This window comes from Cyanobium sp. Aljojuca 7A6 (assembly GCF_024346455.1).
Lineage (GTDB): Bacteria > Cyanobacteriota > Cyanobacteriia > PCC-6307 > Cyanobiaceae > Cyanobium.
Window position 1 is genome coordinate 1 of record NZ_JAGQCY010000017.1, and the last position, 55938, is coordinate 55938.

Genomic DNA, 55938 nt, shown 5'->3' on the forward strand with positions numbered 1-55938 from the left:
TGCGTCACGAACTGGCGCTCAGCCTGCGTGCGGCCGGTGATGTCGTGGCCAGCCTGGCGATGCTGGAAGCGATCGTGGCTGAGTCACCGGAGCACAGGCCGTCCGTGGTGGCGCGGATTGACACCCTCGGAGCGGCGGATGACGCTGTGGGGCTTGAGAAGATCTTCGACGCTGAATTGCGGCTGGGCCTTTCCTGCGCTGATCCGACCCGGCGATTGTTGTCTGCCGAACTCGTTTGCAAGGCACTACCGCACCTGTCCCCGACGACAAGACCCGCGGCCCTGCGCCTCGCGGCGCCCCTGGTGAACAGCGCGGCTGTATCCCTGCCTGCCGCGTCACTCTGGGACGTCTGTCTGGCTGCCGACGTGTCTGGCGCTGCGCGCGACTACCAAGAGGCGGCAACGGCACTCTTGCAGCACGAGAACCTAAGCCTGGATTTATGCCGAGCGATTCTGTCGCATCTGCATCGGGGGGGTGATCCTGATTGGGTCAAGTTGGGCGAGTCGTTAGGCATGAGGCTTGGCCCTGGCGATGCCTGGCTCTACCGTCTGGGCCTGATGGCCCTGACCTGTGGTGCTGAAACAGCGCTGGCCCGCCGAAAGGTCGACCGTGCTCAGGTTTCCAGCACGGCTATCACAGCGACGATCCATGGCCTCCTTCGGCAGGCAGGGCGCCTGCGTCTGGCCGAGCGATACCTGCGCCGTGCACGGCGCGCCTTACCCCTTCATGCTCCGACCCTGAACGCCCACGTATCGGCATTGATCGCCATTGGCAAGGCGAAGGAGGCTCGCGAGGTGCTTGACGAGGCCGCAGCCAGAGCCGAGATTCCCCAGGCAACCTTGCAGGCGATGCGAACCAGCTGCTTGCTGCACATCGGAGAGTTGGAAGAGGCACTTGTGGTCCACGATGGCATTGAAGTTACGGAGATTCGCAGCCGCCAACTGGGTTCAATCAATCATGCACTTTTCGGCCACGGCCATGTTGAGGTGGCCATGGTGCAATCTGCCGAAGTACGGCGTACCTTGCCGCCAAAAGCTGCAGCGCACTTTGGTGTGACCTTTAGCGGCATTCTGCTCACAGAACGCCTCGTGATGGGAGAAGACGGTGCAGCCAAAGACGTCAGGGATTCTGTGTTGGCAGCCGTGCGCTCGATCAGCTCCTGGCGAAGCCGTGGATTTCAAGAAGGCTACGGTCGTGTGCCGCATCAGATGATGCAGTACTGGAACACGCCACAACCACCTGCCGACATCGCTTCGATCATGGCGACATGGGAGGGCACCAAAGGAATTGACTATCAGCGATTTGATCGCCAATCGGCCCGCCATTTTCTCGCCAGTCGATTGGGCAAGGAGTGGGAAACAGCGTTCAGTGCAGCGAACTCGCCAGCAGAGGAGAGCGACTACTTCCGCTTGTGCTGGATCATGCTTGAAGGTGGCATGTATGTCGACGGCGACGACCGTCTAGTGGGCGACGCCTCCGCATTGATCGGTGCACATCGCGGGCTGACCGTGTATGCCGAGCCGCACGGATTCATCAGCAACAACCTTGTTCTCGCCCCACCCCATCACCCGGCCATTGTGTGGGCCGCCGCTGCCGCTCGCAGGGCGTTGGCGGAACGTCACAACGACAGCACTTGGTCAAAGACCGGTCCTGGGTTGCTGAGCAGAGCCGTCGCTTGGTACCTGTCCCGAACCCAGGCGCGCTGCGAAAAGGCAGACCTCACAATCCGTCCAAGATGGGAACTGGGGCGTGAGGTCCAAGTTCACGTCCCATTGCCCTACAAAAGCACGCGACGTTACTGGAATGCAGCCGGAAAGATTGCGGGTTCTGGTGCGGTTCTGCTGGATGTATATCGTAGAAACGTTAGGGGAAACTGAGACTTCTCCTGATCAGCTCATACCGGCAGGAGTGCTCGCACCAGTGCTGCGAAATCGGCGTCAATGTCGTCGCCAAAACGTGGGATGCCAAAGCGTGCCGCGGTGGCGGCTGGGAGTTGGCGCCGTGAGGAGACACGGGGCCGTGTCATCTCCGGGATGATCCGCTCGCAGCCATACAGATCGAGGTACTCCTGATGGTTGTCGAAGCTGCGGCGCCCGACGTAATCAACGAAGGTTTCTGTCGGTGCTCCATTGGCCAGGATTTCCTCGTGACCCTCGGTCTCAATGTGCCAGTAGGTGATCTTATCGGCCAGATCGGCCATCGGCTCAAAGGTGATGGTGGTGCCGTTCACCAGCGCCGAAGCATTGATCGCCAGATCATCAATGATCAAGGCGTGGTCACCAGTGAGGATCAGATCGGTGTGCGGCACGCCCACCGCCAGGGCACCGGCCCGCACCCGCACCGGGGCATAGCTGCGCTCCGGTGTGAATAGCTTCTGACGCGTCTGCCGGCCCATCCACCGCACCGGAACTTCGCGACCGTCGGTGGTGAGGATCAGATCACCGATGGCCAGGGTTTCGACCATCCGTTCGCCATCCGGCGTGGCAATCAAGGTGCCGGCGGCGAAGCAGATGATGATGGAAGTGTCATCGACGGCCGGCCAGGGTTGTCCCGGATCTTGCGGAATGTCTGAGAGAGTGATCCAAAGGCGACCAAAATGTTCTGCGGAAAGTCCTCCTGACGGGTCTTGCCCCCTGTAGGTGTAGGTAATCTGAAAGATATCGCCACTAATGGTGAACTCATCGCCTTCCAACAACACATTGCGATCGCCCCCGCTGACTTTGGTGACAACAGCAGGACTGGGCAGAAAAAATGCACTTCCAGTAACTTCAAGTGGTGGACTGAAAAGCTCACCAAGCCCGAAGTAGGCAAAATCAAATACACCAAGAGTCATGTTGATCCAATTTCTATTTTTTAATGTTAGGATTGATTGTTCAGACTTGTCAACCCCATCCGCGCTTCTAGCTGGCGGCCTCAAAGCGTTGCGTCGCTCTCCATCTGGCGATCGAGCTCACGCCGGCAGGAGCGCTTGCCCCGTGCCGGCCCATCCACCGCACTGCATCGGGTGTCAACGACTGAGCCGGCCACGTCCAGGACTTAAATCACGGCCTGCATCGGATGACGGCTGCCCATGGCGTTGGGGCGGCCGTGCGGTTTCAAGTGGCACCCATTGCCGCCTCGTCCTGCTGTCAGGCCAGCAGATCGTGCAGCACCACGGTTTCGTGATGGGCGCCCATCGGTTCCGCTCCGGCCAGCGCAGAACGAGTCCTCGGGATCCCCCTGGAGCCGTTGCCCGCAGCCCTTGGGCGCTGCCCCATACCGTTCCACAGTGCCAAACGACCTGCGGGATGACGGGTCTGCGGTGCCAGCCCGGCAACGCTCCGGGGCCCCGAAGCGTTGCCGGCTCACGGTAGGACGGGGCTCAGGCCCTGTTAAACGGACTCACTTCGTCTTAGAGTGATGCCTCCCGCTCCCCCGCCATGGCCATCACCGCTCCCGCCATCGACATCGGCATTCCGGCCGAGCAGCGCCAGCAGATCACCGAGGGCCTCGGACGCGTCCTGGCTGACAGCACCGTGTTGTACGCCAAGACCCACGGCTTCCACTGGAACGTCACCGGGCCGATGTTCAATACGCTCCATCTGATGTTCATGGACCAGTACACCGAGCTCTGGACCGCCCTCGACCTGATCGCCGAGCGCATCCGCGCCCTCGGCTTCCCCGCCCCCTACGGCGGCTCCATCTATGCCGGTCTTTCTTCGGTCCCCGAGGCCGAAGGGGTGCCCGCCGCCCTGGCCATGGTGCGCGAGCTGGTGGAGGGTCACGAGGCCGTGGCCCGCACGATCCGCTCGGTGTTCACCATTGCCGATGGGGCCAACGACCAGCCCACCGCCGACCTGCTCACCCAACGGCTCCAGATCCATGAGAAGACCGCCTGGATGCTGCGGAGCCTGCTCGAGGCGTGAGCTCTGCGCCGGTCCAGGCCCGGAGGCGGACTGGAAGGGGTCGGTAGATTGGGGGATCAGCGCCAGGCCCGATGTCCGCACCGTCCGCCCCGCGGGGCCATGCCGCGAAGTTCGTCTTTGTCACCGGCGGGGTGGTCTCCAGCATCGGCAAGGGCATCGTGGCCGCCAGCCTCGGGCGGCTGCTGAAATCGCGCGGCTACAGCGTCTCGATCCTGAAGCTGGATCCCTACCTGAACGTGGATCCGGGCACGATGAGCCCCTACCAGCACGGTGAGGTGTTCGTCACCGAGGACGGCGCCGAGACCGACCTGGACCTGGGCCATTACGAGCGCTTCACCGACACGGCCATGTCGCGCCTCAACAGCGTGACCACCGGCTCGATTTACCAGGCGGTGATCAACAAGGAGCGCCGCGGCGACTACAACGGCGGCACCGTCCAGGTGATCCCCCATATCACCGGCGAGATCCGCGAGCGCATCCACCGGGTGGCGGCCAACAGCGGCGCCGACGTGGTGATCACCGAGATCGGCGGCACGGTGGGCGACATCGAATCGCTGCCGTTCCTGGAGGCGATCCGCGAATTCCGCGGCGACGTCGGCCGCCAAGACCTGGCGTATGTGCACGTCACCCTGCTGCCGTTCATCGGCACCTCCGGCGAACTCAAGACCAAGCCCACCCAGCATTCGGTGAAGGAGCTGCGCTCGATCGGCATCCAGCCCGACGTGCTCGTCTGCCGCAGCGACCGGCCGATCAGCACCGACCTCAAGGCCAAGATCGGCGGCTTCTGCGGTGTGCCGGCCGGCGCCGTGATCCAGGCCCTCGATGCCGACAGCATCTACGCGGTGCCCCTGGCGATGGAGAGCGAGGGCCTTTGCCGCCAGGTGCTCGATGTCCTTTCCCTGGTCGACCACGACAGCGACATGGCCCGCTGGGCCGACCTGGTGGAGAAGCTGCGCCACCCCGGCCCTGCCGTGAAGGTGGCCCTGGTGGGCAAGTACGTGCAGCTCAACGACGCCTACCTCTCGGTGGTGGAGGCCCTGCGCCACGCCTGCCTGGAGCGGGATGCCTCCCTCGATCTCCACTGGGTCTGCGCCGAGCAGATCGAGAGCCAGGGCGCCGACGCCCTGCTGCACGGTATGGATGCGGTGGTGGTGCCAGGCGGCTTCGGCCACCGCGGTGTCGACGGCAAGGTGGCGTCCATCCGCTGGGCCCGCGAGCAGCGGGTGCCGTTCCTGGGGCTCTGCCTCGGCATGCAGTGCGCCGTGATCGAGTGGGCCCGGCACCAGGCCGGCCTGGAGGGGGCCACCAGCGCCGAGCTCGACCGCGCCACCCCGCACCCCGTCATCCACCTGCTGCCCGAACAGCAGGACGTGGTGGATCTGGGCGGCACGATGCGGCTGGGCGTCTACCCCTGCCGGCTGACCGCGGGCACCATGGCCCAGCGCCTCTACGGCGAGGAGGTGGTCTACGAGCGCCATCGGCACCGCTACGAGTTCAACAACGCCTACCGCTCCCTGTTCCTGGAATCGGGCTACGAGATCAGTGGCACCTCCCCCGACGGCCGCCTGGTGGAGCTGATCGAGCTGAAGGACCATCCCTTCTTCACCGCCTGCCAGTTCCACCCGGAGTTCCTGTCCCGCCCCGGCAAGCCCCATCCCCTCTTCCGGGGCCTGATCGAGGCGGCCCAGCAGCGGCGTGGTGAGGTGGCCTCCCGCAACGGCCAGCAGGCCCAGGCCGCTGCCGCTCCCCCGGCGATGACCGTGCAGGCCTGACGCCGGCAGGGAAGTAGCCCGCCAGCCAACGGCTGACCCAGCTTGCTGGCTCGCGCGTGAACTGGGTTGTCAGCGCCCCTGGGCTGATGAAAACGACCCTCGACCTGCCGGACCACCTCGTGCGCCAGGCCAAGCAACGGGCCCTTCAGCAGGGGCGCACCCTCAAGGAGTTCGTGGCTGAGTTCATCCGTCAGGGCCTCCATGGCGGCACGACGGTGTCTGTGCCCTCCGTCAGCGATGGGGTGATGGTTGATTCGGCCGGGCTGCCGGTGTTCCGCTGTGAGCCAGCCAGCGGCCGGCCGCGAATCGATCTGGCCACGGCCCTGCAACTGGAGCAGCAGGGACTCGCGTTGGAGGACCTCCGTCGTGCCGGCCTCTCTTCTTGATGTGAATGTGTGGGTGGCGGCGGCCTTCGCCGCCCATCCAGCCCATCACAGCGCCCAGACGGTGCTGCTTCGGGCCACGCCCGCGGCTCCGGCCCTGATCTGCCGAGCCACCCAGCAGAGCTTTCTGCGGCTGGTCTCCACCCCGGCGATCTTCACGGCCTACCAAGCCGCGGCGATCACGAATCAAGATGCGCTGGCTGCATTGGTGGCCATTCAGGCCCTGCCCAAGGTGGACCTGGTGGACGAGTCGATCGGGATGGAGGGGCTCTGGTGGCGTTTGGCTGGTCTCGCCGTGGCCGCACCGAAACGCTGGATGGAGGCCTACCTGGCGGCCTTCGCCATCAGCACTTCCACCCGGATGGTCACATTGGATCAGGATTTTCGCCAGTTCCTCGGGGCGGGGCTGAATCTGGAACTCCTGCAGGCCGATCGTCATGGCGGCGGTTGAGAGGCCCCCCCGGTGGCAGGCTGAAGGGATCTTCCGGCTTGATCCCGCCCTGCCCGTCCCTGCCCCAGCCCTGCCGGCGCTGCCTGTGGTGGAAACCTTTCACTCCCTGCAGGGGGAGGGTGTCCATGCCGGCCGCAGCGCCTTCTTCATCCGCCTGGCGGGCTGTGATGTGGGCTGCCCCTGGTGCGACACCAAGCACTCCTGGCCGGAGGCGGCCCATCCGCGGCGTCCCCTGGGCGACCTGGTGGCCGAGGCCACCGCTGCCGCCGCCGCTGGTGCGGCCTTTGTGGTGATCACCGGCGGCGAGCCCCTGCAGCAGCCCCTCGACGCCCTCTGCGCCGCCCTGGCTCCAGTGGGTCTGCCGCTGCATCTCGAAACCAGCGGCGTGGGCCCTTTCAGTGGCTGCTTCGACTGGATCACCCTCTCGCCGAAACGCCATCGGCCCCCGGTGGAGGTCCTGCTCCGCCATTGCCACGAACTCAAGGTCGTCGTGCATGAGCCGGCTGACCTTGGCTTCGCCGACGCCATGGCCCGCGCCGCCAGCCTGATCCGGAGAGGCAGCGGCTCGGAAGCGCCTGTGCTGCTGCTGCAGCCCGGCTGGCAGAGCGCCGAGGGCCAGAGTCTGGCGATTGATTATGTGCAGTCCCATCCGGCTTGGCGGCTTGGCCTGCAGCTCCACAAGGGGCTGGGGGTGCGCTGAAGCCTCAGAGGGCCTGGGCCGGCTGCTGCACCTTCTCGGCTTTCCACAGCCGCCAGCGCAGCTGCAGATCCTTGGGGGTGTACACGACGATCGGCCGGCTGGCGTCGTAGGGCACCACGAAGGGCCTGCTGCCCATGGGCACGAACACACTGCGCTTGGCCTGGCCGGGGGGGCAGGCCATCAGGGTGGTCACCATGGGGCCCACATCGCTCACGGTGTAGACGCTGACGCCGAGATCCTTCAGCTTGCTGGCGCGGAAGCGGCCGCGGAAGGCCTGCTGGTTGCAGTCGGCCTTCACTTCCCGGCCGGGGATCAGTTGCACCCGCCAGTCGCTCGGGTGGGGGGAGAGGCGCGGATCGGTGCCGGGCGGCAGCACGCCGGGCAACTGGATCACCCAGCGGGTCTGGCCGGCGGCCGCCGGTGGGTAGGCCTTGAGATCCAGCTGGGGGATGGCCATGGCCGGAGCCCCCCACCCCGCGAGCAGGGACGGCAGGGTGACGATGACGCTGGCGGTGGCCGCCGTGAGGCGGGCGCGGCGCAGGGCGTGGGCCATGGGGATCCTCATGGAATCACGATGGCATCTTCCGCCCCCTCCGGCCGCTTCCACAATGGGGGCATCTTGCGCCCACCGGCCCCATCACGCCCCCCCCACCCACGCCCCCCTCTGCCACGCCCCTCGCCGTCGCCCTGCTCTCGGGCGGTCTCGATTCGGCCACCGCCGCCGCCCTGGCGATCGAGGCGGGCCACAGGGTGATCGGCCTTTCCTTCGATTACGGCCAGCGCCACCGGCGCGAGCTCGCCGCCGCCGCCACGGTGGCCGCCGCCCTGGCCCTCGAGGAACACCACGTGATCGCCGTGAACCTGGCGGCCTGGGGCGGCTCGGCCCTCACCGATCCGGCCATCCCCGTGCCTGAGGAGGGGGTGAGCGACGGGGTGATCCCCAGCACCTACGTGCCCGGCCGCAACACGGTCTTCATCGCCCTGGGGCTCAGCCTGGCCGAAGCCCGTGGTGCCGGCCGCCTGGTGCTCGGGGTCAATGCGGTGGATTACTCCGGCTATCCCGATTGCCGCCCCGATTACCTGGCCGCCTTCCAGAGCCTGGCCGACCTGGCCAGCAAGGCGGGGCGCCAGGGCCATGGGGCCCGCCTCTGGGCGCCGCTGGTGGCCTGGGACAAGACCACCATCGTGCGCGAAGCGCTGCGACTGGGGGTGCCGATCGCGGCCACCTGGAGCTGCTACAGCGGGGCAGACCTCCCCTGCGGCCGCTGCGACAGCTGCCGCATCCGCGATGCCGCCCTGGTCGCTGCCGGCCGGACCGACCTGGCCAGCGCTGCCATCCGCGCTGGAGCCGGCCGTTGAAGAGCGTGCCGCTTCCTTGGCTGGAGCCCCGCTCCCTGGCCCGGGTGCTGGCGGTGAACTTCGGCCAGGACGGGCTGGTGCTGCTCGATGGCGACGGCAGCCGCCTCGGCCGCCGCGGCGTGCTCGGGGTGGATCCGGTGGCCCGGGTGGTCTGCCGGGGCCTTCCGGGCACCCCAGGGGCGGGCGATCCCTTCGCTGCCCTGGCGGACCTGGAGCGCCAGGGGGGGCCGTGGCTGGGCTGGCTCGGCTACGAGGCCGGGGCCTGGGTGGAGCCCGCTGACCACTGGCAGCTCTCCGACATGGCCAGCCTGTGGGCGGCCCGCCATGACCCCCTGATCCACTTTGATCGGGGCGAGCAGCGGCTCTGGCTCGAGGGCCGCGACCCCGCCCGGTTGGCGGCCATGGTCCGCCTGCTGGAGGATCCCGCCACGGTCGCGGCGGTGGCCTTGGCGGTGGCCGCGGCAGAGGCCGAAGCCGGAGAGCGCCCGGCCGACGGGGCCGGCATCGCGCGCGGTGACTGGCATTGGCACACCTCCCCGGAGGACTACGCCGGGAAGGTACGGATCCTGCGCGACTGGATCGCCGCCGGTGATCTGTTTCAGGCCAACCTCACGGCCTGCTGTGAGAGCCTGCGGCCGCAGCAGGCCGATCCCCTGACGCTCTACAGCCGCCTGGTCCGGCACGGGCCGGCCCCCTTCGCGGGCCTGGCGATCGCCGGGGAGGAGGCGGTGATCTCGGCCTCCCCTGAGCGCTTCCTGCGCCTGCACCCGGATGGGCGGGTGGAGACGCGGCCGATCAAGGGCACCCGGCCGCGCCATGGCGACCCCGAGGCCGATGCCGCCAGTGCCGCCGCCCTGATCTGCGACCCCAAGGACCGGGCCGAGAACGTGATGATCGTCGACCTGCTGCGCAACGACCTGGGCCGGGTCTGCGTGCCCGGGTCGGTGCACGTGCCCCAGCTGCTGGGGCTGGAGAGCTACGCCCATGTGCACCACCTCACCTCGGTGGTGATGGGCCAGCTCGCCGCCGGCCGGGGCCTGGTGGACCTGCTGCGGGCCTGCTGGCCGGGGGGGTCGATCACCGGTGCTCCCAAGGTGCGCGCCTGCCGGCGCCTCAACCAGCTCGAGCCGGTGCCGCGGGGCCCCTATTGCGGCTCCCTGTTTCACCTCGGGGCCGATGGCGGCTTCGACAGCAGCATCCTCATCCGCACCCTGTTGCAGAAGGGTCGTCGCCTGCGGCTGCATGCCGGCGGCGGCATCGTCGCCGATTCCGACCCGGCGGGGGAGGCCCGGGAGATGGGCTGGAAGATCGAACCGCTGTTGGAGGCCCTGGCATGAGCGGCGGCGGCCCCACTGGCCCGGACCCCAGGGCCATCGCCTGGATCGATGCGCCGGCGCCGGACGGAACCTGGGGCGACCCGGACCAGCTCAGCCTGCCCCTGAACGACCGGGGCCTGCTGCTGGCCGATGGCCTGTTTGAAACGGTGCTGATCCAGGCCGGGTGCCCCCGGCTGCTGGCGGAGCACCTGGGGCGTTGGCAGGCCGCCGCCGCCAGCCTGGGCCTGGCGGCTCCCCCCGGCGCCGACCGGGTGCTGCCCCTGCTCTCGGAGGCCGTGGCCCGCAGCGGCCTTTGCGGCGATGGCGCCCTGCGTCTCAACTGGAGCCGGGGGAGTGGCGGCGGCCAGAGGGGCCTCGCCCTGCCGGGGCCGGGCGAACCCCAGGGGCGGCATCGCTTCTGGTTGCAGCTGAGCCCCTGGACGCGCGCCAGCACGCCGCTGGCGGTGATCGTCAGCCGCCTGGAGCGGCGCAACTCAGGCAGCCTGGTCAGCCGCTGCAAAACCTTCGCCTACGCCGGCGCCATCCAGGCCCTGCGCGAGGCCAGGGCCGCCGGCGCCGACGACGCCCTGCTGCTCGGGGGCGGCGGTGATCTCTGCTGCGGCACCAGCGCCAACCTCCTGGTGCGGCGGGGGGCTGGGTGGATCACACCGCCCCTGGCCAGCGGCTGCCTGCCGGGGGTGATGCGGGGCCGAGCCCTGGCTCTGGGGTTGGCGTGCGAGGGCCGCTTGGTCCTCGCGGACCTGCTGGCCAGCGAGGGGGCCCTGCTGATCAACAGCCTGGGCTGCCGGCCGATCCGCCGCTGCGAGGGCCGTGATCTGCCCCTGCCGAGCGGGGCCGAGGACCTGTGGGAGCAGTTGCTGGCGTCGTCATAGGTTGGCCGGCGAGCCGATCGATCACCTTGTCCAACGCTGTGGGGGGCCTGGGGTCCCGGAAGCACCTGGCGGGATGGCTGGCCTGTCTGGGCGTGGCCCTGGCCGCCGGTTGCGGTTCCACCTCCAGGGAGGTGGCCGCCCAGAACGCCAAACCGGGCGACCTGTTGGTAAGCGTGGATGGAAGCCAGGTGGAGCTCGTCAGAGCCTTCACGCCAGGGATCGCCAATGGCCTGCACAAGGGCGTTGTGAAGATCACAACAGAGGCCGATGGGGCCAAAGGCAAGATGTATGAAGTCACGGCGATCTGCAGTGTCAAGGGAGAGCCGGGCTGGCAAACCTATGACAACATCTATGGAGATCCGATCAGCGATCTCAACGCCAAAAGAACATACCCAGTTAAGGACCGCTGGCAGTTCCTGTTTCATTTTGATGGTCGAACGGAAAAGACTGGAACGCTTGAACCCAGTGGCTGGGTCTCACGACTGAAAGACAATCTGTGCCGCAAAGGCGATTTTGATGACACCTGATTGTCCTGACGGCCAATCAACCTGAATCCCTCCTCAAGCCTGATAATGATTCCTAATTCGATCCCCTAGGCAGGTCCTGGGTCGCTGATATTCGGTAGCAACAGGCACTTTAGAGCCGCAGGTCATCCTTTTGGATGGAGAGGACACTGCGCCTCGGTTTCTCGATGCCAAAAACACTCTTCTCCGTCGATCTCACCAAGCCGATGGATCAGCAGGACATGCCCGGTCACAACCGTTGGCATCCCGAAATCCCGGCTGTGGCCTCGGTGAATCCTGGTGACGTGTTCCGGATCGAATGCAAGGACTGGACCGATGGCCAGATCAAGAACAACGACGACCCCAAAGACATCGAAGATGTCAATCTGGAGGTTGTCCACGTCCTGAGTGGACCGATCTGGGTCAACGGGGCCCAGCCCGGAGACATTCTTGTGGTCGACATTCTTGATGTCGGTGCCCTGCAGGGGGACGAATGGGGTTTCACAGGCATCTTTGCCAAGGAGAACGGTGGTGGCTTCCTCACCGATCACTATCCCAAGGCCGCCAAGGCGATCTGGGATCTGGAAGGCATCTACACCTCCTCCCGCCACATTCCTGGCGTGCGCTTCGCCGGCATCACCCACCCGGGTCTGATCGGTTGCGCCCCTTCCCAGGAGTTGCTCAATGAGTGGAACCGTCGCGAGACGGAACTGGTGCAGACCGCCCCCGATCGCCGCACCTACGGCGCCGGCCTCTCGGGCAGTGAGCCTGTGCTGGCGGCCCTTCCCAACCCCAACAGCGCCATCCTCGGCACCCTCCCCTCCAGTGAGTTTCAGCGGGTGGCCAACGAAGCGGCCCGTACCGTGCCGCCCCGGGAACACGGCGGCAACTGCGACATCAAGAACCTCACCAAGGGCACGCGGATTTACTTCCCCGTCTATGTCGAAGGCGCCAAGCTCTCGATGGGTGATATCCACTTCTCCCAGGGGGATGGGGAGATCTCCTTCTGCGGCGCCATCGAGATGTCTGGCTATCTTGATCTCCATGTGGAGATCATCAAAGGTGGCATGGCGAAGTATGGGATGGTCAACCCCATGTTCAAAACCAGCCCGGTGGAACCCCACTACAGCGACTACCTGGTCTTTGAAGGCATCTCCGTTGATGAATTCGAAGGCAAGCAGTACTACATGGATGTGCACATCGCCTACCGTCGTGCCTGCCTCAACGCCATCGAGTACCTCAAGAAGTTCGGCTACACCGGCGAACAGGCCTACCTGCTGCTGAGTTGTGCGCCGGTGGAAGGCAGGATCAGCGGCATTGTTGACATCCCCAACGCCTGCTGCACCCTGGCCATTCCCACCTCGATCTTCGATCAGGACATCCTGCCCTGTTGATCAGTCACCGGGAATCGGGGCCTGAGTGTCAGGCCCCTTTTCTTTTGTGACACCGTTTGCTCCCCATCCCTCTTCCCATTTGCTCGATGCCTGTCTACGAATACAGCTGCAGCAATGGCTGCGAGAACTACGAAGTCTGGCGCAGCATTGATGAGCGCCAAAAGGAGACCAACTGCCCGACCTGCACCGCGGAAGGCGTCCGGGTCTTCACGCCTGTGATGTCGCTCAGTGGCCCCCTCAGGCTGAAGCAGGAACAATCCGGACCGCGCCTGGTGCGCAAGGAAACCAAGGAAGTGGCCGGCAAGCAGCGGCTGAAAGAAAGCGGCACCCGTCCCTGGATGCTCAATCGCGGCTGCTGAGGCCCGAGGCCCCCGGCCTCAGACCGTCAGGAATTCCTTGATCACGTCATCGGAGAGCTTGTCGGTCTGGCCACTGGAGACGATGCCGCCGCGCTGCATGGCGTAATAGAAGTCGGATTGGCGCACAAAGTGCAAGTGCTGCTCCACCAGCAACACGCTGATGCCGGTTTCCTTCATGATCCGCTGCACGGCATGCTCGATGTCGAGGATGATGGAGGGTTGAATCCCTTCTGTGGGTTCATCCAGGAGCAACAGCTTGGGCTTGCCCAGCAGGGCGCGGGCGATGGCCAGCTGTTGCTGTTGACCGCCACTGAGGTCGCCCCCTTTGCGCTTGAGGAACTTCTCGAGGATCGGGAACAGATCGAAGATCAGCGGATCGATGTGGCGGTTCTTTTCAAGGCCCCCAGGCAAGGCCTCCATGCCGAGCAGCAGATTTTCCTTGACAGTCACCTGGGGAATGATGTCGCGGCCCTGGGACACGTAGCCGATTCCTGAGCGGGCCCGCTTGTAGGGCGGCTGGTTGGTGAGCTGGCCATCCTGGTAATGGATCGTCCCCGAGCGCTGCTGGAGCAGGCCGATGACGGTCTTGAGGAAGGTGGTTTTGCCGACGCCGTTACGGCCGATCAGGCAGACCATCTTGCCTTCGTCGATGGAAAGATCGACGTTGCGGAGAATATGGCTCTCTCCGTAATAGACATTCAGGTCGGAGACCTGGAGCAGGGGTTGGGAGCTGGTGGGGGACATGGGGTCGGTGGGTGATGGTCAAGAAGCGATTACTGTTCGGGCGGCCCCAGGTAGACCTCGATCACCCGTGGGTCGGATTTCACCTTCTCCAGTGGCCCTTCCGTGAGCACCTGACCCTGGTGCAACACGGTGACGTCGAAACCCAGGTCGCGGATGAACTCCATGTCGTGTTCGATCACCACCACGGTGTGGTCGCCGGCCAGGGACTTGATCAGCTCGGCCGTGCGCAGGGTTTCCTCGTCGGTGAGGCCAGCGACGGGTTCATCCAGAAGCAGCACTTCGGGGGCCTGGGCCACGAGAGAGGCGATCGCCAGCCACTGCTTCTGGCCGTGGGAGAGGGAGCCGGCCTTGACGGTGGCGAAGGGCGTCAGACCCACGTAATTCATGATCCGATGCACTTCATCCTTCGACGACTGGGGCAGGCCGGAGCCCAGCAGGCTGATGGCATTCTTGACAGGCGAAGCGGATAACTCCAGGTTTCGCAGCACGGTGAGATTTTCAAACACCCGAGGCGTCTGAAACTTGCGGCCGATTCCCCCGCGAGAGATCTTCTGCTCGGAGACGCCAAGCAGAGACTTCCCCTTGAAGGACACCGTTCCTTTGGTGGGCCGCACCTTGCCTGTGATCACATCCAGAAAGGTGGTCTTGCCAGCACCGTTGGGGCCGATGATGGACTTCAACTCACCCTTGTAGAGCTTCAGACTGAGGTCTGTAAGGGCATAGAAGCCGTCGAAACTCACGCTGACGTCATTGAGCTCGAGGAGAGGTTCTGACATGGACATCGGAAAGGTGCGAAATCGAAACAGTAGTCACAGCAGAAAAGCCAGGAGGAGTTCCCTGGAGGACTAATCCACGGGAATGGCCTCCTTGTCCAGCTGGGGGTAAGTATTGGACTTTTTGGCGATGCCGAAGGCGGCCAGGAAGGTACGGAAGCCACCTTTGGTGATCCAGCCGTAGATGCCATCCGGCATCAGAACCACCACGAAGATGAACAGGGCCCCCTGCACAAATAGCCAGGCCTCAGGCAGGGCCTCACTCACCAGGCTGCGCAGGTAGTTCACCAGGGTGGCTCCGATGATCGGGCCCACCAGGGTGCCCCGCCCGCCCACGGCGACCCAGATCACCATCTCGATAGAGAAGGAGATCGACATGTACTGGGGCGAGACGATGCCAGTCTGGACTGTATAGAGAGCTCCGGAGATCCCGCACAGGGCCCCTGCCACCAGAAAGACGATGGTTTTGAAGGGAACGGGGTTGAATCCGGCGAAGCGCAGCCGGCTTTCGTCATCCCGGATGGCAATCAGAGCATCACCGAAGCGACCGCTGGTGAAGTAGCGACAGACCAGGAAGGCCAGGGGTAGCAGAAGCACCGTGAGGCGGTAAAACCACACCTGCATGTCGGGCGAACCCACCAGTTGGCCGAACAGCTCGGTCGTGCTGGTTTTTAGACCGTTGGTGCCGTCGAAGAGTTTCTGCTGACCGTTGAAAAAGTGAAAGAAGACCATCAGCGCCGCCTGGGTGATGATCGAGAAATACACCCCCTTGATGCGATTTCTGAAGATCAACCAACCCACCACACCCGCCACGACGGCAGGAATCACCCAGATGGCGATCAGGGTGAAGACAGGCGACCAGAAGGGCTGCCAGAAGAAAGGAAGCTGGGCAACACCGTAGTTCTCAAAGAACTTGGGGATGCCATTGCCCCCCGCCAGGCTCTTGGTGTTGAGCATCAGGTTCATGGCCACCGCGTAGCCCCCCAGTGCAAAGAAGATCCCCTGTCCCAGGCTCAGCAGACCGGTGTAGCCCCAGATCAGGTCGATCGCCAGGGCCGTGATCGAGAGCGCGAAATAGCGGCCGAAGAGGTTGAGACGGAAGTCGTCGAGCGCCGCCGGAAGGATGAACAGGGCGATCGCCAGCAGAATCCAGGGGACGAGTCTTTGGAAAAGTTTCACAGGTAGGGCCTCCTGGTGGGGAGATGGAACGGGAATCTGCAGAGGGTTGGAGGGAGTGGGTCAGGCATCGACCGAGCGACCCTTCTGGGGGAACATGCCGTTGGGGCGGAACTGAAGGAACACGATGATGAAGATGAACACCAGCACCAGCGACATGCTTGTGGTGGCGAAGAACTCGATCACGCCCTTGGCCGCCAATGGCATGTCCGGGAAGATCGTCAGCAAGGTGCCGGAACCGATCACCGACTGGATGATGCCCAGCAGCAGGGAGGCCAGCACCGTGCCCAGCAGATTGCCCACTCCGCCGAGAACGATCACCATGAAGCAGGACACGATGTAGGCCGCCCCAAGGTTCGGGCCTACGGACCCCAGCAGGGTGATGGCACAACCGGCCACCCCGGCCAGTCCGGATCCGATGCCGAAGGTGATGCTGTCAACGCGGTCGGTGGGAATGCCGAGGCAGTTGCTCATCTGGCGGTTCTGGGTGACAGCCCGGATGCGCAGCCCCCAGACGCTTTTGTTGAGAAACCAATAGGTGGCCAGCAGCAACAGGGCCGACAGGAGAATGATGAAGATGCGCAGACCAGGAAGCTCGATGCCGCCGATCGCTCCCCAGCTTCCCTGCAGCCACTTGGGCGCGGTGACATCAATGTTGCGGGGGCCGAACCAGGCCTTGGACAGCGGCCGAATCTGATCGAGCAGGTTAACGGCGATCAGGCCAATGCCGATGGAGATGGCCCAAGCGAGTCCGTTGAGATAGGTGAAGAAGGGCTTCTCTGAGAACTTGGCCCGGAGTACCTTGGATAGGAGAAAACCAACCACGACGCCGACGATGATGCCGAGCATCATCGCGGTTGAGACACTCCGTATCAGCTGGATGAGAATCAGGCTGACCCCCCACGTGGCCAACAGTGTTTCAAGGGGGCGGCCGTAGAGCTGCCTGATCAACGTTCTCTCCAGTAGGACCCCGATCAGTGCCGTCACAATGAAGGCCAGAACCAGTGAGACCGGAAAATACAGTTCGAAAATCACACCACCCATGGGCTTGAAGGCCGACTGCACCACATAGGTCACGTAGGCCCCGAGCATCATGAACTCCCCGTGGGCGAGATTGATGACGCCCATCAAGCCGAAAACGATGGCCAGGCCTGTGGCTGCAAGCAGCAGCACAGAACCGATGCTCAGACCATCGAGTATCTGAGAAAAGAAAAGTTCCAACGGAATGATTGTTGAACGTTAGATCGAACGTTGCCTTGGCAGCGCTCGATCGGGTCGAACGTGGTGGTGCGATGAACCGGAAAGTGGTGGTTCCCGAAGGAACCACCTGTTTTTCATGCAATCACGGATTTTCCGTGATCACATCTTGAACTTGCCGGCGTCAGGACGGTCCTGGGTCCAGTCGCAGGTGAATCCCTTGGTCTCAGGAACGAACTGGTTCCAGGGGATCGGGGGGATGGCCTTGACGCTGTCGTAGAGAATCTTGAATTGGCCGGAGTTCTCAGCCTCGCCGATGAGGACCCGCTCGGAGGTGTGGTGGTTGGGGAACATCTTGATTTCGCCCTGGGGAGCGGCGAAGGTGATCCCGATCATGTCAGTGCGGACCTTGTCGAGATCTTCGAAGGTTCCGGCCTTCTCGACGGCGTTCTTCCAGAGGTAAACCATGTTGTACGCGGATTCGGCCGGGTCACCCGTGACCCGATCGGCGCCATACATGGCCTGGAAGTCGGCGGTGAACTTCTTGGAGGCCGGGGTGTCCAGGCTCATGAAGAAGTTCCAGGCGGCATAGGTGCCGGTGGTGTACTCCGGTCCGATCTGACGAATCTCTTCTTCCGCGATGGAGAAGGACATGATCGGATACTTGGCCGGGTCGATACCCGAAGCCTTGAACTGCTTGAACAGGGCGACGTTGGAGTCCCCGTTCAGGGTGTTGATGATGATCCCACCATCCGGGAATGCCTTCTTGATCTTGGCGATGATCGGAGCCACCTCGGTGTTGCCGAGAGGGATGTAATCCTCGCCGACGGTCTCACCGCCGAGGGCTTTCATCTGCTCCTTGATGATGGTGTTGGCTGTACGTGGATACACGTAGTCGGAACCGACCAGATAGACCTTCTTGCCCAGCTTGTCGCCGAACTTGTCCATCAGCCACTGCACCGCAGGCTCGGCCTGCTGGTTCGGAACAGCACCGGTGTAGAAGATGTTCCTGGAGCACTCCTGACCCTCGTACTGAATCGGGTAGAAGAGCATGTGGTTCTTCGACTCGAAGACCGGCAGCATCGCTTTGCGGCTGGCCGAGGTCCAGCCGCCGAAGACCACGGCAACCTTGTCGGAGTCGATCAGCTTCTGGGCTTTTTCGGCAAACGTGGGCCAGTCGGAGGCGCCGTCTTCGATGACAGGGACGATCTTGTACGACTTGTCGCCGACTTTGACACCGCCGGCATCATTGATCTCCTTGATCGCCATTTCCTCGACTTCTTTCAAAGTCGTTTCGGAAATGGCCATGGTGCCACTGAGGGAATGAAGGATGCCAACCTTCACTTCACCATCAAAATCGCCGCCTGCCCCGGACTCGCCGCCACAGGAGACGAGGGTGACGCTCACAGCAGTTACGGCGAGAGCAGCTGTCAGTCGCCTTGAAAGATGCAGAGACATTGAAGCCTGTTCAAGATGAATTGTAGTCGCCGTAACCGACGGCAAAAGGAAAGGTAAAGAAGGACGCGATTACCCCCGGTATCCAATGAGACAGAAACTGACCGAGGGCCTGCCGGAGTGAGGATTTGCACGTGCTTTTCCTGTCGATAGGTAGCCTTGCCTATAGCTCTGGTGATGAAAGGGTGAGAATCGCCGTTCTGAACTTTGTGGACCGGGGGGTGGGGGTCAGGAAGTGGCGGTTGCGGGCAGCTGCCGCAGCAGGAAGCTTTCGACACGATCCAGCCCTTCGCCGCTGCGCAGATTCGTGAAGCACCAGGGGCGACCACCGCGCATGCGTTCGGTGTCTGCTTGCATCACCGAGAGGCTGGCGCCCACCATGGGAGCCAGGTCGATCTTGTTGATCACGAGCAGGTCGGAGCGGGTGATGCCAGGCCCTCCCTTGCGAGGGATCTTGTCGCCGGCGGCCACGTCGATCACGTAGATGCAGAGATCCACCAGCTCCGGGCTGAAGCTGGCCGCCAGGTTGTCGCCACCGCTTTCCACCAGCACCAGATCCAGGTCCGGGAAGGCCTCCTCCAACTCCTGCACCGCGGCCCGATTGATCGAACAGTCCTCACGGATGGCGGTGTGGGGGCAGCCCCCGGTCTCGACCCCCCGGATCCGCTCGGGGGCCAGGGAGCCGGCCTTGGTCAGAAACTGGGCATCCTCCTGGGTGTAGATGTCGTTCGTGACGACGGCGAGCTGCAACCGTTCCCGCAGGCGGCGGCAGAGGGCATCCACCAGGGCCGTCTTTCCCGATCCCACCGGCCCTGCGACCCCGACCCTCAGCTTGCTGCCCATCGCCCCATCCCAGGATGGGTGCCATCCTGGCGCCAGCGCCGATGGCCGCGGTGAGTGATGAACCGATCCCCAGGCTGATCCGCCGCTTTGAGCGTCTGGATGGGCGCCTCGTCGCCACGGTGACGGGGACTGGTGTTGTGGTCTGCCTTGGCTTCATTGAGCTGCTGCGCAGTCCGCTGCAACAGCTGTCCAGGCTCACGGTCGAGTTGCTGGCGGTGCGGACGCTGCTTTTCTTGGGCCCATTGCTGGTCAGCCTGCTGCTGTTGCTTCGGGACGGTCCGCGGCTGCTGGGGGAACGGCGTTCCCCCGGCTCCTGGGGGCCCGAGCTGCTGGCCAGTGGGCTGCTGAGCATCGTGCTGCTGCTCTATTACATGGCCGCTGTGATCCTCACGGCCAGCCTCACCCTCAACCAGGGCGATGTGGTGGCGGAAGTGGGCTTCCTGGTTGGCCAGCTGGAGCCGGCCCGCTTCGCCGCCACCCTGGCCAGGGCGGGCCTCTATGGCGCGATCACCGCCGCCATCTGCCTGCAGCAGGGGAGGCGCTCTTCGGCCGGCGCCATGGCGATGGCCTCCCGCCTGTCCCGCTCATTCCTGCTGGGCCTGGGGATGCTGTTCTGCATTGACCTGCTCTGGACGATCGTCGTCGATCCCCTGCGGCTGGGAGGGAGCTGACCTTGACACCGACCGCAGCGCAGCGCCGTCCTGGCCTCCAGAGCCTGGTTTTCCTGGCGGGGGCGGTGGGATTGCTGGGGCTGTTCGTGGTGGGCATCGCCCGCTCCAACAGTTGGTTGGCGCCAAGCGTGCGGCTGCAGTTCCGCACCCTCGATGCCGCCGGCCTGCAGACGGGCATGGCGGTGCGGATCTCGGGGTTCGCCGTGGGCCAGGTGCGCCGCATCCTGCTTCAGCCTGATGCCCAGGTGCTGGTGGAACTGGAGCTGCGGGATCCTTACCGCTCCATGGTGGGGCGCCGCAGCCGGGCGGAGCTGGCCCAGGTCGGGCTGCTGGGCGACAGCTACATCGCCATCACGCCCGATCCGGCGGCGGTGGGTCAGCCGCCGATCGGCGATGGCGAGACGCTCGTGTTCACCAGTCGTCCGGATCTCGAGGACCTGCTCGCTGAGGTTGCCAGCAGCCGCATCCCCCTCCAGCGGGCCCTCAGCAGCGGCCTCAACCTGGCGGAGACTCGCCTGCCCCGCAGCCTCGATCAGCTGGACCAGACCCTGGCTGCCACCCGTCGTCTGGCGACGCGGCTGGAGGCCGACACCCAGCGCAGCAGCAGCGAGCTGAACCGCACCCTGGGAGCCACCCGCGCCCTGGCGGAACGCCTGGAGAGCCGCGCCGACGGCACTGCCGCTGATCTTTCGGCCCTGATCCGGCGCCTGGAGAGCACCGAAACCCAGACGCGGCCGCTGCTGCTCCAGACCCTGCGGGAGCTGACCACCATGGCCGCCGCCACCAACCGCCTCGTGAAGACCCTCAACGAGAGCTGGCTGTTCAAGCTGATTGAGCAGCCTGGGGATCTGTTGCGCGACCACTTGCGCTGAGCCGTTCACCCCACCAGCCGGTTGGCCTGGCGCAGCAGCTCGGGCGGGAAGGTCACCCCGATGGCCCGGGCCGTACGGCGATTCAGCAGCAGGAGCTTCTCTGTCACCGGTTCGAAGGGCAGATCGGCCGGCGAGCGGCCGCGCAACACCTTGACCGCCAGATCCCCGGCCAGGGCCCCATCGGCTTCCGGATCCCAGCCCACCACCCCCAGGCAACCCGGTGTGGCGATGTCGGAGGGATCAACGGAATAGACCGGCAGGCGGTGGCGCAGACCCGCCGCCGCCAGGGCGGGGAAGCCGACGCTCGTGGCGTAGTCGCCCACCCGCACCAGGGCCCCCACCCGCCGGGTGGCCAGGGCGTCAGCCGCACGGGTCACCTCCCCCGGTCCGGACACCGGCTCGATCTCGACCGCGATCGACCGCTGGCTGGCTTCCCGGCGCAGCAGCTCCGCTTCGAAGCTGGCATTGGCCTCGGAGGGGTTGAACAGGAGCCCGACGCTGGACAGGCCGGGGCTGATCCGGCGGGCGAGGTCGAGCTGCTCGGCGAGGGGACTGGTGCTCACGGTGCCCACCACGTTGGGCCGATGGTTGGTGTAGCTGGTGCCGGCCCCCGCCCCCCAGGGATTGGAGCAGTACATGAACACGACCGGCACCCGGGCGGGGGCGACGGCCAGGATCGCCGTCAGGGGCGGGGTGCCGATGGCCACCAGCATGTCGACCCCGTCTTCCAGCAGCGCGATCACCTGGGCGCGGCTGGTGGCCATGCTGCCCTCGGCGAAGCGGTTCAGCAGGGTCAGGCTGGCCGGCGGCCGGAAACCGCCCCCGGCCAGGGCCCGCACGAACCCGCGGCGGGCGGCCTCGGGGGCCGCACCCCGGACGTACTGCAGCAGCCCGAGGCGGGGCGGGCCCGGAGGCCGTGAGCGGCGGGCGCATCCGGCAGCCAGCAAGGCCCCGCCCGCCGCGCCACCGCCCAGCAGGAGCAGGGCCCGCCGCCGGCTGGTCTTGCCTGCACTGGCCATCAGCTGCGGAACAACCGCGAGTAGAGCTCCCCATGGCCAAGCTGGGCCAGGCCCGCTCCCACGCCCCCGTTCCAGAGGGTCTCGGGGTCGGCGTCCACGAGTTCCCCAGCCCGCGAGGCGATGGCGGCCGCCAGGGCCAGCTGCAACCGCTGGGATTCGGTGGGGCCCAGGGGCACCAGTCGCACGGCGGCGCTGAGCTGGGTGGCGATCCAGCCGTAGAGGTAGGCCTCCACCACCTCCTGGGGGGCGATCTCCAGGGCCAGCCCCGCCCAGGCCCAGGCGGCTGGCCAGGCCAGCCGCGGCGTGCGTCCATGCGGCAGGGGCAGGCCCAGGTCCGCCAGCAGCTGCAGCAGGGAGCGGCCCATCTGGCGTTGCTGGGCCCTCACCTCGGCCGCCTCCCGCTGGGCCAGCAGCCAGCCGTCCAGTTCCAGCAGCTCCTGCCAGGCAGGCCCGTCCGGTGCCTCACGCCAGCGGGCCAGGGCGTCCATCAACCGGCCCAGGCTGGCCGCCTCGATCGTCAGGGCGCCGCGGTCCAGCTCCGCCTCCAGCCAGCGGCGCACGCTGGCGGCGTCCCGCAGCTGGCCCGTCTGAACCAGCACCTCCAGGCCCTCGGAATAGCTGAAGGCCCCCACCGGCAGGGCCGGGCTGACGAGTTGGAAGAGGCGCAGCCGGTTGAGGCTCATGGCTGCGGCGCCGGAATCCCGGCGGCGTGGGTGTGGTCATGCCCATGGTCGTGGGCGCCGCCATAGGCGCCGGCCTCCGGCAGGAAGGGCTCCAGCCGCCGCTCCAGATGCAGGTCCGCCAGCTGGCGCAGCAGATCCGCCAGCACTGGATCGTCCAGGAGCCGGAGGCCGTCCTGCCCCACCTGAAGGGCCACGTGGCGATTGCCGAGGTGATAAGCGGCCCGCAGCAGGGCCAGGGGATGGCCTGAGCGCACCAGCAGCAGGGGCTCGGCGGCGGCCTCCACCTGCACCCTGGGCGTGCCGTCGGGGCCTGAGAGCCATTCGCCCGGTTCCAGGGCCGCGCCTCGGGGCAGCTGCAGCAGCAGGTCATGGCCGCAACGGCTGCGGCGATGGCCCCGCAGCCGGGTGCGTTCATCGGCGCTCAGTTCGAGCTGCAGTGGCGCGGCGGCGGCATCGCCCCTGGCGACCTGGCCCGGAGCCACCCGGCCGGTGAGCAGCAGTGGCTCCGGTTCCCTCTCGGCCATGGGCTGGGACGTCGCGGCGTTTCACCCCCAGAGTGTGCCCGTTCGAGTCGGGATCCGCAGGCCCATGGGCAACACAGCCAGCGACTGGTGCGGCACCGCCACTCTTCGGTTTGCCCGGGGGCCCCAGGGCACGCGACACCAGGGGAGTACCACCTCGCCGCTCAAGGTGCAGCGCTCCTTCCAGCAGGCCGATGGCCGCTGCGAGCTGCCGATCCTGCACACGGCGGGTGGCCTGGTGGGCGGCGACCGACTCAGCATCGCCGCCACCCTGAAGGCCGGCAGCCGGGCCCTGCTCACGAGCGTGGCGGCCCAGAAGGTGTATGGCTCGATCGGTCGCTCGCGTCGGGCGCCGGCCGGCAGCTGGGTCAGCCAGGACCTGGCGTTCGCCGTGGAGGCGGGAGCCGACCTGGAGTGGTTGCCCCAGGAGCTGGTGCTGTATGCGGGGGGGTTGTTCGAGCAGCGCACCCGGGTGACGTTGGCCCCGGGGGCCGGCTGGCTGGGGGGTGAGGTGGTGCGCCTGGGCCGGACGGCGGCTGGGGAGGACCTGGGAGAGGGGCGCTGGCGTTCCCTGCTGGAGATCCGCCGTCTTGGGGCGACCGCCGCCGAAGCTGACCGCTGGGAGCTGGTGGATCGGATCGAGCTGGGGGGCTCCAGCTTGAAGGGCTCCCACGGCATGGACGGCGTGCCGGTGTTCGGGTCGCTGGTGTGGGCCGCGCCCGAGCCGTTGGCTGGCGAGGCCATGGTTCAGCTGCTGGAGGACTGCCGCAGGGATCGCCAGGGGCTGAGCGGGAGCATGGCCTGCGGAGCCCTCGACCAGGGCCTGGTGGCCCGCTATCGGGGCGCCTCAAGCGGCGATGCCCGTTGCTGGTTCACCCGGGTGTGGGCACGGCTGCGCGCTGTCCAGGGGCTGGGCGCCCCCCAGATCCCGCGGGTGTGGCCCTTCCAGGAGCAGCCGCTGGGCTGAGACCGGAGAAAGGTGCGGCAGGAACCTTGGCCGTTCCCGTCCCTGACAGGATGAACCGGTTGCCGCCGGGCCCATGCACCTGACCCCTCAGGAGAAAGACAAGCTCCTGATCGTCACCGCCGCCTTGTTGGCCGAACGCCGAATGAACAGGGGGCTGCAGCTCAACTACCCCGAAGCCGTGGCCTGGCTGAGTTTCCAGGTGCTGGAAGGTGCCCGGGACGGCCGTTCGGTGGCCGAGCTGATGCGGGACGGCACCACCTGGCTGACCCGGGAGCAGGTGATGGAGGGTGTGCCCGAGCTGATCGTTGAAGTTCAGATCGAGGCGATGTTTCCCGACGGCACCAAGCTCGTCACCCTCCATGCACCGATCCGCTGACCCCACCCCACCCCCACCCCACCATGGCCCCCCTGATCCCCGGCGAGCTGATCCCCGAACCGGGGACCCTTGTGCTCAACGCCGGTCGCCCCGTCACCAGCCTTTCGGTGTCCAACAGCGGCGACCGCCCTGTGCAGGTGGGCTCCCACTTCCATTTCCATGAGGCCAACGACGCCCTCCACTTCGATCGCGAGGCGGCCCGGGGCCTGCGGCTCGACATCCCGGCCGGTACCGCCATTCGCTTTGAGCCCGGCGACACCCGCCAGGTGGATCTGGTGCCCTACGTCGGCGAGCGACGTGTGTTCGGCTTCAACGGTCTGGTCAACGGCCCCCTCGACTGAACTCCCATGCCCTATCGCATCGACCGCCGCGCCTACGCCGAGACCTACGGCCCCACCACCGGTGACCGGCTGCGGCTGGCGGACACCGACCTGATCCTGGAGGTGGAGAGCGACTGCACCACCTACGGCGATGAGGTGAAGTTCGGCGGCGGCAAGGTGATCCGCGACGGCATGGGCCAGGCCCAGACCCCACGCTCCGAAGGGGCCGTGGACACGGTGATCACCAATGCCCTGATCCTCGACTGGTGGGGCATCGTCAAGGCCGACATCGGCCTGCGGGACGGCCGCATCTGTGCCATCGGCAAGGCGGGCAACCCCGACATCACCGATGGGGTCACGATCGTGGTGGGGCCTGGCACCGAGGCCATTGCCGGAGAGGGCCACATCGTCACCGCCGGAGCGATCGACACCCACATCCACTTCATCTGTCCCCAGCAGATCGAAACCGCCCTGGCCAGTGGCGTCACCACCCTGCTGGGCGGCGGCACCGGCCCGGCCACCGGCACCAATGCCACCACCTGCACCCCCGGCGCCTTCCACCTGGCGCGGATGCTGCAGGCCGCCGAGGGGCTGCCGATCAACATCGGTTTCTATGGCAAGGGCAACGCCAGCACCCCCGCCGCCCTCGAGGAGCAGATCCGGGCGGGCGCCTGCGGCCTGAAGCTGCACGAAGACTGGGGCACCACCCCGGCCGCCATCGACTGCTGCCTCACGGTGGCCGACCGCTTCGATGTGCAGGTCTGCATCCACTCCGACACCCTCAACGAGGCGGGGTTCGTGGAGGACACGATCCGGGCCATCGGCGGCCGCACCATCCACACCTTCCACACCGAGGGCGCCGGCGGCGGCCATGCCCCCGACATCATCCGCATCTGCGGCGAGCCCAACGTGCTGCCCAGTTCCACCAACCCCACCCGCCCTTACACCGTCAACACCCTCGAGGAGCACCTCGACATGCTGATGGTGTGCCACCACCTCGATCCCCGCATCCCGGAGGACGTGGCCTTCGCCGAATCCCGCATCCGCCGCGAGACGATCGCCGCCGAGGACATCCTCCACGACCTGGGCGCCTTCAGCATCATCGCCAGTGATTCCCAGGCCATGGGCCGGGTGGGGGAGGTGATCACCCGCACCTTCCAGACCGCCCACAAGATGAAGGTGCAGCGGGGCTTCCTGTCCGAGGACGCCACAGGCCCCCGCGGCAACCGCAACGACAATCACCGTCTGAAGCGCTACATCGCCAAGGTGACGATCAACCCGGCCATCGCCCACGGTCTCGACAGCCAGGTGGGATCGGTGGAGGTGGGCAAGCTGGCGGATCTGGTGCTCTGGAAGCCGGGGTTCTTCGGCGTCAAGCCGGAGCTGGTGATCAAGGGGGGCTCGATCGTCTGGGCCCAGATGGGCGATGCCAACGCCTCCATCCCCACGCCAGGTCCTGTGCATGGCCGGCCGATGTTCGCGGCCTACGGCGGATCGCTGGCCGGCAGCTGCCTCAACTTCGTCAGCCAGGCCGCGCTTGAGGCCGACCTGCCCAGCAGCCTCGGGCTGAAGCGGGCCTGCGTGCCGGTGGTCCAGACCCGGGGCATCGGCAAGGCCCAGATGCGCAACAACACCGCCCTGCCCAAGGTGGAGGTGGACCCCCAGACCTACGAGGTCTTCGCCGACGGGGAACTGCTCACCTGCGAGCCGGCGGAGGTGTTGCCGATGGCCCAGCGCTACTTCCTGCTGTAACGCCGCCGCCGGAACGACCTCCAGAAGCTGAGCAGGCGCATCAGGAGGGTGCGGCTGCTGGTGCGGCCCTGGGCGCCGGCGGCGAAGGCGATCGCCATCAGCAGGGACGAACCGATCAGGCGCAGGCCATCACGAACGGCCGCCCAGACCAGGGGTGTCAGGGGGGTCGCCTGCTGGATGGTGGCGGGCATGGCCGCCTCGGCCTGGCGGAGGGCGGCCAGCAGGTCCTGGCGCAGCTGGGGCATCGGCTTGGCCAGGTCGGCCGCGGAGAGGGCGGGCCCATTGGCCTGCGTCAGTTGCCGCTGCAGGCTGAGGGCATCAGGGGCTGAGCGGATCAGGGCCGCGAAGCTGCTGAACTGACCGCTGAGCCGGCGCCGCTGCTCGGCCTGCAGGGCGGTGCGGTCGCTGAACTGACGCACGGTGATGGAGAGCTGCAGGGGGATGAGCAGCAGATACAGAACGGTGATCAGCACCGCCCAGCGCCTCAGCTGTTGGCGGAGCTGGAAGAGCTCGAGGCGTTCCGGCTCCACGTGGGCCGCCAGGTGCACAAACGCGAATCCCACGATGGGAAACCCGGAATTGGCGATCACCAGTTCGATGAAGCGTTGTTGCCAGTCGCGTTGCAGCACCTGAACCGGAAGAGCGCTGGCCACCACGGCCAGCACGAAGAGGCCGAACAAGGCCAGGGCCGTGGCGAGCAGGATGGAGGCCAGCGATGAAACCGGGCCCATTGGGGCCCTCGTCTCAAGCCCCGGATCCGTTGCGGTCACAGGGGGAGGCGACGGGACCGATGGGGCTCAGGCGGGAACGCAGCCGCCGGCTCCAGCCGAAGGCCGCCATGGCCCCGAGCAGGGGCAGGGGACCGGGAACGTTCGACGTGGTGGGTGGTTCCTGGGGGAGGGCTCGTACCACCAGCCCACTGAGCAGGGCCTCAGTGGAACTGGTGCCACCGCCTCCGCCGGTGCCGGTGATCGTGAGGATCTGATTGGCCTGGACGATGAAGGGATTGGAGAAGGCGTAGGTGGTGTTGATCTGTTTGTCGAACAGGGTTTCGTTGGACACCACCGGGCTGTTGGGGTCGGCCCAGGTGAGCAGGGGATTGCCCGGGGCCACCCGCAGGCTGCCGTAGCGATAGCTGAGCAGTTCCACCTGCTGGTCGAAGAACAGCTCGATGGAGTCCTGGTTGGCCACGCCCGAGTCGTTTCCGGGACTGCTGAGTCCGCAGTTGGTGCTTGCCCCGCCGGCTTTGTAGATGCAGAGGCCGTCGGCGGTCGCACTCACGGGCTTGGCGTCGCCGTTGGGCTGCAGAGCGTTCTGAAAAACCAGGTTGAGGGAGCGGCCGTCGGCGCTGGCGGTGAAGGTCTTCTTCGGTGAGGCCAGCGGACCGGAGGGCGTGGCGGTGGTGCTGCCGAGGTTGAAGCTGAAGGTGGTGCCGATGGCCTGCGCCGGTTCCGAGGCCAACACCAAGCCGGCCGTGAGGAGTGAGCCAAGCAGGAACCAGGTGGACGCTGGGGAGAGCGTGACGGCAGCACCCACAGAACCCGGCTCGCTCCTGCTCACGGCACTGATTTCGGTAGGTATACCTACCTTAGGCCCATCAAGCTGGGTTGGGCCATCCGGCTCTCGCCTCAGGACAGCGCCAGGGCCCGCTCCTCCTCGATGGCCCAGTCCTCCTGGTTGGGATCCCGGCGCGTGCTGCGTCGCTCCACCGACAGCACCGGCACGTCCTTCAGGGGGGTGGCGAAGGCCACGCCGAAGGTGAGGGCAAAGTGGGCCCGGGTGAGCCAGCGCAACTGGGCCTGCATCCGCAACTGGCCAAAGCCGGGATGGGCGCGCAGATCCATCAGCAGCCATTGCCCGATTTCAAGGGACTGCTCTTTGGAGGCGACCAGGCACATGCCACCCACACCCACATCGGCGACGTCGGCGAGGAACCAGCGGCCGGTGGGCTGGCGATCGTCGTCCAGGCGCCGGAGGGCGATGGTGCGGCAGCTCTCGATCGCGTGACGGGCGTAGGCCCGCTTGTCTCGGCGGGCGCCAGCCCTTTCCTTGTCACGCAGCAGGACGCCTGACGCGCTTGAGGCTCTAGAGGACTGGGACCCGGACTTATTCGTTAACATCGGCGTTGCTCCTGCCCTTGGGTTCATCCTGAACCCTCTGTGTCGCAGTGAGATCAATGCTTAATCGAATGCTATCGTATGTAGCGATAGGAGGGGGACGCGGATCGGGCCTGCAGGATGCTCGGCGATGGCTGGCGGAGCCCACCAGCCGATAGCGCCCCGAGTTTTCGTAACAACGGCAACGGGTGGCCACCCCGGCGGCACTGCAGGATCCAACCGCGCGGATGGGTCTGGAATGTTCAGTCAGTACAAGCCGAACCAGGGATACGACGAGTACTTCACGTCCACCGACCAGCCCCGGGCCACCCTCAAGCCGCTGCTCTCGTCCCTGGGCCAGATGGGACTGGATCAGTTGAACCGCAACCACGTGGCGGCCGGCATGCTGCTGAAGCGGCTGGGGGCCACGTTCCGCCTCAACGACTCCGGCAGCAAGGGTGTGGAGCGGATCCTCCCCTTCGATCCCCTCCCCCGCCTGATCGGGGCCCAGGAATGGGAGCGCCTGGAGCGTGGCCTGATCCAGCGCCTGGAGGCGATCGACCGCTTCCTGGCCGATGTTTATGGCGACCAGAAGATCCTGGCCGACGGCGTGGTGCCCAGGGGCGACGTGGAAAGTTCCCAGGGTTGGCGGCCCCAGATGCAGGGCTTCCAGCCTCCCCTCGGGCGCTGGTGCCACATCTCAGGCCTCGATCTGGTGCGCGATGGCGACGGCACCTGGCGGGTGCTGGAGGACAACCTGCGCTGCCCGTCAGGGGTGGCCTACTTCCTCGAGAACCGGCGGGTGATGAAGCGCATGTTCCCGAGCCTGTTCGCCGGGCGCACGGTGCAGCCCATCGATGACTACCCCTCCCACCTCCTGCAGACCCTGCGGGAACTGGCCCCCTGGACCGACACCCCCAAGGTGGTGCTGCTCACCCCCGGGGTGTTCAACAGCGCCTACTTCGAGCACAGCTATCTCGCCCAGCAGATGGGGATTCAGCTGGTGGAGGGGCGCGATCTGGTCTGCGAAGGGGACCGGGTCTGGATGCGCAGCACCGCCGGTCTTGAGGCGGTTGACGTGATCTACCGCCGCATCGATGACGACTTCCTCGATCCGGCCGTGTTCCGCAGCGACTCCCTGCTGGGCGTGAGGGGCCTGATGGGGGCCTACGCCGCGGGCCGGGTGGCCATTGCCAACGCCCCTGGTACCGGCGTGGCCGACGACAAGCTCATCTATGCCTATGTGGGCGAGATGATCCGCTACTACCTGGATGAGGAGCCCATCATCGAGAACGTGCCCACCTACATCTGTTCGCGGCCCGACGATCAGGCCTATGTGCTGGAGCACCTTGGGGAGCTGGTGGTGAAGGCGGTGGCGGAAGCCGGCGGGTACGGCATGCTCATCGGCCCCCATGCCAGCCAGGCGGAGATCGATGAGTTCGCCGTCAAGATCCAGGCCAACCCCCGCAACTACATCGCCCAGCCGACCCTGGAACTCTCGACCGTGCCCTCCCTGAGTGAAGGGGAGCTCTACCCCTGCCACGTGGACCTGCGGCCCTACGTGCTGCGTGGCAAGGAGGCGTGGGTGAGCCCCGGCGGCCTCACCCGCGTGGCCCTGCGCCGGGGCTCCCTGGTGGTCAATTCCTCCCAGGGTGGCGGCTGCAAGGACACCTGGATCGTGGATGAAGCCCCATGCTGAGCCGCGTTGCCGACTCGCTCTACTGGATCAATCGCAACGTCGAACGGGCCGAGAACATCTCCCGTTTCGTGGAGGTGAGCGAGGCCATGGCCCTCGACTGCCCCCCCGGCAGCGCCGAACCCTGGCTCCCCCTGATTGAGGCCAGCGGCGACCGCAAGCTCTTCGATGAGCTGTGCCCGGTGGTCACCCCCGAGGCCGTGATCCATTTCCTGGTGCGGGAGGCCGACAACCCGAGCAGTGTTCTCAACTGCATCGGCAACGCCCGGGAGAACGCCCGGCAGATCCGTGAAGTGATCACCACGGAGATGTGGGAGCAGATCAACGACATCTACTGGACGTTGCAGGAAGAGCACTTCTGGGAGCAACCACCCCAGGAGCAGTTGCGGGAGATCCGCCGCGCCTGCCAGCTTTTTTACGGGATCACCGACGCCACCCTCAGCCGCGATCTCTCCTGGCAGTTCAGTCGCCTGGGGAGGTTGCTGGAGCGGGCCGACAAGACCACCCGGATCCTGGACGTCAAGTATTTCCTGCTGCTCCCCTCGCCCGAGGAGGTGGGCGGGGTGCTTGATGAGCTGCAGTGGATTTCCCTGCTGCGCTCGGCGGGGGCCTACCAGATGTTCCGGCAGTCGAGCCAGCAGGCCATTGAACCCAAGGCCGTGGCCGCCTTTCTGCTGCTGGATCCGATCTTTCCCCGCTCGGTGCGTTACTGCCTGGAGAGGATCAGCGACACGCTGCGGATCATCCGCGGCAGCTCGGTGCCCCAGCCCGCCGACGACCTCGAGTGCCTGATCGGGCTCACCCTGGCCCACTGGAGTTTCACCAGGATCGACGAACTCGTCGCCACCGGACTGCACGAAGCGATCGACAACTTCCAGTCGGACCTCAACCGCCTTCACGAGTTGATCGAAGCGCGCTACTTCATCGCCCCCACGAGCAGCGCCTCAACTCAGGAGGCGGCATGCGAGTCCGCCTGACCCACACCTTCAACTACCGCTACAGCGCTCCGGTCTTCCTGGGCCCCCACCGTTTCTGCCTGAAGCCCCGGGGCCATGGCTTCCAGCGCCTGCTCGATTTCCACCTGGCCATCAGCCCGGAACCGACCCTGCTTTTCCCGCTGGTGGCCGCCAGCGGCGATGAGATCCTGCGGGCCCGCTTCGAGGGCAGCACCGAGAACTTCCGGGTGCAGGCGATCAGCGATGTGGAAACCCAGCCGCCCCCGACCCTGGCCACCTGCCTGGAGGACCAGGAGCCCCTGCTCCCCTACCCAGCGGGCCATCTCAACGGCGATCTGCTGGGCTCCCTGGAGGGGTGGCTGCCCAACGGCCAGCACGACCCGGCCGCGGTGGATCTGGCCCAGGAAGCGTTGATGGGCAGCGATCAGAGGGGGCTGATGTTCCTCGACCAACTGGTGGAGATCATCAAGGACCGGGTCAAGTACACCCAGCGGCACGTGGGCCCGGCCTGGCCGGCGGGCCGCACCCTCAAGGAGCGGGTCGGCTCCTGCCGCGACCTGGCGATGCTGATGATCGAGACCTGCCGCTGTGCCGGCCTGCCGTCCCGGTTCGTGAGCGGCTACCACCTGGTGGAGCCTCCCCCGAAGCAGTATGACCTGCATGCCTGGGCGGAGGTCTACCTGCCTGGAGCGGGCTGGCGGGGCTTCGACCCCAGTGGCACCGGGAGCATCGACGACCGCTACATCACCCTGGCCACCTCCTCCAAACCCACCCTCACGGCGGCGGTGAACGGCAGCTTCTCGGGCCCTGAGGGGGTGGAAAGCGAGCTGGACTGGACCATCGAGGCGGAGTTGCTGGAGCCTGCTCCCGTGGGCGCTTCCTGGCACGGGGTGCTGCAGCGCTGAAGCGAAGCCACTCTTAAGGAGCGCTCGCCTGTATCCGATGGTGCAGCGGCAGCGGTACTCCCCAGGCCAGGACAGGTCCCACCTCGCCAATCACGGCATCTCCCCATGGCAAGCTCCACTCCCGCCCCCTGCCCACCCAAGGGGCAGGCCCTTCTGGAGGCGATGCGCCGCCATCTGTTCTCCAGCCAGGCCAAGTCCGCCTCCCTCGCCACCACCCACGACCACTACGTCTGCCTGTCGCTGGCGGTGAGGGACATCCTGCTGACCAGCTGGGTGGACACCGTGGACACCTACACCAGCCAGCACGTGCGCACCGCCACGTACATGTCGGCGGAATTCCTGCTGGGCCCCCACCTGGAGAACAATCTGGTCAGCCTCGGGCTGCGGGAAGAGGCCAGGGCCGCCTGCGAAGCCCTCGGCCTCACCCTGGAGGAGATGCTGGCGGAGGAGCCGGAACCGGGCCTGGGCAACGGTGGCCTGGGCCGGCTGGCGGCCTGTTTCCAGGAGTCGATGGCCACCCTGGAACTGCCGGCCATCGGCTACGGCATCCGCTACGAGTTCGGCATCTTCCGCCAGCAGATCGGCCCCAACGGCCAGATGGAGAGCACCGACCCCTGGCTGGCTCGCGGCAACCCCTGGGAGGTGATCCGGCCGGAGTGGAGCTATCCGGTTCTGATCGGGGGCCAGACCGTGATCGGCGTGGCCTATGACACCCCGATCCTGGGCTATGGCGTGCACACCGCCAACACCCTGCGGCTGTGGTCGGCCCAGGCGCCGGACGCCTTCGACTTCGCCTCCTTCAATGCCGGCGACTACACCCGGGCCGTGTTGCACAAGGTGCAGTCGGAAACGCTTTCCAAGGTGCTCTATCCCAACGATGAGCTGGAGCAGGGCAAGCGGCTGCGGCTCAGCCAGCAGATTTTCTTCGTCTCCTGCTCCCTGCAGGACATGTTCCGCATCCTCTGCAGCCAGGGGATTCCGGTCACGGAATTCCACCGCAAGTTCGCGGTGCAGCTCAATGACACCCACCCGGCGATCGCTGTGGCGGAGCTGATGCGGCTGCTGATCGATGAGCATGGGATCGACTGGGACACCGCCTGGAGCATCACCACCGCCACGATCAGCTACACGAACCACACCCTGCTGCCGGAGGCCCTGGAGGCCTGGGGGCTGGAACTGTTCCAGCAGCTGCTGCCCCGCCAGCTGCAGATCATCTTCGAGATCAATGCCCGCTTCCTGCGCACCCTGCGCATCCGATTCCCCGGCCAGCCCGACCTGCTGGAGCGGCTGTCACTGATCGAGGAAGGCCCGCACCGCAAGGTGCGCATGGCCCACCTGGCGGTGGTGGGCAGCCACACGGTCAACGGGGTTGCAGAGCTGCACAGCCGCCTGCTGAAGGAGAACCTGTTCGCCGAATTCGCCCAGGTCTGGCCGGAGCGCTTCACCAACATCACCAACGGCGTCACGCCGCGGCGCTGGCTGGCGGTGGCCAACCCGCCCCTGGCCGCCCTGCTCAACGACGCCATCGGTACCGACTGGTGCCGGCACCTCGACGAGCTCGAGAAGCTGGAGCCCCTGGCCACCGATGCCGGCTTCCTGGAGCGCTGGCAAGGGGTGCGCGAGCAGGCCAAGGAGCGCCTGGCTGCCACGATCCGCCAGGACACCGGCGTTCTGGTGGATCCCTCCTCCCTGTTCGACGTCCAGGTGAAGCGCATCCACGAGTACAAGCGCCAGCACATGGCGGCCCTGCAGGTGGTGGAGCGCTATCTGCGGCTGCGGGCCGGGGAGGATCTGCCGCCGCGCACGGTGATCTTCGGTGGCAAGGCGGCCCCCGGCTACGCCATGGCCAAGCTGATCATCCGCCTGATCGTGGGCATGGCGGAGATCATCAACATCGACCCGGCGATGGACGGCCGCCTGCGGGTGATCTTCCTGCCCAACTTCAGCGTCAAGCTCGGTCAGAAGATCTATCCGGCGGTCGATCTCTCCGAGCAGATCTCCACCGCCGGCATGGAGGCCTCCGGCACGGGCAACATGAAGATGTCCCTCAATGGCGCGCTCACGATCGGCACCCTCGATGGGGCCAACATCGAGATCCGTGACCGGGTCGGTGACGACAACTTCTTCCTGTTCGGCCACACCGCCGAGCAGCTGGCGGCGATCAACCGCAATGGCTATCACCCGATGCCCTGGCTGGAGAACGACGCCCTGGCCAAGGAGGCCATCGACCTGATCGGCTCGGGCCACTTCAGCGAAGGCGACCGCGACCTGTTCCATCCGCTGCTGGCCAACCTCTGCAGCAGCGATCCCTTCCGGGTGATGGCCGACCTGGGCGACTACCGCCGCGCCCAGAACGAGGTCGACAGCGCCTGGTCTGACGCAGGACGGTGGAGCATGATGTCGGTGCTGAACACCGCCCGCTGCGGATTCTTCAGCAGCGACCGGTCGATCCAGGAGTACGCCGAACGCATCTGGAAGGTGGTCCCGGTTCCCGTCAACTCCTGCAGCGTGATTCCCAACGCGTCAACATGACCCTTTGGCAACCCGCATGAGCTGGTCCTCATGAGCTGGATGGAGAGGGTGGCCGAGGCGGCCGAGTTCCGCCTGCGCGCCGCCGGCATCCAACTCACCCTCGGCGGCGAGCCCACCCTGGTGCCCCTCGAACCGGAAGGGCCGGAATGGAGCGTCACCGCCGACGGCCCCACCAAGCTGCCCATCGCCCGGGCCTTCGCCCTTGATCTGCAGCAGCGGATCTGGCGCGGCAGCACGCTTCTCTACTGCCCGGGCAAGCGCTACGACGGTGAGGTCAATCCCCGCTGGGCCCTGCGCCTGTTCCTGGGCAACGACGGCACGGCGCCGGTCCGCTGGCCTGGCCTCTGCCAGCCCGGCCTGGAGGGTTCACCGCTGAGGGCCAGCGAGGGGCCGGCCTGGCTGGAGCGCCTGGGCGGGCTCCTGGGCCTCACCCTCCAGCCCGTGCTGCTGCGGGATCCCCTCGACCCCGACCGGCGGGCCTGGGCCGCTCCCTTGAGTGTGGCTCCCGTCGAGACGGGGGCCGAGGCGGCGCCGGTGGAATGGAAGGTGGCGCCCTGGCCCCTGGCGGAAAGTCTGCGGGAACTCACCGGCGCCCCCGGTCCAGCGGGTCTGCGTCTGCCCCTGGAGCACCTTCCCGAGGACGTGCCCCGCCAGGTGCTGACCCTGGAGATCGACCCCGACGGCTGGGAACTGTTCCTGCCCCCCCTGGAGCGCGAACCGCTGCGCCTGTTGCTGCAGGCGGTGGCCGACAGCCTGGGCGACCTGGCCGCACCGAGGCTCAGCGGCGTGCTGCCCGTCGATGCCGGCGAGCGCTGGCAGGTGCTGGGCCTGACGGCCGATCCGGGTGTGCTGGAGATCAACCTGCCCATCTGCCACAACTGGCTGGAGTACCACCAGTGGCTGCAGCGGCTGGAGGAGGTCGGTGCCCGCGTCGGCCTGCGCAGCTGGAAGGACCTGGGCGATGGCCGCCAGGAGGGCACCGGCGGCGGCAATCACCTGCTCTGGGGCGGCCCCGATCTGGCCCACCACCCGTTCTTCTCCCGGCCGGCCTGGCTCACGGGGATCCTGCGCTACTGGCAACGGCACCCGTCGCTGGCCTACCTGTTCTGCGGCCCCGGAGTGGGCCCCTCCTCCCAGTCGCCACGACCGGACGAGGCGATCGGCGAATGCTTCGATCTCGAGCTGGCCTACCGCGCCATCGAGCAGGCGGAGGGCCAGCCCTCGGGCGAACCCTTCGGGGATGTCCGGGGCCTGATCGGCGAAACGCTGCGCCATCTCCACGCCGACCGCAGCGGCAACAACCACCGCAGCGAGATCAGCTTCGACAAGTTCTGGAACCCCGGTGCCCCGGCCGGTTGCCTGGGACTGGTGGAATTCCGGGCCCTCGAAAGCCTGCCCAGCATGGCCTGGAGCAGCACCATCGCCCTGCTCTGGACGGCCCTGGCGGCCCACCTGCTGGAGCCTCGCCACCGTCCCACCCAGCTGCACGACTGGGGTTCTTCCCTGCACGACCGCCAGCTGCTGCCCAGCCAGCTCTGGGCCGACCTCGAGGCCATCCTGACCGACCTGGCGGCCGATGGCCTGGCTCTGGATCCGGCCCCGTTCCGGGCCATCTGGGAGTGGCGCTTCCCGCCCCTGCTGCTCTGGCAGGGGGAGGCCGGCTCCGCCGACGCGGCTCCGGCCCTGGAACTGCGTCCGGCCCCCGAGCCCTGGCCCCTGATCTGCGACACCCCCGTGCAGGGGGGCTTCACCAGCCGGTTCATCGACGGTTCCCTGCGCCGCTTCGAGGTGGTGGCCAACCCGATGTTCCGCCGCGACTGCCAGCTGCTGGTGAACGGTCGGCCCCTGCCCCTGGAGCCCGCCGGCGAGGGGGCGCCCCAGGTGCTGGCGGTGCGCTTTCGCTTCCAGCGGCTCTACCCCTGCCTGCATCCAGCGATCGAGCCGCACATGCCGCTGGAGCTTGTGCTGCGCACACCTGGCGGGGATGTCGGTTTCCGTTTGCATCCCGAGGGCCACCGCTTAGAACCCTGCCCGGTGCCGGTGCCCGGACCGGTTCCTGGCGCGCCCGCCTGGCAGGGGCGCCAGTGCCCCACCGATCACACCATCGACCTGAGGATTGACTGAACGGCTAGGCGAGGAGCACAAATACGCTAGAACGACTGCTGGGGCAGGCGATCTGCAAGCTCCAATTCTTCTCCTTCTTTCACTTTCCTGGCAGACGAAAGCCACATTTCCAGTCCAATCTTCAGGAGAGCTGCAGTTATCACGAATCTCTTCGGGGGGGAAGGAGATTTTCCTTCCCCATCCTGGTCAGCACCGAAAACAATGCCTAACATCCCTGGTGAATGGAAGCATCAGTGCCATCGTTCTGGTTCAGCACCCCGTCAGAACAGGGGCTGATTCCTTGTGTCGACAGCGTCGGCGACGCCCTGCGTTTTGCCGCTGATCTGGGCAGTGATGATCTTGTCGTCCTGGATCTTGCCAGTGGCCAGTACATCGATTGCAACCGTTCTGCCCACGAACGGCTCGGCTACGACCGGGACCACTTCCTCACACTGAATCCAGCTGCGATTCAGGCGGATGGTGACCTGGCCGAGGATCTGATGCGGGATCAACTGCGGGTGATGCGGCAGCAGCCCAGGGGCAGTTTCGCCACGCGCCACCGGGCCCGTTCCGGCACCAGTCGGAATGTGTCCGTGAGCTATCAGGTGCTGGAGTTGCGTGGTCGCCTGGTGGCCCTTGTCAGCCACCGCGACCGCACCGACCTGGACACGGCCCTGCGGGAGAGCTCCAGGCTGGGCTCACTGCTGCAGGAAGCCGAGCGACTCACCCATGTGGGCAGCTGGGAGTTGAACCACCGAACCGGAGGACTGCTCTGGTCGAAGGAGGCCTACAACATCTTCAACACCGCCCCGGAGCTGACGGTGCCGTCCTACGAGGTGTTCCTGCGGACGGTGCATCCGGAGGACCGTTCCCTTGTGGATGCCACCTTCCAGGATTCCTTCCGTTCGGGCAGGCCCTACCGGATCGAGCACCGCCTGCTGCTCGACCATGGTCTGCTCAAGGTGGTGCTGGAGCGGGGCTGCACGAGATCCAGCAGCGACTGGAGCGCATCGCCTTCGTTGATCCCCTCACCAGGCTGCCCAACAAGGCCGCCGCTGTGCGCCAGCTGGCCCGCCTGCTGCGTACCTCCGGCAAGGAGCACAGCATCGCCCTGATCAACCTCGACCTCGACAATTTCCAGTCGATCAACAACAGCCTGGGCCATGAGATCGGCAACCAGGTGCTCCAGGCCAGCGGCACCTGCCTGCGTCACCTGATGCGGCCGGACGACTGGCTGGCCAGGGTCGGCAGTGATGAATTCATCCTGTTGCGACCCATGGCCATGGCGGACCGGGGCCAGGCCCTGCAGTGGGCGGAGGACATCCGCCGCACCCTTGGCAACACCCCCGGGATGGATACCGGCCTGGCGGTCCAGCCCAGTGCTTCGCTGGGGGTGGCCCTGGCCCCGGATCACGGCCAGGACCCCGATACCCTGCTGCGCTGTGCCAACACGGCCTTGATGGAGGCCAAACAGCACGGCAAGAACCAGCTGCGCGTCTACTCCCCGGAGATCAGCCTGCAGCTGCGCGAACGCCTTGAGCTCGAACTGAGTCTGGCCCGGGCCATCGATCGGGAGCAGCTGCGGCTCATCTACCAGCCCCAGATCGATCGCAGCGGCAGCCGCATCGCCGGGGCCGAGGCCCTGTTGCGCTGGCGGGATCAGAGCGGTCGGACGGTGTCCCCGAACGTCTTCATTCCGCTGGCAGAGAGGACCGGCCAGATCCACACCATCGGCCTCTGGGTGATCGAGGAGGCCTGCCGGCAACTGCACACGTGGCATCGCCAGGGGCTGCGGCTGGGGAAGCTGGCGATCAACATCTCAGCCCTGCAGCTGGGGGCTGAACACCCTTCCCTCTCCGAGCTCCTGGCCGGGGCCCTGCAGAGCTACGACCTGGCCCCGGAAAACCTCGAACTGGAGATCACCGAAACGGCCCTGCTCAACGATCCAGGCCGTGCCGGCGAACAGCTGCGTCAGCTCGCCGACAGCGGCTTCAGCCTCGCCATCGACGACTTCGGCACGGGCTACTCCTCCCTGGCCATGCTCCACTCCCTGCCCCTCGACAAGCTCAAGATCGACCGTTTCTTCGTCGACCGCCTCGGCAATGACGACGCCGACCTGGCCATCGTCAAGGCCACGATCGTGATGGCCAAGGAGCTGGGCCTGATGACCCTGGCCGAAGGGGTGGAAACCCGCGAACAACTCCGAATGCTCCAGAATCTCGGCTGCGACCAGTTCCAGGGGCACCTGCTGGGCAGGCCCATGGGCGCCGACGCCTTCGGCTCTCTGCTGAGGGGCACGGCCGCAGCCTGAAGCAGGCGGTTACCAGCTCACCCCATGGAGCTTGGGCAAGGGCGCGGTCTTGGAGGTCACGGCGAACAGCCGTGGGATGCGGTGGCTGTTGTAGACGCGGAATTCGCGCACCACGCTGGCGCCTTCCTCGCGCACGGCCTGGTTAAGCACCAGGGAGCCATCGGGATCGGAGACGGAACGGTGGAACGTGCCGGGAGGAATGCGCAGAATGTCGCCGCCGCAGTCGAGACGAACGATGTGATACGGATAATTCCAGCCCAGATTGACCAGGAAGAAGGTGCGGCCGCCGTGCATGGCCAGCAGGTTGTCCTCCTGATGGGGATGGAGATAGAACTGCCAGCTGCCGGACTCCTGGCAATCCGGTGGGCTGACCGCCGGACCCGAGTGGACCACCAGATCCCGCTTGTTCGAGGTGGGCACGGTGATGTCGAAGAAGCGCACCGACGGGGTGTCGCGGAACTTCTCGTAGGGGATCAGCTCGAACATCGGAGCAGGACGGGGTCCTTGGCTGGACCCGGTGGGCGGGCGGCCCTGCAGCTCGTCTCTCGACGGGACGGTGGCGGTCATTGGGAGCGACTTCGTCAGAAGCCTCTGCGGTCTCTTCAGTGAACCTAATCCTGGCGGGGTCCCACGGTGAGATCGGCTACGAAAGCCCTCGGGCTTTGGGCCAGTTCCGGTGGTGGAGACGCTTGCTTGAATGGTCGTCAGAAGACGATCGCGCTGCAGGACAACGTCCCATGGCCACCCCGGAGAGCCTGCTGAAGCTGGTGTTGGGTGGCGTCACCCTGAGTGCCGCCGTTGCCGTCGCCCCCTGCTCCGCCCTGGCCCAGAACCGTCAGCCGGCGGGCCGGCCCACCGTGTCCGTGCCGGCCTTCAAGAACACCGTGACCCAGCCCACCTGGTGGTGGCAGGGTCCGGTGGCTGATGACCTGGCCGCCGCCCTGGCCAACGAACTCCAGGGCACCGGCACGCTGCAGGTGGTGGAGCGGCGGCAGCTGAAGGACGTCCTGTCCGAACAGGAGCTGGCCGAGCTGGGGATCGTCAAGCGAGGACCGGATGCCGCCAGCAAGGGGCAGATGCGCGGCGCGCGCTACATCGTGCTTGGCACGGTCACCTCCTACGAAACCAACGTGGAGCAGAAGCAATCGGGCAGCAGCTTCGGTCTGCTCGGCTTCGGCAAGCGCAACCAGGAGGTGGAGACCAAGGACTATGTGGCGATCGACATCCGCGTCGTGGACAGCAGCACCGGCGAGGTGATCGGTTCGCGCACCGTGGAAGGTCGGGCCAGCAACACGGCCAGCGCCAGCTCCAGCGGAGTCAATCTGCTGCCGGCGGCCGGCCTGGCCCTCTGGATGGCGCCCAACATGGGCCGCACCGGCCAGGCCCTTACCGGAGCGGCCGGCACGCTCAACTTCGGCAGCAACCAGTCTCAGGCCCAGCGGACCCCGGCCGGCAAGGCGATCCGGGCCGCCCTGATCGACGCCTCCGAGTACGTCAGTTGTGTGCTGGTGCCCCAGGGCGACTGCCTGGCGCGCTTCGAGCAGCAGGACCAGCAGCGCCGCCAGCGCACCAGGGGCGTGCTGCAACTCGATTGAGCCCCGGATCAAGGCCCCCGGCTGCTTAGGCTGATCCCACTCAGGGGCGGGGCCATGGGCCGCCACGACCACTGTTTCGGCTTTGAGGCCGACTTCGTCGGCGATCTGCGTTGCATCCCCATGGCCGTGCGGCGCAAGCTCGACCTGGTGGGCGTCAAGCTGAAGCTGAGCCACTGGGGCGACCTCAGCGACCAGGAACGGCAGCGGCTGCTGGCCTGGCCGGACGACCCCGACGCCCTGGCGGAGCTGGACCACTGGCTCGGCCAGCGCACCGCCGGTATGGCCGCCGGAGCTGCCGGCCGACTCGAGCCCGCCTGCGGCGCCCCATGGCAGCAGGGTGAGGCTCCCCCCGAGGTGCTGCTCACCTCCTGCCAGCAGTTGGGGCTGAGGCTGCCTGCCAACACCTGGGGGGAGCTCGATGAGCTGCAACGCTTTGCTCTGGTGAAGCTCAGCCATCCGGGCCACGAGCACCGCAACCTGCCGCGGGCTTTCGCCGAGTTCGGCCTGTTGGCGTGAGCGGCCTGCGGGCCTGCCTGCTCAGTGGCGGCGCCAGCCGCCGCATGGGCACGGACAAGGCCCTGCTGCCCCATCCCGCCGGGGGCACCTGGCTGGAGTTCCACCTGGCCCAGCTGGCGGCCTTGCCGCTGCCGATCACCCTGGTCAGTCATCACCGGGCCCACCACGCCCTGGTCCAGTCCCTGCGGGACGGGCTGGGAGAGGCGATCACCGTCCTGGAGGAGCCGCCACCGCGGGAAGGGCCGCTGCTGGCCCTCGACCGGTTGATGCAGCACCACCCCCGCCAGGACCTGCTGCTCTGCCCGGTGGACATGCCCTGGCTGGAGACCGCCGCCCTCCAGGCCCTGGTGGCTGCCGCTATCTCTTCAGGCTCCGCGGCCATCCACCTGGCCCACGACGGCCGGCGGCTGCAGCCGCTGCTGGGGGTCTACCCGGCCCACGCCAGCCGCTGCCAGGGGCTGCGTGCCTTCACGGCGGCGGGCGGCCGGCGGCTGCAGGATTGGCTGGCCGGAGAAGAGGTGGTGGCGGTGCTGCTGCCGCCGACGGGCCTGCGCAATGCCAACAGACCCGACGACACCACCGGCCTGTGGCCCTAGCTTTCCTGCCATGGCGGAGCGTCCCCTGGATCTGCATGGCCGGCCCCTGGGGGTGCTGCGGCTGTCGCTCACGGCCCGCTGCAACCTGGCCTGCCCCTACTGCTGCCCCGATGTCGAGGACGCGCCCGACCTGCTGACCCTGCCGGAACGGCTGGCCCTGGTGGAGACCACCGTGGGCCTGGGGGTGCATACCTTGCGCCTCACCGGCGGCGAGCCCCTGCTGCACCGGCAGCTGGAGGCGCTGATCGCGGCCCTGCAGCCGCTGCGGCGGCGTGACCCCAACGATCCCCGCGGCGTCTTGCGGGAGATCGCCCTCACCAGCAACGGCGTGCTGCTCAGTGCCGAGCGGGCCCGGCAGCTGAAGGCGGCGGGCCTCGACCGGATCACCCTCAGCCTCGATGGCACCGACGGGGCCAGCGTGGCCCGCATGGCCGGCCTGGGGGGGGCGGCCGCCGGTGGTGCTGTGCTGGAGAAGGTGCTGGCGGCGATCCGGCACGCCAGAGAGGCCGGCTTCGATCCGGCCCGCGGCGCGCTGAAGCTGAACGCGGTGATCACCCGCACCGGCAATGCCGACCAGCTGCTGCCCCTGGCGGCCCTGGCCCGGCAGCAGGGGCTGGAGCTGCGCCTGATCGAATTCATGGACGTGGGTAATCGCAACGGCTGGGCGCCGGAGCAGGTGCTGCCGGCGGCCGAGATGGTGGCCGGCATCGGGGCGGCCTGGCCGCTGGAGCCGGTGGGGCGCGCACCCCACGGCACCGCCGGCCGCTGGCGCTACCAGGATGGGGGCGGCCTCCTGGCGGTGGTGGCCTCGATCACGGCGCCCTTCTGCGGCGACTGCAACCGGCTGCGGATCACCGCCGACGGGGTGGCCTACAGCTGCCTGTTCGCTGCCACCGGCACCGACCTGAAACCCTGGCTGCGGCCCCGGCCCGAGTCGGCCCGGCTGCAGGAGGCGCTGGAAAGTTTGTGGCGGGCCCGGCGCGACCGCTGGAGCGAGGAGCGCCAGGAAGCGGCCGACCAGCGGCCGGCACCAGCGGAGATGGCCTACCTGGGGGGCTGAGCGGCTCCGGGCGCTGAAGCCAGCGCCCCCCGCACCAGCACCGGCACCCGCTTGAAGGCCGGTGTGCCGCAGCGGGGGTCGATGATGGCCTTCATGATCACGTTCACCTCCGGGTAGAACATCAGCGCCGCCCCCTCGCGGATCTCGCCGGGAATGATCTCGACGCCCTCCAGGGTGCCCGCCTCCCCCTGCACCGTCACCCGCTGATGGGCCGCCAGACCGCAGCGCCGCAGGTCGGCGCGGTTCATCAGGATCGTGTGGCGGTGGGGCATGCCCCGGTAGCTGTCGCCGGCCTTGTAGACGACGGTGTTGTGCTGGCCGTAGCTGCGGGCCGTGATCAGGGCCAGCACCAGGCCGGTTTCCCCGGGCCCGAGGCCGCCGAAGTGCTCCGCCTCCGGCAGCGACAGTTCCGGCAGGGGGGTGGGCGCCATCCGGGCCCGGCCGCTGGGGGTGGGGAAGGTCGGGGTGTCGAACAGGCGCCCCTCGACGCTGAACTCCTGCCGGGTGGCGTCGATGCGGGCGATCGGGCCGTAGCCGGGCACGGTGCGGCCGATCAGTTCCCGCACGTAGGACGGATCCTGCAGCCGCCCCCAGTCGATCGGATCGCTGCCCATCCGCCGCCGGGCCAGTTCGGCCAGGAACGCCACCTCGCTGATCAGGTCGGCGCCGCGCAGGTGGGTGGAGCCAGGCTCGTTGAGGCGCACGTAGTTGTTGCCCGATTCGGTGGTGGTGCGGTGCGGCGTCTCGAATCGGTTGAACACTGGCAGCACCAGGGTCTGGCGGGCGGCCAGGCCGTGGAAATGGCCCTGGTTGGGCTTGGTGGCCAGATACAGGATCGTGTCGATGCGGCCCAGGGCGCGTTTGGCCTCGCCGCTGTCGGGGTTGGCGCCCCAGAGGTTGCCCCCCAGGCACAGCAGGCTGTCGATCCGGCCGGCATCGGCCGCCGCGATCAGGGCGCGGGTGTCGTAGCCGGGCACCCGGCTCAGGGGCCGGCCCAGCAGCTGCTCGAGGGCCTGCTGCATCTCCGAGCGCAGCTTGACGGTGACCCCCATCGAGCCGAAGCCCTGCACGTTGGAGTGGCCCCGGATCGGCATGGTGCCGGCCCCCGGACGGCCCACGTTGCCGCTGAGCAGGGCGGTGTTGGCGATCGCCTGCACGTTGTCGATGCCGTTGGCGTGGTGGGTGATGCCCATCGCCCAGGCGAACACCACCCCCCGGGCGCGGGCGATCACGGTGGCGCTGTGCTCCAGTTCCTGGCGGCTGAGGCCGCAGGTGTTGGTGATCGCCTCCCAGGAGGTGCTCTCCAGCTGCGCCAGCAGCGCCTCCCAGCCCTCGGCATGGGCAGCCAGAAAGTCGCGCTTGACGGCGCCGGCCTCCAGCAGGGCCTTCTGCAGCCCCAGGAACACGGCCGTGTCGCTGCCGGGCACCGGCTGCAGGAACAGCGAGGCGATCTCCGAGCCCGCCAGCATCGAGCGGATCGGGAAGGCGGGGGAGCCGAACTTCAGCAGCCCCACCTCGATCACCGGGTTGATCACGATCACCGTGCCGCCCCGCTGGCGGAGCTTGATCAGCTCGTTCATCAGCCGTGGGTGGTTGGCCGGGGCGTTGGAGCCCACCAGCACCACACAATCCGCCTGCTGCAGGCTCTCCAGGCTCACCATCGAGGTGCCGGAGCCGAAGATGGCATTGAGCCCCACGGTGGAGGGGGCGTGGCAGAGGTCGGAGCAGTCGGCCAGGTTGTTGGAGCCCATGGCCCGCAGCAGCAGCTGCAGCAGGTAGGCCGCCTCGTTGGAGGAGCGCCCCGAGCTGTAGGAGGCCACCCGCTCCGGCGGGCGCCGGAAGGCGGCCTCGGCGATGGCGAACACGTCGTCCCAGCCGATGCGCTCGTAGTGGCTGCGGCCGTCGCGCAGCAGCAGGGGGTGGCTGAGGCGGCCGAGGCGGTCGGCCTCCATCGAGCAGAGCTGCTGGAGGTCCACCAGGCTGCGGCGGCCGAACACCCCCTCGCTCACCGCCGGCTGCAGCTCGGCCATGATCGCCTCGACGCTCTTGAGGCAGCGCTGCAGCGGCTCCCCCAGCTCGTCGACGAAGCCTCCGTGCTGGCCGCCGGTGCCCCAGGCGCAGGAGAGGCAGGCGCTCTTGTGGTTGAGGGTCTGCCAGAGCTTCGGGCCCCGGGGGGTCAGGGTGGCGCGGGCCCAGCCCTCGATCAGGGGCCAGCCGCCGCCCTGGCCGGGGGTGGCCGGCTCTGGACGGGGTGCAGCTTCGGGGGCTCCAGATTCCACGATCCCTCGTGTGCCAAGGCGTTAACCCTAGGCAGAGGCTTCGGCGGCGCCAGACAGCAGCGCATCCAGCCGGCCCTGGCGCTCCAGGGCAAACAGGTCGTCGCAGCCGCCGACATGGGCGTCGTCGATGAAGGTCTGGGGCACCGAGCGGCGACCATCGCTGCCCCGGGCCACCATCGCGTCGCGGGCGTCCTCGTCGCCATCGATGACGTATTCCTCGTAGACCACGCCCTTGCGGTCGAGCAGCTGCTTGGCCCGGATGCAGAACGGGCAGAAGCGCCAGGTGTAGATCTCGACCTTGGCCATGGAGGGGACGGTATGCGGCTGTTGAATGTGATTCTGACGACCCGCACGCCCTCTCGTCTGTCGGAGCTGCCACGCCATGCAAGCTGAGCTGCCCGGCGGCCTGACGCCCTACCAACGCACGCCCTCCTTCGACGCCGAGACCGTGCCGGCGGGTCTGCGGGCGCAGCACAGCACCAAAGCGGGGGTGTGGGCCCGGGTCGTTGTGCTGGAGGGTTCGCTGCCGTTCCGGTTTCTTGAGCCCCATGAGGAGCTGGTGCTGCTGACGCCCGAACGGCTCGGCATCGTGGCTCCCACCCAGTTGCACCAGGCTGAGCCCGGCCCCGGGGTGCGGTTCTACGTCGAGTTCCACCGGGCCGAAGTTCCGCTCAGGTCTGTTCCGTCCCCACCGCCTGGCGTGGCCTGATGCCGTACTGGCGGCGTACCTCCTCCAGGGGCAGGGGGAAGTCGTCCCAGGGATCCCAGTCGCTGATCAGGTCGCGGCTGACGCCGAGGCCGTGCTCCAGGCCGCGGAAGATCACCTCCGGATCGGCTTGGCCGGTTTCCGCCGCCGTCACCGGGGTGGCGCCGATGCCCAGCTGGAACTGGGCCAGGGCGAACAGGATCGTGAAGAAGGGGTCGTTGCGGCCGAAGCCGGCCTGGAAGCCGAGCACGCCGCATTCCTCGCTGGCGCTGGTGCCGTAGCCGCCGAGCACGTGGCAGCAGTCGTGGCGCACCACCGGTGGGGGCGGACCGCCCAGTTCGCCGGGAACGCTGAAGCCGTTGGCCTCAATGAAGGCCAGGTAGGCGCGGCCCAGGCTGCCCTCGGGCAGTTCCGCCAGGCCGCGGTAGCGGCTGGCGAGGGCGGGATCCTCCCGTTTCAGCAGCGAGCGGGCGATCTGCAGGGCGCCGGCGGGGCCTTCATCGCGCAGGTAGGCCGCGGCGGCCCCCCTCTGGAAGCCCCGCCGGGCGATGTCGAGGCGCACCAGGTTGAACTGGTGCTCGAGCACATGGCGGAACGCCTGCACTGGGGCCTCGTCGATCCCCAGCGTCCGGGCCGTGGCCTCGAGCCTGGCCAGGCGGGCCTCGCCCGGCGCGTCCTCGAGCAGGGCCAGCACGGTCATGCCGCGCAGGATCCGCTGGCGCCACTCGCTTTCGGGCACCGCCGCCGCCAGCTGCTCCGCCGTGAGGGGCTCCAGCGAATCGAGGGGGATGGGCAGGTGGAGCAGGTGATCACGGATGGCCGTGATCGTGCGCAGGGCGATCGGGCTGGGCGGCCCGCCCTCGGCGGCGATCGCCAGCAGGCTGCCCAGGCCGGCCCGGCCGATGGCCTCGCGGCGTTCCGGGGGCGGCTGAGCGGAGAGGAGGGGGTTCATGGCAGAAACGGCGGCAACGTGCTGGGGTGATCCTCGCCGCAGTTCGCCGTCCATAGGGCCGATCGGTGACGGGCAGCCGGCCCGTGTCGGCCTCCCCCGGGTGCCTGACAAGCACCACCGACGGATTCAGCATGGCGACAGGGCCATCCCAGCAGACTCCCATCGCGGCAGCGTCCTCGCCATGAACGATCCCTCCTCCAACGGGCCAGGCCTCAGCCGGCGTGAGGCCCTGCAGGCCGGCGCCCTTTCCGCCCTCGGTCTGCTGGCGGCGGGAGCGGGGCCCGCCGCAGCGGCGGAGCCGGCCGCCGCCGTTGTTGGCCAGGGCGCCCAGAAGGGCCTCGGCGACAAGCTGGCGCCGGACCATGGCGTGCGCGTCACCGATCGACCCAAGGATTACGTCACACCCAAGGGGCTCAAGGTTGACCGCGAGATCATCAATTTCAGCGACATCCCTTTCCAGCTCAATGGCTACACTTTGGGCCGGCACATCGTGGTGATGCCCCAGAAGATGGGCGGCGGTGTGAACCTGATTGACCTCGGCAGCGGCCGGGCGCTGGCCTCGCTGTGGTACTGGAACTACGGGGATTACAACCCCATCAGCCACCACATCCAGGCTTTTCCAAGCTCCAATCCTTACCAGGAGTTCGAGTTCATCAACAGCTGCCAGGGCGGTATGAATTCGCTCATCTATGGCATGCCGACGGCGGTGACGGATCCGCCGCCTGGTTTCAACATGTACCGGGTTCGCTACAACGGCGATGTCCTGGAGCTGGAGGAAAATATCGCCGAGACCACGGGACTGGGTCTGGGTGTTCACACCACCATCCGTCCCTCCGATGCCAAGAGTTACTGCATCTCCGATGGCCAGAAGGACATCTTCGCCTGGTTTGATCGTGCCTCCACCCGCGTGCTGCAGGCGTTCCGTTACGACTGGCAGGGCAACTCCCCGGAGCTGGCGGACTGCTGGACCGGTGGCGGCACCCTGCTGATCAGCCGTATCAAGCCAGACCCTACGACCGGACTGTTTGATCTGCGTGGCACCAAGGGCCTCAAGATCAACTGGGAAATGGTGCCGATGGGTGAGCTGTTCGTCCCCGAGGGTCAGATCCCCGGCCCCAACGTGCGGGCCCTCACGGGTGCCGATGCCTTCGTCTGGCACCCCGATGGCCGCTACGGTGCGGAGATCATCCGCATGCTCGGCGGCTGCGTTGTCCACGACAGCCAAAACGGCATGGTCCCCGTGGCCTATTGCGCCTTCCCCAGTCAGTCGCCCGACACCTACACGGTGGAGCAGGTGGATAGGGACACCTGGAAAGTAGTGATCGATCGGGTGTACTCCCCGGGTCATGAACTTGGCTTCTCACCGGATGGCAACAACCTTGTGATGATGAACAACGGGCTGGAGAACAGCGTCGGGATTTTTGACAGCTCCGATCCCGACCCCAGCCAGTGGCGCAAGATCCGGCAGATCATCGATCCCACCTGGGGCAAGCGCTATCCCAGCCCCTTCCACATGGCTTTTACACCCGACAGCAAGAAGATGTACGTGGTGGTGCTGAACCCGGCCCCGGGCCGCAGCGGCATCATGGTGGTGGATACGGCCACCTGGACGCCGATCAAGGAGCTGCAGAACATCACCCAGGACATGCAGTCCTGCACGGTCACGCCTGACGGCCAATTCCTGCTGGTGGCCGTCGGTGGCTTCCAGCGTTACGCCTCCGGCATCTTCGTGCTCGACACGGCCAAGGATGAGCCGGTGGGTTTCATCCCCAATCCAGGTGGCCACCACGACCTCACCTTGGTGCCCACCAGCGTGGAGCAACTGCGCTTCTCCCGCTCCTGTGCGATGTGAGCCGGCGTTTCCGCGCCCAGCTTCGGCTGATCGCCAGCAATGTCACGCGCCGGTCCCTGCGGACGGGCCTGCTGGCTGGGGCCGTGGGCCTGGCCACGGGCCTCAGTTTTCTCACCGTGGTGCTGTTGGGGTCCCTGCAGCAGTCGCTGGAGGGCAGCTTTTCCAGGCTGGGCGCCGATCTGCTGGTGGTGCGGCAGGGAGCGACAGTGAACCTTACCCAGGCGCTCCTGGCCGTTGAGCCCGAGGCGCCTCCCCTGAGTTCCGCCATCCTGGAGCGGGCCGCGGCGATCGAGGGCCCGATCCGGATCAATCCCCAACGGGCCGTGCGCGGCAGCGGACGGTTGGCCCTGGAGGCGGGGCTGCCCTCCCCCACGGATCTGCCGCTCTACGGCATCGACCCCCAACGGGACAGCACGGTGATCCCCTGGCTGGAGAGCAGCCGGGGGATCGACTTTCAGGACGGCCAGGTGATCCTCGGCTCCCGCCGCCGCGGCCGCCTGGGGGATCGCCTGTCCCTGCTGGGCCAGACCTTCCGGATCCACGGCCGCCTCGCCTCCACCGGCATCCCCTCCCATGAACAGGGCCTGTTCTTCACTCTGGACGATCTGGAGCGGCTTGTGCCCAGTGACAGCCCGGCCACGCTCGGGGTGAACGGGCTGCTGGTGCAGGCGCCGCAGGGGATGGCGATCGAACAGCTGCGCTTCAGCCTGCTGGCCCGTCTGGAGGATGTGCAGGTGGTGGGTGGCCGCACCCTGTTCGCCATGGTGCGACAGGCCGGTGCCTCAATGGCGACCCTGCTGGTCCTGCTCAGCGCCATCCTGCTGCTCTGTTTCGCCCTGCTGCTGACGCTCATGTACGCCGGCATCGCCTCCGAACGCCGCCGGGAGCTTGGGCTGCTGCTCAGCCTGGGGGCCCTCCCCAGCGAGGTGCTGGGGCTGATGGTGGGAGAGGCGAGCCTGGTCTGCGGCGGCGGTGGCGGTCTCGGCCTGGTGGTTGCTGCCCTGGTCGGCCCGCCCGTCCATGCGCTGCTGGGGGATCGGTTGGCGGCCAGCGGCATGGCGTTCCCCTGGCCCGCCCTGGCGCCCCAGGCTGAGCTGGCAGCCGGGCTGTGGCTGCTGGTCACGGGCATCGGTGCCCTGGCGGCGGCCCTGGCGATGCTGCCCGTGCTGCGCCTCGATGCCCTCGTGCTGGTGCAGGGCGATGACTGAGCCCCTGCTGCGGGCCGAAGGGTTGCAGCGCTGGTTCGGTAATGCCGGGGTGCGTCAGGCCAGCCTGCAGCTGGCGGCGGGCGAGCGGGTGGCGATCCTGGGCCGCTCGGGATCGGGCAAGTCGACCCTGCTGGCCATGCTGGCGGGCCTCAGCCGGCCGGACGCGGGCAGGATCGAACTGCGGATCGGCGTTGGGGGCGCTGGCCCCATCGATCTCTGGAGCCTGCCTGCGGCTGAGCGCTGTCGCCTGCGGCGGGGGCCGGTGGGGTTTGTGAGTCAGTTCACCAGCCTGCTGCCCACCCTCTCGACCCTGGAGAACCTGCTGCTTCCGGGCGAGCTGGAGGGCCGCCGCAGCGCCACCGAACTGTTGGCCGATGCGGAGCACTGGCTGGAGGCCGTCGGGTTGAGCCATCTCCGGGACAGGCGGCCGGGCCAGCTCTCTGGGGGTGAGATCCGGCGCGCCATCCTGGCCCGTGCCCTGGTGAACCGGCCCAACCTGCTGCTCGCTGACGAACCCACCAGCAACCTCGATGGCTGCAGTGAGACAGAGATCGTGGCCCTGCTGGAATCCCTCTGCGCCAGCAGCGGCGCAGCCCTGCTGATGGTGACCCACAGCGAGGCCCTGGCCCGGCGCTGCGACCGCTGGCTCGAGCTGGAGGCCGGCACCCTGCGGGATCCCGCCGCCGCGGCCGAGCCGCCCTTGCCGTCCGGCTTGGGTGGGACCGCCGAGGCCCATCCCACGCGCCGCCGCCTGCTGGCCGGGGCCCTGGCGGGCGGGATGTCCCTGGTGGGGGGCACGGTGTTCTGGCAATGGCGCCAGCAGCAGCAGCGCACCGCCAGGATCCGCCGCGACCGGCTGCAGCGACTGGCCTTCAGTGGCCTTTCCTCTGAACTCGTTGCGGTGGAACGAACAGGACCTGAGCGTTATCTGGGCACGCTCGCCGTCGAGAATCTCGAGGTCAGCCAGTCGCTGTACCTGCTGCCCCTCGACGTGCAGCTCTACATCCAGCAGGGCTCACGCTGGAATCCCTTTCCGGCCCACTGGAGTGACAGCCAACGCCAGGTGCTGGCGGTGGAGGGCTTGCGGCCGTTGCACTTCGAATTTTCCGACCCCCCCTCGAGCCACACCGAACTGGTGCCTGGATACATGCATGTCCGCATCGACGTGACCTATGCCGTTGCCGATCGCCCTGACCCCGAGCTGATGCCGGTGGAGCGGCGCGATTCGTTCTTTGTCCATCTCCTCCCGCCGCTGCCGGACGCCGAGAAGGTCGCCCGCAACGGTTTCCCCGGCGAGCCGCCCCTCTATATCCCGATGCCGCCACATTGAGGCCGATGCCACCGCACTGGGGCGTTCAGGCCAGCTCGAACCGGTCCAGGTCCATCACCTTGCTCCAGGCCGCCACGAAGGCGGCCACGAAGCGCTCGCCGGCATCGGCGGAGCCGTACACCTCGGCGATCGCCCGCAACTGGGCGTTGGAGCCGAAGATCAGGTCGACGCGGGTGGCGGTCCAACGCAGATCGCCCGTGTGGCGATCGCGGCCTTCGAAGCTGTCTTCGGCCTCCGAGGTCGCCGTCCAGCTGGTGCCCATGTCGAGCAGGTTGACGAAGAAGTCGTTGCTAAGGGTCTCGGGGCGGCCGGTGAACACCCCATGCCGTGACTTGCCGTAGTTCGCATCCAGCACCCGCAGGCCCCCCACCAGCGCCGCCATCTCCGGGGCGGTGAGGGTGAGCAGCTGGGCCTTGTCGATGAGCAGCTCCTCGGCGGAGGCCGGCAGGCCCGGCCGCAGGTAGTTGCGGAAGCCGTCGGCCTTCGGTTCGAGCACGGCGAAGGAGGCCACATCCGTCTGCTGCTGGGAGGCATCCATGCGCCCGGGGGTGAAGGGCACCGTCACCGCGTGGCCGCCCCGGCGGGCCGCTTCCTCCACGGCGGCGCAGCCGCCCAGCACGATCAGATCGGCCAGGGAGATGCGCTTGCCGTCGTGGCGGGAGCCGTTGAACTCCTGGCGGATCGCCGCGTAGGCCTCCAGGGCCCGGGCCAGCTTGGCGGGCTGGTTCACCTCCCAGTCCTTCTGGGGGGCCAGCGCCAGCCGGCCGCCGTTGGCACCGCCGCGCTTGTCGGAGCCGCGGAAGCTGGCGGCCGCGGCCCAGGCGGTGGCCACCAGCTGGGAGATGGGCAGGCCCGTCTCCAGGATCCGCCCCTTGAGGGCGGCGATGTCGTCAGCGTCCACCAGGGGATGGTCGACGGGCGGAATCGGGTCCTGCCAGAGCATCACCTCCTCCGGCGCCAGGCTGCCCAGGTAGCGGGAGCGGGGCCCCATGTCCCGGTGGACGAGCTTGAACCAGGCGCGACGGAAGGCCTCCCCCAGCTGGTCGGGGTTGGCATGGAACCGGCGGGAGATCTCCAGGTAGGCCGGATCGACCCGCAGGGACAGATCGGTGGTGGCCATCATCGGCGCGTGGCGCTTGGACGGGTCGTGGGCATCGGGCACGGTGTCCGCCGCCGCCGGATCGGTGGGTCGCCACTGCCAGGCGCCGGCCGGGCTTTTCTCCAGCGCCCATTCATAACCGAACAGGTTGTCGAAATAGCCGCTGTCCCACTGCACGGGGTTGGCGGTCCAGGCGCCCTCCAGGCCACTGGTGGTGGTGTCGTCCCCCTTGCCGCTGCCGAAGCGGTTGTGCCAGCCCAGGCCCTGCTCCGCGATGGTGGCGGCCTCGGGCTCCGGCCCCACCAGGTCAGGGTCGCCAGCGCCGTGGCACTTGCCGAAGGTGTGGCCCCCGGCGATCAGGGCGACGGTCTCCTCGTCGTCCATCGCCATGCGGGCGAAGGTCTCACGGATGTCCCGGGCGGCGGCGAGGGGATCGGGCTTGCCGTTGGGCCCCTCCGGGTTCACATAGATCAGCCCCATCTGCACCGCGCCCAGCGGGTCCTCCAGCTCACGGTCGCCGCTGTAGCGCCGGTCGCCGAGCCATTCGGTCTCCGGGCCCCAGTCGATGTCGATCGGCGGCTCCCAGACGTCTTCGCGGCCCCCGGCGAAGCCCAGGGTGGGGAGGCCCATCGATTCGATGGCGCAGTTGCCCGCGAAGATGATCAGGTCGGCCCAGGAGAGGGCGCTGCCGTACCTCTGCTTGATCGGCCAGAGCAACCGCCGCGCCTTGTCGAGGTTGCCGTTGTCGGGCCAGCTGTTGAGGGGGGCGAAGCGCTGGGTGCCGGCGCCGGCGCCGCCGCGGCCGTCATGGATGCGGTAGGTGCCGGCGCTGTGCCAGGCCATGCGCACGAAGAAGGGACCGTAGTGGCCGTAGTCGGCCGGCCACCAGTCCTGGGAGCTGGTCATCAGCGCGAACAGGTCCTGCCGCAGGGCCTCCAGGTCGATCGTGCCGAAGGCCGCGGCGTAGTCGAAGCCGCTGCCCATCGGATCGGCCTGGGGCGCGTGCTGATGCAGCACGGCCAGGTTCAGCTGCCGCGGCCACCAGTCCCGGTTGGAGCGGGCCCCGGCGGTGCTGCCCCGGAGCTTGCCGTGCAGGAAGGGGCACTGGCCGCCGGCGTCGGCGCCGGCCTCGGGGGAGAGTCCTTCCATCCGCTGCTGCCGCGTTTTTATCAAATGTAGGGGTGGGATGGAGATCAAGTCAGACTGAGGCCAGCCCGTGCCAGCTGGCGCCCCCCATGACCACCCCCGCCCGTGCCGCCGCCGGACCGACGACCGGGTTTCTGGAGGAATCCCCGGGCAACCGCTCCTGCATGCGGTTGATGTGTCTGCTGGCCCTGGTGGCGTCGATCGCTTTCGCCGCGGTCACGATGATGCGCAGCGCGCCGCTGGTGACCAGGGATTCGGGGGGTCGGGAGTCGATCTCCTATCCGCCCAGGGATGACACCGGGATGGTCATCAGCTTCGCCTTCCTGCTGGCCGCCTTCGCCCCCAAAGTGGTGCAGAAGTTCGCTGAGCAGCACCTTGGGGAGCTGAAGAGCTCCCGCCTGCGCGAACGGCTGCTCGGTTTGGGCCCCTCCGCTGGGCCGTTGGCTGCCACTGCCACCCCAACGGAGGATCCCCGCCTGCGTCAGCTCCTGGAGGAGGTGGAGCGCCTGCGTGCCGAGATCGAGCGCAGCCGCACCCCGATTCAGGTGAGCGCGGCCACCCCCGTGGCCCCGCCGGCGGCCCTGACCCCCCTGGAGCGGATCCGCCTGAGCGGAAGCCTCTGATGCCCACCATCACCGCCCGCCAGGACGCGGGACTCAGCCCCAGCCCCGCCGCCGCCGATGCCGATTCCTATGTGGCCGCCGGCGCCCGCATCGCCGTGGCCTGGGTGCGGCCGGCCCCCGGTACGGACCTGGCGATCGTGCGGCTGGCGGGGCCCTACACCTGTCCGGGCGCCACGGTGCCGCTGCCGGATGGCGAGCAGCGCTATCTCAACCCCGAGCGTTTCAACATTCCTGATGAGGCCTGGCTGGGTGTTTCAGCCGAGGGTCCGCTTCCCCCCGAGGTGGCCCAGCTCAATCACCACTACGAGGGCTGCCGGCTCCAGGCCTACCCCGACCCCCGCACCGGCGGCGCACCGATCACGATCGGCTGGGGCAGCACCTTCTATCAGGACGGTTCCCCGATCCGGCTGGGGGACGTGATCACCCAGGCGCAGGCCGACGCGCTTTACGAACACAACTGCCGCGAGAAGTTCTGGACGGTGCTCGTGGCCACGATTCCCTTCTGGGCGGAGATGGGGGATCGGCAGCGGGCCGCCCTGTGCAGCTTCGCTTACAACAACGGCGCCCATTTCCATGGCGATGGGTACCACGACACGCTGGATCGCCACCTGCGGGATCGCCGCTGGGGGGCCGTGCCCGGTGCACTGATGCTGTACCGCAATCCCGGTGAGACGGTGGAGGTGGGGCTGGGCCGCCGCCGCCGGGCCGAGGGGCTCGTGTGGAGCGGAATGCAGCCCGCCGTCGCCTGCGCCCAGGCGGAGCGGGAGATTCGCACTCCTGCCGATTGCGAAGCCTGGGAGCAGCATCTGAAGCGGGAGGCTGACGGTTCGGCTGCCCCTGCCGCCAGATCCACAACGGCGCCAGCCAAGGGGGCCAGCCTCCTGCCCGGTTTGGTGGGTCCCCAGAAGACCCCCCAGGACTTCGGCTTCAGTGGCTCCGACAGCCATGTGGTCGTCAACGACGCCAATCAGACAGCCAAGGCCTTCGATGCGGAGGGCCGGTTGCTCTGGGAGATCCCGGCGCTGGCCCGCGGCCAGGGGCGGGAGAACCAGTGGCAGGACACCTCCACCGACACACCGCCGGGGGTCTATCGCATCGCCCAGAAGGTCTACCGGGACTACGAGCAGGATCCCAGCCCCACCTACTCCGCCGACCGCCGCAGCTATGGCTGGTACAGCTTCGATCTGGAGGATCTGGAGATGCAGGAACGGCGGTTTGGCCGGTCCGGGATCATGGTGCACGGTGGCGGCACCGCCTGCGGCTGGCCCGGGGCCTGGGCGCCGTATCAGCCCCTGCATTCCACCCTCGGCTGCGTACGCCTCCACAACCAGGATCTGCGCGACAAGCTGCTGCCGCTGGTGGAACAGGGCACGGTCTACGTGTCGGTGTACCAGGAGGCCTGAACGGGAGTCCACCCCTACCCTGACCGTCAACGCCACTGCCCTGGCATGCCCACTCCCTTCGCCCTGCTGCTCCTGGCGCTCCTGAACGCCACACCGGGACTGGCTGCAGCGCAATCACAGAGTGGGGAACTCAGCCCACGGGAAGCGTTCATTGTGATGGTGGGGGTGGGCTCCGGGTACATGAGCGCCCTCTGCAACCTGGAGAAGGACGGCTTCATCTCCACCGCCACCCGCGCCAAGCTGGCCCAGGCGCAACTCGACATCATCGGCGGCGATCCCTCCACGAAGGACGATCTGGAGGGCGTGCTCGCCGGTATGAAGGGGGTGGAAGAGGACAAGGACCTGTGCCCCAGCCAGGTGCTGCCGCCGCGACGGAAATGACTACCGACGGGGGACGCTGATGGAGCCGCGCGACCGCCTGGACAGGGTGGTGCCGGGCCTCGCGCAACTGCTGGGCTACCAGCGCAGCTGGCTGCGGCCCGATCTGCTGGCGGGCGTCACCGTGGCCGCCTACCTGGTGCCCCAGTGCATGGCCTACGCCGAAGTGGCCGGGCTGGCGCCGGTGGCGGG

General features: G+C 67.5%; 56 protein-coding genes (1 of these 56 only partly in view). 37 read left to right on the plus strand and 19 right to left on the minus strand.

Annotation, left to right across the window (positions count from 1 at the left end; genetic code table 11):
- On the plus strand, positions 1–1877 hold a 1877-nt coding region (locus tag KBY95_RS13515; RefSeq protein ID WP_254965663.1), incomplete at its 5' end, for a hypothetical protein.
- Between the two features lie 17 nt (positions 1878–1894).
- Here KBY95_RS13515 and KBY95_RS13520 read toward each other — a convergent pair.
- Positions 1895–2833, minus strand: coding sequence for a Hint domain-containing protein (locus KBY95_RS13520; protein ID WP_254965664.1), 939 nt, complete (start codon positions 2831–2833; stop codon positions 1895–1897).
- A gap of 586 nt (positions 2834–3419) precedes the next feature.
- On the opposite strand from KBY95_RS13520, the gene KBY95_RS13525 reads away from it, so the two are divergent.
- The 5 genes from KBY95_RS13525 to KBY95_RS13545 all read left to right on the plus strand — a co-directional run bounded on the left by KBY95_RS13525 (position 3420) and on the right by KBY95_RS13545 (position 7211).
- Positions 3420–3905 (plus strand): Dps family protein, encoded by a 486-nt coding sequence (locus tag KBY95_RS13525; protein WP_254965665.1) that lies wholly within the window; start codon positions 3420–3422, stop codon positions 3903–3905.
- A gap of 71 nt (positions 3906–3976) precedes the next feature.
- On the plus strand, positions 3977–5677 hold the full coding sequence (locus KBY95_RS13530; RefSeq protein ID WP_254965666.1) for a CTP synthase: 1701 nt from the start codon (positions 3977–3979) through the stop codon (positions 5675–5677).
- A gap of 86 nt (positions 5678–5763) precedes the next feature.
- Positions 5764–6063 (plus strand): hypothetical protein, encoded by a 300-nt coding sequence (locus KBY95_RS13535; protein ID WP_254965667.1) that lies wholly within the window; start codon positions 5764–5766, stop codon positions 6061–6063.
- On the plus strand, positions 6044–6511 hold the full coding sequence (locus KBY95_RS13540; protein ID WP_254965668.1) for a TA system VapC family ribonuclease toxin: 468 nt from the start codon (positions 6044–6046) through the stop codon (positions 6509–6511). Before KBY95_RS13535 ends, KBY95_RS13540 begins: the two co-directional genes overlap by 20 nt.
- Positions 6498–7211, plus strand: a complete 714-nt coding sequence (locus KBY95_RS13545) for a 7-carboxy-7-deazaguanine synthase QueE (protein WP_254965669.1) — start codon at positions 6498–6500, stop codon at positions 7209–7211. Before KBY95_RS13540 ends, KBY95_RS13545 begins: the two co-directional genes overlap by 14 nt.
- A gap of 4 nt (positions 7212–7215) precedes the next feature.
- On the opposite strand, the gene KBY95_RS13550 is transcribed toward KBY95_RS13545, so the two are convergent.
- Entirely contained in the window at positions 7216–7776 is a 561-nt protein-coding gene (locus KBY95_RS13550; RefSeq protein ID WP_254965670.1) for an ecotin family protein, read from the minus strand.
- 71 nt (positions 7777–7847) lie between these two features.
- On the opposite strand from KBY95_RS13550, the gene queC reads away from it, so the two are divergent.
- From queC to KBY95_RS13580, 6 genes are all read left to right on the plus strand, one after another.
- Positions 7848–8570 carry a 7-cyano-7-deazaguanine synthase QueC gene (queC, locus tag KBY95_RS13555; protein ID WP_254965727.1) on the plus strand — a complete coding sequence of 241 codons (723 nt, stop codon included), beginning with the start codon at positions 7848–7850 and terminating at the stop codon, positions 8568–8570.
- Complete coding sequence (locus KBY95_RS13560) at positions 8567–9907, plus strand: anthranilate synthase component I family protein (RefSeq protein WP_254965671.1); 1341 nt, start codon at positions 8567–8569, stop codon at positions 9905–9907. Before queC ends, KBY95_RS13560 begins: the two co-directional genes overlap by 4 nt.
- Positions 9904–10779: an aminotransferase class IV gene (locus KBY95_RS13565; protein ID WP_254965672.1), complete on the plus strand. Its 876-nt coding sequence runs from the start codon at positions 9904–9906 to the stop codon at positions 10777–10779. The genes KBY95_RS13560 and KBY95_RS13565 overlap by 4 nt, the downstream gene beginning before the upstream one ends.
- Before the next feature lie 92 nt (positions 10780–10871).
- Positions 10872–11306 carry a hypothetical protein gene (locus KBY95_RS13570; RefSeq protein ID WP_254965673.1) on the plus strand — a complete coding sequence of 145 codons (435 nt, stop codon included), beginning with the start codon at positions 10872–10874 and terminating at the stop codon, positions 11304–11306.
- Between the two features lie 164 nt (positions 11307–11470).
- The gene (gene fmdA / locus KBY95_RS13575) at positions 11471–12676 is read left to right on the plus strand and encodes a formamidase (RefSeq protein ID WP_254965674.1); all 1206 of its coding nucleotides are present in this window, start codon (positions 11471–11473) and stop codon (positions 12674–12676) included.
- Between the two features lie 86 nt (positions 12677–12762).
- On the plus strand, positions 12763–13035 hold the full coding sequence (locus tag KBY95_RS13580) for an FmdB family zinc ribbon protein (protein WP_254965675.1): 273 nt from the start codon (positions 12763–12765) through the stop codon (positions 13033–13035).
- 18 nt (positions 13036–13053) lie between these two features.
- On the opposite strand, the gene urtE is transcribed toward KBY95_RS13580, so the two are convergent.
- From urtE to ureG, 6 genes are all read right to left on the minus strand, one after another.
- A complete protein-coding gene (gene urtE, locus KBY95_RS13585; RefSeq protein WP_254965676.1) occupies positions 13054–13779 on the minus strand; it encodes an urea ABC transporter ATP-binding subunit UrtE in 726 nt (241 codons plus the stop codon).
- A gap of 29 nt (positions 13780–13808) precedes the next feature.
- Entirely contained in the window at positions 13809–14555 is a 747-nt protein-coding gene (urtD, locus tag KBY95_RS13590; RefSeq protein ID WP_254965677.1) for an urea ABC transporter ATP-binding protein UrtD, read from the minus strand.
- Positions 14556–14624: 69 nt separating this feature from the next.
- Entirely contained in the window at positions 14625–15731 is a 1107-nt protein-coding gene (gene urtC / locus KBY95_RS13595) for an urea ABC transporter permease subunit UrtC (RefSeq protein ID WP_254965679.1), read from the minus strand.
- Between the two features lie 60 nt (positions 15732–15791).
- Entirely contained in the window at positions 15792–16949 is a 1158-nt protein-coding gene (locus KBY95_RS13600; protein WP_254965681.1) for an urea ABC transporter permease subunit UrtB, read from the minus strand.
- A gap of 138 nt (positions 16950–17087) precedes the next feature.
- The gene (gene urtA, locus KBY95_RS13605) at positions 17088–18383 is read right to left on the minus strand and encodes an urea ABC transporter substrate-binding protein (protein ID WP_254965682.1); all 1296 of its coding nucleotides are present in this window, start codon (positions 18381–18383) and stop codon (positions 17088–17090) included.
- A 225-nt stretch (positions 18384–18608) separates the two neighbouring features.
- Complete coding sequence (ureG, locus tag KBY95_RS13610) at positions 18609–19223, minus strand: urease accessory protein UreG (RefSeq protein ID WP_254965683.1); 615 nt, start codon at positions 19221–19223, stop codon at positions 18609–18611.
- Positions 19224–19237: 14 nt separating this feature from the next.
- Here ureG and KBY95_RS13615 point away from each other — a divergent pair, with 14 nt between their 5' ends.
- Both KBY95_RS13615 and KBY95_RS13620 read left to right on the plus strand, forming a co-directional pair.
- Positions 19238–19894: a hypothetical protein gene (locus KBY95_RS13615; RefSeq protein ID WP_254965684.1), complete on the plus strand. Its 657-nt coding sequence runs from the start codon at positions 19238–19240 to the stop codon at positions 19892–19894.
- Positions 19895–19896: 2 nt separating this feature from the next.
- On the plus strand, positions 19897–20766 hold the full coding sequence (locus tag KBY95_RS13620) for an MlaD family protein (RefSeq protein ID WP_254965685.1): 870 nt from the start codon (positions 19897–19899) through the stop codon (positions 20764–20766).
- Positions 20767–20771: 5 nt separating this feature from the next.
- Here KBY95_RS13620 and KBY95_RS13625 read toward each other — a convergent pair whose 3' ends face one another.
- The 3 genes from KBY95_RS13625 to KBY95_RS13635 are packed head-to-tail and all read right to left on the minus strand — an operon-like array spanning position 20772 to position 22992.
- Entirely contained in the window at positions 20772–21785 is a 1014-nt protein-coding gene (locus KBY95_RS13625) for an ABC transporter substrate-binding protein (RefSeq protein WP_254965686.1), read from the minus strand.
- A complete protein-coding gene (locus KBY95_RS13630) occupies positions 21785–22468 on the minus strand; it encodes an urease accessory protein UreF (protein WP_254965687.1) in 684 nt (227 codons plus the stop codon). The genes KBY95_RS13625 and KBY95_RS13630 overlap by 1 nt, the downstream gene beginning before the upstream one ends.
- Positions 22465–22992 (minus strand): urease accessory protein UreE, encoded by a 528-nt coding sequence (locus tag KBY95_RS13635; protein WP_254965688.1) that lies wholly within the window; start codon positions 22990–22992, stop codon positions 22465–22467. The genes KBY95_RS13630 and KBY95_RS13635 overlap by 4 nt, the downstream gene beginning before the upstream one ends.
- 64 nt (positions 22993–23056) lie before the next feature.
- On the opposite strand from KBY95_RS13635, the gene KBY95_RS13640 reads away from it, so the two are divergent.
- The 4 genes from KBY95_RS13640 (at position 23057) to ureC (ending at position 26404) form a co-directional block, all read left to right on the plus strand.
- Positions 23057–23956, plus strand: a complete 900-nt coding sequence (locus KBY95_RS13640; RefSeq protein ID WP_254965689.1) for an urease accessory protein UreD — start codon at positions 23057–23059, stop codon at positions 23954–23956.
- A gap of 73 nt (positions 23957–24029) precedes the next feature.
- The gene (locus KBY95_RS13645) at positions 24030–24332 is read left to right on the plus strand and encodes an urease subunit gamma (RefSeq protein WP_254965690.1); all 303 of its coding nucleotides are present in this window, start codon (positions 24030–24032) and stop codon (positions 24330–24332) included.
- Between the two features lie 23 nt (positions 24333–24355).
- Positions 24356–24673: an urease subunit beta gene (locus KBY95_RS13650; RefSeq protein WP_254965692.1), complete on the plus strand. Its 318-nt coding sequence runs from the start codon at positions 24356–24358 to the stop codon at positions 24671–24673.
- A 6-nt stretch (positions 24674–24679) separates the two neighbouring features.
- Positions 24680–26404: an urease subunit alpha gene (gene ureC / locus KBY95_RS13655; protein WP_254965693.1), complete on the plus strand. Its 1725-nt coding sequence runs from the start codon at positions 24680–24682 to the stop codon at positions 26402–26404.
- Here ureC and KBY95_RS13660 read toward each other — a convergent pair.
- The 3 genes from KBY95_RS13660 to KBY95_RS13670 all read right to left on the minus strand — a co-directional run bounded on the left by KBY95_RS13660 (position 26389) and on the right by KBY95_RS13670 (position 28524).
- Positions 26389–27135 (minus strand): hypothetical protein, encoded by a 747-nt coding sequence (locus tag KBY95_RS13660; protein ID WP_254965694.1) that lies wholly within the window; start codon positions 27133–27135, stop codon positions 26389–26391. The genes ureC and KBY95_RS13660 overlap by 16 nt on opposite strands.
- A gap of 13 nt (positions 27136–27148) precedes the next feature.
- Positions 27149–27964 carry a hypothetical protein gene (locus KBY95_RS13665; protein ID WP_254965695.1) on the minus strand — a complete coding sequence of 272 codons (816 nt, stop codon included), beginning with the start codon at positions 27962–27964 and terminating at the stop codon, positions 27149–27151.
- A 68-nt stretch (positions 27965–28032) separates the two neighbouring features.
- Complete coding sequence (locus KBY95_RS13670; RefSeq protein ID WP_254965696.1) at positions 28033–28524, minus strand: PilZ domain-containing protein; 492 nt, start codon at positions 28522–28524, stop codon at positions 28033–28035.
- Positions 28525–28759: 235 nt separating this feature from the next.
- Between KBY95_RS13670 and KBY95_RS13675 the strand changes: the two genes are divergently transcribed.
- The 7 genes from KBY95_RS13675 (at position 28760) to KBY95_RS13705 (ending at position 39003) form a co-directional block, all read left to right on the plus strand.
- Positions 28760–30199, plus strand: coding sequence for a circularly permuted type 2 ATP-grasp protein (locus KBY95_RS13675; RefSeq protein ID WP_254965697.1), 1440 nt, complete (start codon positions 28760–28762; stop codon positions 30197–30199).
- Entirely contained in the window at positions 30193–31173 is a 981-nt protein-coding gene (locus tag KBY95_RS13680; RefSeq protein ID WP_254965698.1) for an alpha-E domain-containing protein, read from the plus strand. The genes KBY95_RS13675 and KBY95_RS13680 overlap by 7 nt, the downstream gene beginning before the upstream one ends.
- Positions 31158–32057, plus strand: a complete 900-nt coding sequence (locus KBY95_RS13685; RefSeq protein WP_254965699.1) for a transglutaminase family protein — start codon at positions 31158–31160, stop codon at positions 32055–32057. The genes KBY95_RS13680 and KBY95_RS13685 overlap by 16 nt, the downstream gene beginning before the upstream one ends.
- A 105-nt stretch (positions 32058–32162) precedes the next feature.
- Complete coding sequence (locus KBY95_RS13690) at positions 32163–34589, plus strand: glycogen/starch/alpha-glucan phosphorylase (protein WP_254965700.1); 2427 nt, start codon at positions 32163–32165, stop codon at positions 34587–34589.
- 30 nt (positions 34590–34619) lie between these two features.
- The gene (locus tag KBY95_RS13695) at positions 34620–36713 is read left to right on the plus strand and encodes a transglutaminase family protein (RefSeq protein WP_254965701.1); all 2094 of its coding nucleotides are present in this window, start codon (positions 34620–34622) and stop codon (positions 36711–36713) included.
- A 221-nt stretch (positions 36714–36934) separates the two neighbouring features.
- The gene (locus KBY95_RS13700; RefSeq protein WP_254965702.1) at positions 36935–37807 is read left to right on the plus strand and encodes a PAS domain-containing protein; all 873 of its coding nucleotides are present in this window, start codon (positions 36935–36937) and stop codon (positions 37805–37807) included.
- Positions 37750–39003: a bifunctional diguanylate cyclase/phosphodiesterase gene (locus KBY95_RS13705; protein WP_254965703.1), complete on the plus strand. Its 1254-nt coding sequence runs from the start codon at positions 37750–37752 to the stop codon at positions 39001–39003. The genes KBY95_RS13700 and KBY95_RS13705 overlap by 58 nt, the downstream gene beginning before the upstream one ends.
- A 9-nt stretch (positions 39004–39012) precedes the next feature.
- Here KBY95_RS13705 and KBY95_RS13710 read toward each other — a convergent pair whose 3' ends face one another.
- Positions 39013–39489, minus strand: a complete 477-nt coding sequence (locus KBY95_RS13710) for a redox protein (RefSeq protein WP_254957943.1) — start codon at positions 39487–39489, stop codon at positions 39013–39015.
- Between the two features lie 251 nt (positions 39490–39740).
- On the opposite strand from KBY95_RS13710, the gene KBY95_RS13715 reads away from it, so the two are divergent.
- From KBY95_RS13715 to KBY95_RS13730, 4 genes are read left to right on the plus strand one after another with little or no spacing between them, the layout of a single operon-like run.
- A complete protein-coding gene (locus tag KBY95_RS13715) occupies positions 39741–40598 on the plus strand; it encodes a CsgG/HfaB family protein (protein WP_254965704.1) in 858 nt (285 codons plus the stop codon).
- A gap of 54 nt (positions 40599–40652) precedes the next feature.
- The gene (locus tag KBY95_RS13720) at positions 40653–41114 is read left to right on the plus strand and encodes a nitrate reductase associated protein (RefSeq protein WP_254965705.1); all 462 of its coding nucleotides are present in this window, start codon (positions 40653–40655) and stop codon (positions 41112–41114) included.
- Positions 41111–41710, plus strand: coding sequence for a molybdenum cofactor guanylyltransferase (locus tag KBY95_RS13725; protein ID WP_254965706.1), 600 nt, complete (start codon positions 41111–41113; stop codon positions 41708–41710). Before KBY95_RS13720 ends, KBY95_RS13725 begins: the two co-directional genes overlap by 4 nt.
- A gap of 10 nt (positions 41711–41720) precedes the next feature.
- Positions 41721–42770 (plus strand): GTP 3',8-cyclase MoaA, encoded by a 1050-nt coding sequence (locus tag KBY95_RS13730; RefSeq protein WP_254965708.1) that lies wholly within the window; start codon positions 41721–41723, stop codon positions 42768–42770.
- Here the strand turns inward: KBY95_RS13730 and KBY95_RS13735 are convergent.
- Entirely contained in the window at positions 42755–45049 is a 2295-nt protein-coding gene (locus tag KBY95_RS13735) for an FdhF/YdeP family oxidoreductase (protein ID WP_254965709.1), read from the minus strand. The two genes, KBY95_RS13730 and KBY95_RS13735, sit on opposite strands and share 16 nt — an antisense overlap.
- Positions 45050–45076: 27 nt before the next feature.
- Entirely contained in the window at positions 45077–45355 is a 279-nt protein-coding gene (gene grxC / locus KBY95_RS13740) for a glutaredoxin 3 (RefSeq protein ID WP_254965710.1), read from the minus strand.
- A 76-nt stretch (positions 45356–45431) separates the two neighbouring features.
- On the opposite strand from grxC, the gene KBY95_RS13745 reads away from it, so the two are divergent.
- Complete coding sequence (locus KBY95_RS13745) at positions 45432–45758, plus strand: DUF1971 domain-containing protein (protein WP_254965711.1); 327 nt, start codon at positions 45432–45434, stop codon at positions 45756–45758.
- On the opposite strand, the gene KBY95_RS13750 is transcribed toward KBY95_RS13745, so the two are convergent.
- On the minus strand, positions 45721–46707 hold the full coding sequence (locus tag KBY95_RS13750; RefSeq protein WP_254965712.1) for a ubiquinone biosynthesis protein COQ4: 987 nt from the start codon (positions 46705–46707) through the stop codon (positions 45721–45723). The two genes, KBY95_RS13745 and KBY95_RS13750, sit on opposite strands and share 38 nt — an antisense overlap.
- A gap of 181 nt (positions 46708–46888) precedes the next feature.
- On the opposite strand from KBY95_RS13750, the gene KBY95_RS13755 reads away from it, so the two are divergent.
- From KBY95_RS13755 to KBY95_RS13765, 3 genes are read left to right on the plus strand one after another with little or no spacing between them, the layout of a single operon-like run.
- Positions 46889–48559, plus strand: a complete 1671-nt coding sequence (locus tag KBY95_RS13755; RefSeq protein WP_254965713.1) for a YncE family protein — start codon at positions 46889–46891, stop codon at positions 48557–48559.
- Entirely contained in the window at positions 48556–49767 is a 1212-nt protein-coding gene (locus tag KBY95_RS13760; RefSeq protein WP_254965714.1) for an FtsX-like permease family protein, read from the plus strand. The genes KBY95_RS13755 and KBY95_RS13760 overlap by 4 nt, the downstream gene beginning before the upstream one ends.
- Positions 49760–51097, plus strand: coding sequence for an ABC transporter ATP-binding protein (locus KBY95_RS13765; RefSeq protein WP_254965715.1), 1338 nt, complete (start codon positions 49760–49762; stop codon positions 51095–51097). Before KBY95_RS13760 ends, KBY95_RS13765 begins: the two co-directional genes overlap by 8 nt.
- Before the next feature lie 25 nt (positions 51098–51122).
- On the opposite strand, the gene katG is transcribed toward KBY95_RS13765, so the two are convergent.
- A complete protein-coding gene (katG, locus tag KBY95_RS13770) occupies positions 51123–53345 on the minus strand; it encodes a catalase/peroxidase HPI (RefSeq protein ID WP_254965716.1) in 2223 nt (740 codons plus the stop codon).
- Positions 53346–53431: 86 nt separating this feature from the next.
- Between katG and KBY95_RS13775 the strand changes: the two genes are divergently transcribed.
- The 4 genes in view from KBY95_RS13775 to KBY95_RS13790 are tightly spaced (at most 45 nt apart) and all read left to right on the plus strand, a layout consistent with a single transcriptional unit that may run on beyond the window.
- Entirely contained in the window at positions 53432–53965 is a 534-nt protein-coding gene (locus tag KBY95_RS13775) for a hypothetical protein (RefSeq protein ID WP_254965718.1), read from the plus strand.
- The gene (locus tag KBY95_RS13780; protein WP_254965719.1) at positions 53965–55368 is read left to right on the plus strand and encodes a glycoside hydrolase family protein; all 1404 of its coding nucleotides are present in this window, start codon (positions 53965–53967) and stop codon (positions 55366–55368) included. The genes KBY95_RS13775 and KBY95_RS13780 overlap by 1 nt, the downstream gene beginning before the upstream one ends.
- 45 nt (positions 55369–55413) lie before the next feature.
- On the plus strand, positions 55414–55749 hold the full coding sequence (locus tag KBY95_RS13785) for a hypothetical protein (protein ID WP_254965720.1): 336 nt from the start codon (positions 55414–55416) through the stop codon (positions 55747–55749).
- 19 nt (positions 55750–55768) lie between these two features.
- Positions 55769–55938 carry the start of a SulP family inorganic anion transporter gene (locus KBY95_RS13790; protein ID WP_254965721.1) on the plus strand. It continues 1537 nt past the right edge of the window, so only the first 170 of its 1707 coding nucleotides appear in the window; the start codon lies at positions 55769–55771; its stop codon lies beyond the right edge, outside the window.

Coding starts and splice junctions, on each gene's coding strand:
- KBY95_RS13710 (WP_254957943.1), bottom strand. CDS start 39,489: ATGTTCGAGCTGATCCCCTACGAGAAGTTCCGCGACACCCCGTCGGTG.
- KBY95_RS13690 (WP_254965700.1), top strand. CDS start 32,163: ATGGCAAGCTCCACTCCCGCCCCCTGCCCACCCAAGGGGCAGGCCCTT.
- KBY95_RS13580 (WP_254965675.1), top strand. CDS start 12,763: ATGCCTGTCTACGAATACAGCTGCAGCAATGGCTGCGAGAACTACGAA.
- KBY95_RS13640 (WP_254965689.1), top strand. CDS start 23,057: ATGGGCAACACAGCCAGCGACTGGTGCGGCACCGCCACTCTTCGGTTT.
- ureC (WP_254965693.1), top strand. CDS start 24,680: ATGCCCTATCGCATCGACCGCCGCGCCTACGCCGAGACCTACGGCCCC.
- KBY95_RS13765 (WP_254965715.1), top strand. CDS start 49,760: ATGACTGAGCCCCTGCTGCGGGCCGAAGGGTTGCAGCGCTGGTTCGGT.
- KBY95_RS13530 (WP_254965666.1), top strand. CDS start 3,977: ATGTCCGCACCGTCCGCCCCGCGGGGCCATGCCGCGAAGTTCGTCTTT.
- KBY95_RS13785 (WP_254965720.1), top strand. CDS start 55,414: ATGCCCACTCCCTTCGCCCTGCTGCTCCTGGCGCTCCTGAACGCCACA.
- KBY95_RS13680 (WP_254965698.1), top strand. CDS start 30,193: ATGCTGAGCCGCGTTGCCGACTCGCTCTACTGGATCAATCGCAACGTC.
- urtA (WP_254965682.1), bottom strand. CDS start 18,383: ATGTCTCTGCATCTTTCAAGGCGACTGACAGCTGCTCTCGCCGTAACT.
- KBY95_RS13660 (WP_254965694.1), bottom strand. CDS start 27,135: ATGGGCCCGGTTTCATCGCTGGCCTCCATCCTGCTCGCCACGGCCCTG.
- KBY95_RS13615 (WP_254965684.1), top strand. CDS start 19,238: ATGGGTGCCATCCTGGCGCCAGCGCCGATGGCCGCGGTGAGTGATGAA.
- KBY95_RS13645 (WP_254965690.1), top strand. CDS start 24,030: ATGCACCTGACCCCTCAGGAGAAAGACAAGCTCCTGATCGTCACCGCC.
- KBY95_RS13780 (WP_254965719.1), top strand. CDS start 53,965: ATGCCCACCATCACCGCCCGCCAGGACGCGGGACTCAGCCCCAGCCCC.
- KBY95_RS13685 (WP_254965699.1), top strand. CDS start 31,158: ATGCGAGTCCGCCTGACCCACACCTTCAACTACCGCTACAGCGCTCCG.
- KBY95_RS13750 (WP_254965712.1), bottom strand. CDS start 46,707: ATGAACCCCCTCCTCTCCGCTCAGCCGCCCCCGGAACGCCGCGAGGCC.
- KBY95_RS13635 (WP_254965688.1), bottom strand. CDS start 22,992: ATGGCCGAGAGGGAACCGGAGCCACTGCTGCTCACCGGCCGGGTGGCT.
- KBY95_RS13525 (WP_254965665.1), top strand. CDS start 3,420: ATGGCCATCACCGCTCCCGCCATCGACATCGGCATTCCGGCCGAGCAG.
- KBY95_RS13520 (WP_254965664.1), bottom strand. CDS start 2,833: ATGACTCTTGGTGTATTTGATTTTGCCTACTTCGGGCTTGGTGAGCTT.
- KBY95_RS13625 (WP_254965686.1), bottom strand. CDS start 21,785: ATGGCCAGTGCAGGCAAGACCAGCCGGCGGCGGGCCCTGCTCCTGCTG.
- urtE (WP_254965676.1), bottom strand. CDS start 13,779: ATGTCCCCCACCAGCTCCCAACCCCTGCTCCAGGTCTCCGACCTGAAT.
- KBY95_RS13670 (WP_254965696.1), bottom strand. CDS start 28,524: ATGTTAACGAATAAGTCCGGGTCCCAGTCCTCTAGAGCCTCAAGCGCG.
- KBY95_RS13745 (WP_254965711.1), top strand. CDS start 45,432: ATGCAAGCTGAGCTGCCCGGCGGCCTGACGCCCTACCAACGCACGCCC.
- KBY95_RS13675 (WP_254965697.1), top strand. CDS start 28,760: ATGTTCAGTCAGTACAAGCCGAACCAGGGATACGACGAGTACTTCACG.
- fmdA (WP_254965674.1), top strand. CDS start 11,471: ATGCCAAAAACACTCTTCTCCGTCGATCTCACCAAGCCGATGGATCAG.
- KBY95_RS13775 (WP_254965718.1), top strand. CDS start 53,432: ATGACCACCCCCGCCCGTGCCGCCGCCGGACCGACGACCGGGTTTCTG.
- KBY95_RS13700 (WP_254965702.1), top strand. CDS start 36,935: ATGGAAGCATCAGTGCCATCGTTCTGGTTCAGCACCCCGTCAGAACAG.
- KBY95_RS13630 (WP_254965687.1), bottom strand. CDS start 22,468: ATGAGCCTCAACCGGCTGCGCCTCTTCCAACTCGTCAGCCCGGCCCTG.
- KBY95_RS13650 (WP_254965692.1), top strand. CDS start 24,356: ATGGCCCCCCTGATCCCCGGCGAGCTGATCCCCGAACCGGGGACCCTT.
- ureG (WP_254965683.1), bottom strand. CDS start 19,223: ATGGGCAGCAAGCTGAGGGTCGGGGTCGCAGGGCCGGTGGGATCGGGA.
- katG (WP_254965716.1), bottom strand. CDS start 53,345: ATGGAAGGACTCTCCCCCGAGGCCGGCGCCGACGCCGGCGGCCAGTGC.
- KBY95_RS13550 (WP_254965670.1), bottom strand. CDS start 7,776: ATGAGGATCCCCATGGCCCACGCCCTGCGCCGCGCCCGCCTCACGGCG.
- KBY95_RS13715 (WP_254965704.1), top strand. CDS start 39,741: ATGGCCACCCCGGAGAGCCTGCTGAAGCTGGTGTTGGGTGGCGTCACC.
- KBY95_RS13730 (WP_254965708.1), top strand. CDS start 41,721: ATGGCGGAGCGTCCCCTGGATCTGCATGGCCGGCCCCTGGGGGTGCTG.
- KBY95_RS13535 (WP_254965667.1), top strand. CDS start 5,764: ATGAAAACGACCCTCGACCTGCCGGACCACCTCGTGCGCCAGGCCAAG.
- KBY95_RS13695 (WP_254965701.1), top strand. CDS start 34,620: ATGAGCTGGATGGAGAGGGTGGCCGAGGCGGCCGAGTTCCGCCTGCGC.
- urtD (WP_254965677.1), bottom strand. CDS start 14,555: ATGTCAGAACCTCTCCTCGAGCTCAATGACGTCAGCGTGAGTTTCGAC.
- KBY95_RS13720 (WP_254965705.1), top strand. CDS start 40,653: ATGGGCCGCCACGACCACTGTTTCGGCTTTGAGGCCGACTTCGTCGGC.
- grxC (WP_254965710.1), bottom strand. CDS start 45,355: ATGGCCAAGGTCGAGATCTACACCTGGCGCTTCTGCCCGTTCTGCATC.
- KBY95_RS13755 (WP_254965713.1), top strand. CDS start 46,889: ATGAACGATCCCTCCTCCAACGGGCCAGGCCTCAGCCGGCGTGAGGCC.
- KBY95_RS13545 (WP_254965669.1), top strand. CDS start 6,498: ATGGCGGCGGTTGAGAGGCCCCCCCGGTGGCAGGCTGAAGGGATCTTC.
- KBY95_RS13565 (WP_254965672.1), top strand. CDS start 9,904: ATGAGCGGCGGCGGCCCCACTGGCCCGGACCCCAGGGCCATCGCCTGG.